40 protein-coding genes, 1 tRNA gene and 3 pseudogenes are annotated in these 46,130 nt (G+C 56.8%); 19 read left to right on the forward strand and 25 right to left on the reverse strand.

Features of this window, described 5'->3' with window-relative positions:
- The 6 genes from KHQ26_RS25320 to KHQ26_RS25345 all read left to right on the forward strand — a co-directional run.
- Positions 1 to 3,202, forward strand: a 3,202-nt coding sequence (locus KHQ26_RS25320) for a type I secretion C-terminal target domain-containing protein (RefSeq protein WP_211777973.1), incomplete at its 5' end; no start/stop codon positions are given.
- Between the two features lie 168 nt (positions 3,203 to 3,370).
- A complete protein-coding gene (locus KHQ26_RS25325) occupies positions 3,371 to 4,807 on the forward strand; it encodes a TolC family outer membrane protein (RefSeq protein ID WP_004179227.1) in 1,437 nt (478 codons plus the stop codon).
- On the forward strand, positions 4,804 to 6,951 hold the full coding sequence (locus KHQ26_RS25330) for a type I secretion system permease/ATPase (RefSeq protein ID WP_004183581.1): 2,148 nt from the start codon (positions 4,804 to 4,806) through the stop codon (positions 6,949 to 6,951). The genes KHQ26_RS25325 and KHQ26_RS25330 overlap by 4 nt, the downstream gene beginning before the upstream one ends.
- Complete coding sequence (locus KHQ26_RS25335; RefSeq protein ID WP_020804582.1) at positions 6,948 to 8,168, forward strand: HlyD family type I secretion periplasmic adaptor subunit; 1,221 nt, start codon at positions 6,948 to 6,950, stop codon at positions 8,166 to 8,168. Before KHQ26_RS25330 ends, KHQ26_RS25335 begins: the two co-directional genes overlap by 4 nt.
- A gap of 53 nt (positions 8,169 to 8,221) precedes the next feature.
- A complete protein-coding gene (locus KHQ26_RS25340) occupies positions 8,222 to 11,356 on the forward strand; it encodes a glycosyltransferase (protein WP_020804585.1) in 3,135 nt (1,044 codons plus the stop codon).
- A gap of 146 nt (positions 11,357 to 11,502) precedes the next feature.
- The gene (locus KHQ26_RS25345) at positions 11,503 to 12,378 is read left to right on the forward strand and encodes a hypothetical protein (protein ID WP_004183583.1); all 876 of its coding nucleotides are present in this window, start codon (positions 11,503 to 11,505) and stop codon (positions 12,376 to 12,378) included.
- Between the two features lie 42 nt (positions 12,379 to 12,420).
- Here the strand turns inward: KHQ26_RS25345 and hspQ are convergent, their stop codons facing one another.
- Positions 12,421 to 12,738, reverse strand: coding sequence for a heat shock protein HspQ (hspQ, locus tag KHQ26_RS25350; RefSeq protein ID WP_002898441.1), 318 nt, complete (start codon positions 12,736 to 12,738; stop codon positions 12,421 to 12,423).
- A gap of 59 nt (positions 12,739 to 12,797) precedes the next feature.
- Positions 12,798 to 14,000 carry a 23S rRNA (cytosine(1962)-C(5))-methyltransferase RlmI gene (rlmI, locus tag KHQ26_RS25355; RefSeq protein WP_004176645.1) on the reverse strand — a complete coding sequence of 401 codons (1,203 nt, stop codon included), beginning with the start codon at positions 13,998 to 14,000 and terminating at the stop codon, positions 12,798 to 12,800.
- A gap of 190 nt (positions 14,001 to 14,190) precedes the next feature.
- Between rlmI and KHQ26_RS25360 the strand changes: the two genes are divergently transcribed.
- Genes KHQ26_RS25360 through yccX form a run of 3 tightly spaced genes read left to right on the forward strand, consistent with a single transcriptional unit; the run spans position 14,191 to position 15,881 of the window.
- Positions 14,191 to 14,745 carry a YbhB/YbcL family Raf kinase inhibitor-like protein gene (locus tag KHQ26_RS25360; RefSeq protein ID WP_020804579.1) on the forward strand — a complete coding sequence of 185 codons (555 nt, stop codon included), beginning with the start codon at positions 14,191 to 14,193 and terminating at the stop codon, positions 14,743 to 14,745.
- A 17-nt stretch (positions 14,746 to 14,762) separates the two neighbouring features.
- Positions 14,763 to 15,551: an AraC family transcriptional regulator gene (locus tag KHQ26_RS25365; protein ID WP_004176634.1), complete on the forward strand. Its 789-nt coding sequence runs from the start codon at positions 14,763 to 14,765 to the stop codon at positions 15,549 to 15,551.
- Positions 15,552 to 15,599: 48 nt separating this feature from the next.
- The gene (gene yccX / locus KHQ26_RS25370) at positions 15,600 to 15,881 is read left to right on the forward strand and encodes an acylphosphatase (protein ID WP_004176632.1); all 282 of its coding nucleotides are present in this window, start codon (positions 15,600 to 15,602) and stop codon (positions 15,879 to 15,881) included.
- On the opposite strand, the gene tusE is transcribed toward yccX, so the two are convergent.
- The gene (tusE, locus tag KHQ26_RS25375; protein WP_002898457.1) at positions 15,878 to 16,207 is read right to left on the reverse strand and encodes a sulfurtransferase TusE; all 330 of its coding nucleotides are present in this window, start codon (positions 16,205 to 16,207) and stop codon (positions 15,878 to 15,880) included. The two genes, yccX and tusE, sit on opposite strands and share 4 nt — an antisense overlap.
- A gap of 88 nt (positions 16,208 to 16,295) precedes the next feature.
- Positions 16,296 to 16,955, reverse strand: a complete 660-nt coding sequence (yccA, locus tag KHQ26_RS25380; RefSeq protein ID WP_002898458.1) for an FtsH protease modulator YccA — start codon at positions 16,953 to 16,955, stop codon at positions 16,296 to 16,298.
- 269 nt (positions 16,956 to 17,224) lie between these two features.
- On the opposite strand from yccA, the gene KHQ26_RS25385 reads away from it, so the two are divergent.
- Both KHQ26_RS25385 and KHQ26_RS25390 read left to right on the forward strand, forming a co-directional pair.
- On the forward strand, positions 17,225 to 18,877 hold the full coding sequence (locus KHQ26_RS25385; protein ID WP_004210999.1) for an ABC transporter substrate-binding protein: 1,653 nt from the start codon (positions 17,225 to 17,227) through the stop codon (positions 18,875 to 18,877).
- 119 nt (positions 18,878 to 18,996) lie between these two features.
- Positions 18,997 to 19,084: transfer RNA gene (locus tag KHQ26_RS25390), tRNA-Ser, on the forward strand.
- A 149-nt stretch (positions 19,085 to 19,233) separates the two neighbouring features.
- Here the strand turns inward: KHQ26_RS25390 and KHQ26_RS25395 are convergent.
- Positions 19,234 to 20,042, reverse strand: a pseudogene (locus KHQ26_RS25395) (EAL domain-containing protein).
- Positions 20,043 to 20,159: 117 nt separating this feature from the next.
- Positions 20,160 to 20,378 (reverse strand): annotated as a pseudogene (locus KHQ26_RS26140) (hypothetical protein); the annotation flags it as partial.
- Between the two features lie 64 nt (positions 20,379 to 20,442).
- On the opposite strand from KHQ26_RS26140, the gene KHQ26_RS25400 reads away from it, so the two are divergent.
- Positions 20,443 to 20,631 (forward strand): hypothetical protein, encoded by a 189-nt coding sequence (locus KHQ26_RS25400; RefSeq protein WP_020804576.1) that lies wholly within the window; start codon positions 20,443 to 20,445, stop codon positions 20,629 to 20,631.
- A gap of 169 nt (positions 20,632 to 20,800) precedes the next feature.
- On the opposite strand, the gene KHQ26_RS25405 is transcribed toward KHQ26_RS25400, so the two are convergent.
- From KHQ26_RS25405 to KHQ26_RS25425, 5 genes are all read right to left on the reverse strand, one after another.
- Positions 20,801 to 21,766 carry a PDR/VanB family oxidoreductase gene (locus KHQ26_RS25405; protein ID WP_004211004.1) on the reverse strand — a complete coding sequence of 322 codons (966 nt, stop codon included), beginning with the start codon at positions 21,764 to 21,766 and terminating at the stop codon, positions 20,801 to 20,803.
- A gap of 57 nt (positions 21,767 to 21,823) precedes the next feature.
- Positions 21,824 to 23,272 (reverse strand): NAD-dependent succinate-semialdehyde dehydrogenase, encoded by a 1,449-nt coding sequence (locus KHQ26_RS25410; RefSeq protein WP_004150833.1) that lies wholly within the window; start codon positions 23,270 to 23,272, stop codon positions 21,824 to 21,826.
- An 18-nt stretch (positions 23,273 to 23,290) separates the two neighbouring features.
- Positions 23,291 to 24,415, reverse strand: a complete 1,125-nt coding sequence (gene yeaW, locus KHQ26_RS25415) for a carnitine monooxygenase, oxygenase subunit YeaW (RefSeq protein WP_002898571.1) — start codon at positions 24,413 to 24,415, stop codon at positions 23,291 to 23,293.
- A 36-nt stretch (positions 24,416 to 24,451) separates the two neighbouring features.
- Positions 24,452 to 26,059 carry a BCCT family transporter gene (locus KHQ26_RS25420; protein WP_002898574.1) on the reverse strand — a complete coding sequence of 536 codons (1,608 nt, stop codon included), beginning with the start codon at positions 26,057 to 26,059 and terminating at the stop codon, positions 24,452 to 24,454.
- A gap of 504 nt (positions 26,060 to 26,563) precedes the next feature.
- On the reverse strand, positions 26,564 to 27,649 hold the full coding sequence (locus KHQ26_RS25425) for a tartrate dehydrogenase (protein WP_002898577.1): 1,086 nt from the start codon (positions 27,647 to 27,649) through the stop codon (positions 26,564 to 26,566).
- Positions 27,650 to 27,731: 82 nt separating this feature from the next.
- Between KHQ26_RS25425 and KHQ26_RS25430 the strand changes: the two genes are divergently transcribed.
- Positions 27,732 to 28,694 carry a LysR substrate-binding domain-containing protein gene (locus tag KHQ26_RS25430; RefSeq protein WP_004221441.1) on the forward strand — a complete coding sequence of 321 codons (963 nt, stop codon included), beginning with the start codon at positions 27,732 to 27,734 and terminating at the stop codon, positions 28,692 to 28,694.
- Here KHQ26_RS25430 and KHQ26_RS25435 read toward each other — a convergent pair.
- The 4 genes from KHQ26_RS25435 to puuD all read right to left on the reverse strand — a co-directional run bounded on the left by KHQ26_RS25435 (position 28,691) and on the right by puuD (position 33,117).
- The gene (locus tag KHQ26_RS25435; protein WP_002898585.1) at positions 28,691 to 29,971 is read right to left on the reverse strand and encodes an NAD(P)/FAD-dependent oxidoreductase; all 1,281 of its coding nucleotides are present in this window, start codon (positions 29,969 to 29,971) and stop codon (positions 28,691 to 28,693) included. The two genes, KHQ26_RS25430 and KHQ26_RS25435, sit on opposite strands and share 4 nt — an antisense overlap.
- Before the next feature lie 2 nt (positions 29,972 to 29,973).
- Positions 29,974 to 31,461, reverse strand: a complete 1,488-nt coding sequence (puuC, locus tag KHQ26_RS25440; protein ID WP_004150832.1) for an aldehyde dehydrogenase PuuC — start codon at positions 31,459 to 31,461, stop codon at positions 29,974 to 29,976.
- 320 nt (positions 31,462 to 31,781) lie between these two features.
- Positions 31,782 to 32,339, reverse strand: coding sequence for an HTH-type transcriptional regulator PuuR (gene puuR, locus KHQ26_RS25445; protein ID WP_002898590.1), 558 nt, complete (start codon positions 32,337 to 32,339; stop codon positions 31,782 to 31,784).
- Between the two features lie 25 nt (positions 32,340 to 32,364).
- Positions 32,365 to 33,117, reverse strand: a complete 753-nt coding sequence (gene puuD, locus KHQ26_RS25450) for a gamma-glutamyl-gamma-aminobutyrate hydrolase (protein ID WP_020802183.1) — start codon at positions 33,115 to 33,117, stop codon at positions 32,365 to 32,367.
- Between the two features lie 225 nt (positions 33,118 to 33,342).
- On the opposite strand from puuD, the gene KHQ26_RS25455 reads away from it, so the two are divergent.
- Both KHQ26_RS25455 and KHQ26_RS25460 read left to right on the forward strand, forming a co-directional pair.
- The gene (locus KHQ26_RS25455; protein ID WP_002898595.1) at positions 33,343 to 34,764 is read left to right on the forward strand and encodes a glutamine synthetase family protein; all 1,422 of its coding nucleotides are present in this window, start codon (positions 33,343 to 33,345) and stop codon (positions 34,762 to 34,764) included.
- A 353-nt stretch (positions 34,765 to 35,117) separates the two neighbouring features.
- Positions 35,118 to 36,509 (forward strand): APC family permease, encoded by a 1,392-nt coding sequence (locus KHQ26_RS25460; protein ID WP_004141463.1) that lies wholly within the window; start codon positions 35,118 to 35,120, stop codon positions 36,507 to 36,509.
- A 118-nt stretch (positions 36,510 to 36,627) separates the two neighbouring features.
- On the opposite strand, the gene KHQ26_RS25465 is transcribed toward KHQ26_RS25460, so the two are convergent.
- Positions 36,628 to 36,750 carry a small membrane protein gene (locus KHQ26_RS25465; RefSeq protein WP_002898600.1) on the reverse strand — a complete coding sequence of 41 codons (123 nt, stop codon included), beginning with the start codon at positions 36,748 to 36,750 and terminating at the stop codon, positions 36,628 to 36,630.
- Between the two features lie 256 nt (positions 36,751 to 37,006).
- On the opposite strand from KHQ26_RS25465, the gene KHQ26_RS25470 reads away from it, so the two are divergent.
- On the forward strand, positions 37,007 to 37,228 hold the full coding sequence (locus KHQ26_RS25470) for a hypothetical protein (RefSeq protein ID WP_002898602.1): 222 nt from the start codon (positions 37,007 to 37,009) through the stop codon (positions 37,226 to 37,228).
- 20 nt (positions 37,229 to 37,248) lie between these two features.
- Here KHQ26_RS25470 and KHQ26_RS25475 read toward each other — a convergent pair whose 3' ends face one another.
- Both KHQ26_RS25475 and KHQ26_RS25480 read right to left on the reverse strand, forming a co-directional pair.
- Complete coding sequence (locus KHQ26_RS25475) at positions 37,249 to 38,037, reverse strand: SDR family NAD(P)-dependent oxidoreductase (RefSeq protein WP_004150831.1); 789 nt, start codon at positions 38,035 to 38,037, stop codon at positions 37,249 to 37,251.
- 115 nt (positions 38,038 to 38,152) lie between these two features.
- A complete protein-coding gene (locus KHQ26_RS25480; RefSeq protein WP_002898606.1) occupies positions 38,153 to 38,602 on the reverse strand; it encodes a winged helix-turn-helix transcriptional regulator in 450 nt (149 codons plus the stop codon).
- Between the two features lie 152 nt (positions 38,603 to 38,754).
- Between KHQ26_RS25480 and agp the strand changes: the two genes are divergently transcribed.
- Complete coding sequence (agp, locus tag KHQ26_RS25485) at positions 38,755 to 40,002, forward strand: bifunctional glucose-1-phosphatase/inositol phosphatase (RefSeq protein ID WP_032410204.1); 1,248 nt, start codon at positions 38,755 to 38,757, stop codon at positions 40,000 to 40,002.
- A 68-nt stretch (positions 40,003 to 40,070) separates the two neighbouring features.
- Here the strand turns inward: agp and KHQ26_RS25490 are convergent, their stop codons facing one another.
- The 3 genes from KHQ26_RS25490 to KHQ26_RS25500 form a co-directional block, all read right to left on the reverse strand.
- Positions 40,071 to 40,298: a YccJ family protein gene (locus KHQ26_RS25490; RefSeq protein ID WP_002898701.1), complete on the reverse strand. Its 228-nt coding sequence runs from the start codon at positions 40,296 to 40,298 to the stop codon at positions 40,071 to 40,073.
- Between the two features lie 20 nt (positions 40,299 to 40,318).
- Positions 40,319 to 40,915, reverse strand: a complete 597-nt coding sequence (gene wrbA / locus KHQ26_RS25495; RefSeq protein ID WP_002898704.1) for an NAD(P)H:quinone oxidoreductase — start codon at positions 40,913 to 40,915, stop codon at positions 40,319 to 40,321.
- Between the two features lie 217 nt (positions 40,916 to 41,132).
- Positions 41,133 to 41,264: a hypothetical protein gene (locus KHQ26_RS25500; RefSeq protein ID WP_004221451.1), complete on the reverse strand. Its 132-nt coding sequence runs from the start codon at positions 41,262 to 41,264 to the stop codon at positions 41,133 to 41,135.
- Between the two features lie 87 nt (positions 41,265 to 41,351).
- Between KHQ26_RS25500 and KHQ26_RS25505 the strand changes: the two genes are divergently transcribed.
- Positions 41,352 to 41,525: a general stress protein gene (locus KHQ26_RS25505; RefSeq protein WP_002898708.1), complete on the forward strand. Its 174-nt coding sequence runs from the start codon at positions 41,352 to 41,354 to the stop codon at positions 41,523 to 41,525.
- A 162-nt stretch (positions 41,526 to 41,687) separates the two neighbouring features.
- Positions 41,688 to 42,626: a DMT family transporter gene (locus tag KHQ26_RS25510; protein WP_004199515.1), complete on the forward strand. Its 939-nt coding sequence runs from the start codon at positions 41,688 to 41,690 to the stop codon at positions 42,624 to 42,626.
- Between the two features lie 406 nt (positions 42,627 to 43,032).
- On the opposite strand, the gene rutG is transcribed toward KHQ26_RS25510, so the two are convergent.
- From rutG to rutD, 4 genes and pseudogenes are all read right to left on the reverse strand, one after another.
- Positions 43,033 to 44,355, reverse strand: a complete 1,323-nt coding sequence (gene rutG, locus KHQ26_RS25515; RefSeq protein ID WP_004211313.1) for a pyrimidine utilization transport protein G — start codon at positions 44,353 to 44,355, stop codon at positions 43,033 to 43,035.
- Between the two features lie 21 nt (positions 44,356 to 44,376).
- Positions 44,377 to 44,871 (reverse strand): NADH-dependent FMN reductase RutF, encoded by a 495-nt coding sequence (gene rutF / locus KHQ26_RS25520; protein WP_002898812.1) that lies wholly within the window; start codon positions 44,869 to 44,871, stop codon positions 44,377 to 44,379.
- A 10-nt stretch (positions 44,872 to 44,881) separates the two neighbouring features.
- Complete coding sequence (locus KHQ26_RS25525) at positions 44,882 to 45,472, reverse strand: malonic semialdehyde reductase (RefSeq protein WP_002898814.1); 591 nt, start codon at positions 45,470 to 45,472, stop codon at positions 44,882 to 44,884.
- Positions 45,469 to 46,130: pseudogene (rutD, locus tag KHQ26_RS25530) on the reverse strand (pyrimidine utilization protein D); the annotation flags it as partial. The pseudogene rutD and the gene KHQ26_RS25525, both read right to left, overlap by 4 nt.

The raw sequence follows: 46,130 nt of genomic DNA on the forward strand, positions 1-46,130 counted from the left end.
TGACAGCGATTCGGACTCCGACAGCGATTCGGACTCCGACAGTGACTCCGATTCCGACAGCGATTCGGATTCTGACAGTGATTCGGACTCGGACTCTGACAGCGATTCGGACTCTGACAGTGACTCGGACTCCGACAGCGACTCGGACTCCGACAGCGACTCCGACTCGGACAGCGATTCGGACTCTGACAGCGACTCCGATTCGGACAGCGATTCTGACTCTGACAGCGATTCTGACTCTGACAGCGACTCCGATTCGGACAGCGACTCGGATTCGGACAGTGATTCGGATTCCGTTGAGGCAATACCTGATACCAATAGTTCTGAGGTTGTGCAGCAGTACGGCAATCTTAATGGTACTGAAGGCAATCTCTCGCAACTGGTTGGCGTCTCGCTGCTGAGCACGATTAATGTGTCGCTGTTGTCTGGCAGTAGCTTCCGCTTCAACGTGGACAACAACACAACAGAGGATATGACGGTTGATGTCAGCGGCGTGTCTCTGCTTTCAACGGCTGGGCTGTTAACGTCGATAGTCAATCTGCTGGGGGCTGGAAATACGCTGACAGCCGATCTGTCGGTGATTGATATCGCGACTGGACGCGTAGTTGCTATCGACGCGGGAAGCGTGAGTATTAGCGCAACGTTGCTTGGTGGGTTGGTCTATAGCGGAACAGCTTCCTTTGAGAATCTGCCTGCTGGTAGCTATGCGCTGGCGATATCCTCACCAAATTCCGATGGAGTTCTGGTGAGCCTGATCAACACGCTCGCAGGTGCAGGAGTAGCCACCTTTGTAGAAGCAACGGTAACCGATTCGCTCGGTTATAGCGGAAGTACCGTTACAGGCAATGTGCTGGAGGGATCGGATAACGGCGATATGGCCGATAGCGGTACCGACCTTACGGTAACGTCGGTAACGGCCACCACTGCTGCAGGTGAGACTTTCTCAGTGAATGGCGGCACCATATCGGTAACGGGTGCTTACGGCGTACTGACTATTAACGCTGACGGCAGCTATAGCTACCAGGCATCAGGTAAGGCCGGGTCGGCAGGTAATGCGGATGTATTTACCTATACCATTACGGATGGTAATGGGCTGCAATCAACCACCACCCTGACTATCAATATCGGTCAGGAGGTCGAGACCGCCCAGGCTAATCCGGATACGCAGGCTTATTACGTCGGCAACGTCGAAGATAATCTTGATATCCAGGGGGGCAATGTCGTTCAGGTGGCGGGCCTGTCGCTACTGAATACCGTGAATGTCGCGCTTCCGACCAATGGCTTTAAGTTTGTCGTGGCTGAAGGGACTGAACAGGATGTGACGTTAGGCGTTTCGGGGTCCACTGCCCTTAGCATCGCGCTAGGCGCCGTTACCCTGGATCTCATTCTGATCAATACCGACACTAACCAGATAGTCGGCGTTATTAAGGATGGAATTACAGCAACGCCGACAGGTTTCCTTGGATTAAGCCTTGAATACGCGGGAGGAGGGGAATTTGAAAGAATTGGCGCCGGTAACTATATGGTTGTTATTTCGTCGCCGACTACTGAAGGATTGATTGGTTCGATACTGAATCTGAATTTGGGCACCAGCATTAGTATGGAGGTGACAGATTCGACTAAATACGTGACGGGGAATGTTCTGCACACCGATAGCGATGGCGATGTTGGCGATACAGGTAATGAAATTACCGTAAGCAGCATTCAGTTTGGATCGCAGATCGAAACAGTCACTGCTGGCGGCGTCACGATTAACGGTACATACGGTACTCTGATAATCAAGTCTGACGGTAGTTATAGTTACCATGCTAATGGAACAACAGGGGTGGGTCAGAGTGATGTCTTCACCTACACGATAACGGATGGGCTGGGTCATACATCGTCGACTACGCTGACGATGAACATTGAGTCAACGCCACCGGTAGCGGTTGATGATATCGCCTCCCTGTCGGCGGCAACGGCAATGCAGTCGGTAACCTGGACGCAAAGCGTCAGCAATCTTGCAGTGCCAAACACGGCAGTAGCGGCTAATGCGACATCGGCGGCGAAAGTCACTAGTCAGAACTTTACCATCGCTGAAGGCCGGGAGGTGGATGGAGCATCTATCACTCTCAACTTGAGTGGTAACCGAACCAGTGGTCTCTCACTACTGAATGGCGATCTTTCTGGGACGGTCACTCTTATTCATCATGTCACTGTTGGCGGTGTCACAACAGATGTAACGGTGTGGACGAGTTCTCTGACGATGGCTCTGGATGGTTCTCTCCTTAGCCCGTCATCCGATACGGATACTGTGACGCTGAACATGGTTAACGGCGGCATCCCGCTACAACTGGCGGCAGGTGATTATACTCTGAGTATTAGTCATACGATGCATGCCGGCACGGCGTTGTCCTACAACCTGTCAGCGAGCGTAGCAGGAACAGAGATCCTTACCGATGCGCATCTGACGGTCGGGCAATCTGTGGCAGGGAATATTCTCGACGGTTCCGATGCGAATGGAACACCAGACACGCTTGGTTCGCTGCATAGCGGCTTTACGATAAGTGGCGAAAACAATCTGGGTATCGCGACCAACTGGACCTTCCATTCTGATGGCACAGTAACTAACGATACGGGAACCAGCGCATCTAATGGAAATGCGGTGCTGTATGGTGAATACGGGATCCTGACCATTAATGGGCAAGGTGGTTACACCTATCAGTTGAACGGGGGTGTGAATACCGATGCAATAACGTCTAAGGAGACATTTACTTATACCCTTATCAGTAGTGATGGCGGCAGTTCGACGGCGAATCTGACGATCGATCTGCACCCGCAGATCGCCGGCAGCGTCAATGACGATAGCGTTCATAGTACCGCTTACGATGACACCTTCAGCATGGGTGTGGGAGCCGATACGCTGGTTTACAACCTGCTGGCGGATGACAACACCGGAGGCAACGGTAGCGATATCTGGAGCGATTTCTCGGTCGCCCAGGGAGATCATATCGATGTTTCGGCGCTGTTGGTCGGCTGGAATGGTTCCAGCGATACGTTGGGTAACTATATTACTCTGAGTTATGTCGGCGGAAACACCGTGGTGTCTATTGATCGCGATGGAACGGGTGGAAACACCCATCAACCTGCGACGTTGATTACGCTACAGGGGGTCCATATCAATTCGCTCGATGAGCTAATTGATACCAATAACTCGAACTAAATAAGTCGATGAGAATGGCGGCACAGGGAGGTGCTGCCGTTACGATTTTTTGTCGCGAAAGGGGATAAGGAAAAACCAATCGGGGAACGACGGGCTATCGTTAAATAAAAAGAATGATGCGGAAAGAGTATATCCATATTTTCAGTGTGCTTTCTGAAGGGTAATTTTATGCGTCTATTTCAAAAAAAAGGGATGGTCAGCGTTTACAGCTGCAGCACTATTTTCCTGTCAATCTGCGTGGTATTAACGGTTGACGCAGAGGAGCTTTCTTTTCCGCCCACCAGCATCAGCACCCAGAGGTTAAACGATACTCAGCAGGTCGCCGGATATAGCGAAGAGCTTATCAACCCTGAAAGTCATCTTGCCGGTCCACTGGATATTGCTACCGCAGTAAAATCAGCAGTCAATTGGCATCCTGCTATCAATCAACAGGTGAGTAAACTTCAGGAGCAGGTGCAAAAAGTGGATGTAGCGAAAGCCAAATATTATCCGCAGGTTAATGCGGGTATGAATAATGGGTACAGTAACACCTACTCTGATTCTGGATATTCTCCCTCATTAGTTGTCTCTGTTTCGCAAATGCTGTACGACTTTGGCAAAGTCTCCAGTTCGGTGAGAGCGGCGGACGCTGCCGTTGCCCAACAGCAGGCGATGGTCATGCTTAATATCGATCAGGTGGCTCATGATACCGCGGGTGCAGTGGTACAGCTGCAGGGTTATCAAAAGCTCGTGAAAATAGCCCAGGCCCAGGTCGATTCGTTAAAGCATATTGGCGATCTTATTCGCCAGCGCAACGACGCCGGGGCGACATCGCTTTCTGATGTTGTGCAGACGGATACCCGCGTTGAGGGTGCGCAGGCGACGCTTATCCAGTATCAGGCAGCGCTTGAGCGCTGGAAGGCAACGCTGGCGACGTATCTTGGTCTCGGAAGTATTACCTCCGTAACCGAAAGCGTACCGCAGGCTATGGATGCCGCCTGCGCCGTTAGTAAAATTGATTATCGAACCGTACCAGCGGTGCTCGCCGCTTTGGCCCAGGCTACACAGGCACAAGCCCAGGTAGATAATGCCACCGCGCAAATGTTGCCTACAATCTCGCTGGAACCTCAGGTAACGCATTACCTCAATGATAATTACGCCAACAGCGCGGTATTAAATAAAACGCAGTATTCGGCATGGGTCAAAGTAGAAATGCCGATCTACCAGGGCGGCGCGCTAACGGCTTCCCGCGAAGCGGCGCAGCAAACGCTATCTGCGGCGAATGCAGGGATCAGAAACGCGCAACTCGATGCCAGCCAGAAGTTGAGCGCCTCCCGCGACGAGGCGGTAAACCTGAAACAATCTATCGCCATCCAGCGCCGCCAGCAATTGCTTGGCGAACAAACCCGCGCCCTGTATCAGGATCAATATTTACAGCTCGGCACGCGTCCGTTACTCGACCTGCTTAACGTCGATCAGGAAATTTATCAGGCGCAATTTAATCAGGTATTAACTGAAGCGCAACTGCGAAATCTGGAACTGGACTGTCTGTTCAGTACAGGGAAAATGCGCGCCGTTTTTGCTCTGGATAACCAAAGAATTCAGGGCGTGGAGATTCGACCATGAGCGAACAACCCCAGCGCAGCGATATTCCGCATTTACAGGATTGGGCTAACGCTATGGCTTTTGTCGCCAGCCATTATCGGCAAAGTTACTCACCGGGGACGCTTCATGCCGCGGCGGAGTGGGCGACGCAAAAAACGCTGCCTGATGCGCTTAAACATTTATGCCGTCATGCCGGATTGCATTGCCAATTTCTTAATGGCAATGACCGGAAAATGTCGGCCTGGCGGCTGCCGCTTGTGGTACAGCTCAAAGATGGCCAGATTGGCATTATTGAAAGCTTCGATCTACATAACTCAGTCGGGATCCGTTTTGTCAAAGAGCTCACATTACTAAGCCACTGTCCGCTTGACTCCTTGTTAGATGAAATTGAATTCACTGTGGCTTTTCGTCCGGCCTCGCCGGAGAAAGATATTAGAACTGAAAGCTACCTCACACGCTTCCAGCCGGACTGGTTACGTAAGATCGTTTTAAAAGATTGGCATCCCTATACACATGTCATGCTGGCGTCGCTGGCGATCAATATTTTGGCATTAGCCGGTATCCTCTTTTCCATGCAGGTATATGATCGGGTAATTCCGGCCCAATCCTATCCCACGTTATATGTCTTGTTTAGCGGCGTATTAATTGCCGCAGTGTTCAATTTCGTTCTGAAAATTACTCGCGGTCACGTGACCGACCTGCTGGGAAAACGTGGGGATATTCGTATCTCCGATCGCGTATTTGGTCACGCATTACGGCTGAAAAATACGGCGGTGCCGCGCTCGACGGGCAGCTTTATTTCCCAGATTCGCGAGCTAGAGCAGGTACGGGAAATGATGACCTCGACCATGATGACGGTCATTGCCGATTTACCTTTTTTCCTGCTTTTTCAGCTTGTGCTATTTATCGTCTCGCCATGGCTGAGTTGGATCGCGCCTGTTGCGACTATCCTGATGCTGTTACCGGGATTGTTACTGCAGAAAAAACTGGCTGAGCTGGCAAATAAAAATCAGCATGAAAGCACGCTACGCAACGCCATTTTGGTGGAAAGCATTCAGGGCCTGCCGGATATAAAAATGATGCAGGCAGAAAGTCGCTTTCTGCAACAATGGAACAGCTATGTGGCGATTACTGCGGAATCGGGAGTTCAAACCCGAAAAGTCACTCATGGGCTGGTGAGCTGGGGCATGTCGATCCAGAACCTGTTGTATGCCACCGTAGTGGCCGTTGGGGCGCCGCTGGTGATTAATGGCGACATCACGACCGGCGCCATGGTGGCGGCATCGATGCTGTCCAGTCGAATGGTTGCTCCGATGACGGCGCTCTGCGGGGTACTGGCTCGCTGGCAGCAGGTGAAAGTAGCGAAAGCAAGCCTGGATAATTTAATGGCGCTGCCGGTAGAAGGGGGGCTGGATGAGCCGCGGATCCATCGAGCGGTTCTGCACGGTAATTATGAATTTCGCAACGCCGAGTTTCGTTACGGCAAAGACAATGGCCCCGCACCGCTGCGAATTAAACAGCTTTCTATCAAAGCCGGGGAAAAAATAGCTGTTCTGGGGCGCATTGGCGCCGGGAAATCAACGCTTTTGCAGGCAATGATGGGTAATGTTGAGTTGACGTCAGGCGAACTAAGGCTTGACGATCTTTCGCTGCCGCAAATCGATCTGGCGGATATTCGCCGTAATGCCACGCTACTGACGCAGGAGGCTCGGTTATTTCATGGGACATTAAGGGAAAATGTGACCCTGGGACGGCCTATGGCGAGCGATGATGAACTGGTGAAAGTGCTGGAGCTGTGCGGTGCGCTGGAGTTTGTCAACAAACTGCCTATGGGGCTTGAACATCTGGTGATGGAGGGAGGGCTTGGGCTTTCCGGCGGGCAGCGGCAGTCACTGCTGCTGGCTCGAGCGCTCATCCGCGATCCCAATATTATTCTGCTGGATGAACCCACCTCATTCTTTGATGAACGAACAGAAAAAGCGTTTGTCGAGCAGCTGGCCCGTTGGGCAGGAGAGCGTACGTTAATCATCGCCACTCACAAAGCGGCGGTGCTCAATATCGTCGATCGTATACTGGTTATTCAGGACGGGCAGCTGGCGCTGGATAAGCCTAAAGCGACGGTATTTGAGCAAGAAAAAGCGCGTGCTCAGGTGGTGAACATATGAATAAGCCCACTGCTGCGATTTTCCCGTTGGTAAAGGAACTCGATCCGGTTGCTGCGATGGCTGATAACGAGCGTGATGAGGCCGATCTGGTTAAATCGCGCCGCCTGATCGCTTTACTGGCGCTACTGCTGGTGGTCACAGGCGTTTGGGCGTGGTTTGCCACGCTTGATGAAGTATCCACCGGGACCGGAAAAGTGATCCCCAGCTCGCGCGAACAGGTGTTGCAAACGCTCGATGGCGGGATCTTAACTGAGCTGAACGTTCGCGAAGGCAGCCGTGTCGCCGCGGGCCAGGTGGTCGCACGATTGGATCCGACCCGCAGTGAATCCAATGTTGGCGAAAGTCAGGCAAAATATCGCGCGTCATTAGCCGCAAGCATTCGCCTGACCGCCGAGGTGAACAACCAACCGCTGATTTTTCCACCATCGCTGAAGGCCTGGCCGGGGCTACTGGCGGAAGAAACTCGCCTCTATCACAGTCGCAGGGAGCAGCTAACGAAGTCTATGCGGCAACTGGAGCAGTCGTTATCGCTGGTCAATAGTGAGCTGGCGATAAATGAAAAGCTGGCTAAGACCGGTGCGGCCAGTAATGTTGAAGTGCTTCGTTTACGCCAGCAGGCTGCCGATATTGAGCTAAAGAAAATTGACCTCAACACTCGCTACTATGTTGATGCCCGCGAGCAGTTGTCAAAAGCCAATGCGGATGTCGCCAGCCTTGCCGAAGTGATTAAGGGCCGGGCAGATTCAGTGGCTCGATTGACCGTGCGCTCACCGGTGCAGGGGATCGTCAAAAATATCAAAGTGAATACCATCGGCGGGGTTATCGCGCCTAACGGTGAACTGATGGATATCGTCCCCATTGATGGTCGATTGTTGATCGAAGCGCGGATTTCTCCGCGCGATATTGCATTTATTCATCCCGATCAGAAGGCGCTGGTGAAAATTACCGCCTATGATTATGCCATCTATGGCGCCCTCAATGGTGTTGTCGAAACGATATCTCCCGACACGATTCAGGACGAGGCAAAACCTGATGTTTACTATTATCGGGTGTTTATCCGTACCGATCATAACTATCTGGAAAATAAACGCGGTAAGCGTTTTTTAATAGGTCCAGGGATGATCGCTACGGTTGATATTAAAACCGGAGAGAAGACAGTTATGGATTATTTGGTGAAACCATTTAATAGGGCAAAAGAAGCGCTGAGAGAAAGGTAACACCTGCTAGTTAGCTTTATGTTTGGTGAATTTTCAACGAATGGAGATTTGAGATGGCATTGAGCGATTTATTACAACAGGCTTGCTTTCAGTGCAAACCATTAAAAACGACCGCATTGCCTACTGATTATCCTGGGTGGGTCATCTTTTTTAGCGTCAGTGACGGTAAGCAGCGTGCGCATGTCCATGTTTCGACAGCAGCCAGCTTTGATCAAGCCTGGCTAGCCGGGGCCAGAGCGCTGCAGGAGTGGCGTAAAAAGCAAGATAATGAAACCCAATGGTTACGAATTGATATTGTCGATAGCGTAGAAAAGCTAACGTGGGAAAATCTATTAAAGAAACTCAATATCACCAAACGCAATTATTTTCGCTTCGGCATCTCTTTTGATACACAATTTACGCAAGCGATCCTTGAACAGGAAATTGCGGCGAATGCTTTACTTTATGATGGGGACAATGGCGTAGCGGCGCCAAATGACATCAATCTGGAAAATTATGGTCAACGCCGATTTAAGCGCAGTTTGAACTGGCCGAGCGAACCTCAGCAGATACTATGGCGGTTTAAAACGCGTTCAGTATTCTGCGATCGTAACGGCGCTAAACTCATCGAACATACTGGCCGCAGTTCCGGCTACCGCGTTATCGGTGATGAATGGCAAAAAAATTATCTGCCCGAGGTTATTAAAAAGGGGAGCGATTATCTGGCTCGTCAGGTCAAAAAAGACGGACTCTATTATTACGGATGGTTTCCCTGCTTTGACCGTCCTGTGCGATCCTATAATGCTTTACGCCATGCCAGCTCAACCTATTCGCTGATTGAGGGGTGGGAGGCGACTAAGCAGCCGCACCTTCGTCAGGCGATCGATCGGGCGATTGCTTACCTGGTCAATAACCTTATTTCTGTTCGTACGCTTGCTGATGGACGACAGGCTGCGTTTCTTTGTGATGTCGAAAATGAAATTAAACTTGGCGGTAATGCCGTCAGTATTCTGGCGCTGGTGAAATACACCGAAACGACGGGCGATCGACAATATCTGGACTTGTTGTCGCAACTGGCCACTGGAATTGCATTTATGCAGGACGAGCAAAGTGGTGAGTTTGTTCATGTCCTTAACAGCCACGACCTCTCATTGAAAGCCAAACATCGCATCATCTATTACGACGGTGAGGCGGCTTTTGCCTTAATGCGCTTGTATAGCTTGACGTTGGCGCCGCAGTGGCTGGTTATGGTGGAGAAAGCATTTGAATACTTCATTCGACAAAAACACTGGCAGCATCACGATCACTGGTTGAGCTATTGCGTTAACGAATTAACGCGTTTTCGCCCGGAGGAGCGTTATTTCCGCTTCGGGCTGGACAACGTGCGCGATCATCTGGATTTCGTGCTGCAACGGGTAACAACCTATCCAACGCTACTGGAGTTAATGATGGCGGCGGCGGAAATGATTGCGCGCCTGGAGGCCTCTACCACACAGCGCCATTTGCTCGACGACTTTGATAAAGACAAATTTTACCAGGCCCTGGAGGCGCGGGCGCGTTATTTACTGGATGGTTTCTTCTGGCCAGAGCTGGCGATGTTTTTTAAAAATCCTGCGCGTATCGTTAATAGTTTCTTTATTCGTCACCATAGCTATCGTGTTCGAATTGATGATGTAGAGCACTATCTGTCAGGTTATATCGCTTATCAGAAGTATTTTCAGGCAGCCAGCAAACGTCAGCAATCGCCAATCGCGGCGCCGCCCGCGCCTCGGGGAACGACCCTTTTTTTGTTGGAGAATCTGCGCGACGTGGGGAATGGTATTGAGGTTGCGGCTACCCGGCGAGCAAGGCTGTTTGTTGAACATTTACACACCGTCCCGTGGCTTATCACCGCCGTCTGGAACCCAGACCTTAACGATGCGGTAAAAGCGTTGAAGGCACGGGGAGCGTTGCCGGAAGCGGTGCCGGTTTATAACCTCTACAATGCATTAGCGTCGTGCCTGAGTGCGGGGAAGATCGTCCCGCTTCCAGGGCTGAAAGGGGAGGTTGAGCTTCGTCAGACAGTTGTGCCGAAAGCAGAGGCGCCAATCGGTAAAAATAATTATCAATTACGCCCGCAGGGGCAATTGGTGGAAGATTACGTCGATAGCGCAGGAAACGTGTTGCTGCGTAAATATTTTGATATCAAGAAAGCGAATCTGCAGATTATCCGCATGGATGTCGCTTTGCCGGGCGGGGAGGTCAAATCCTTTAACCAACAGGAAGCGTTTTTCTCCTGGATGCTGGAAATGATGCTGCCCGCAGCGGGCAACTGGCATTTTATCGTCGATAAAAACAAAGCGTGGAAAGATTTTGTCTGTTCGCAACCGGCACAGCGGATGAACTGCACGGTTAGCGCGGTCATCCACTCTCATCATCAATTGCTAAACGGCGGGATAAAAGCTTCTTACCGTCATTTACTGGAACAACCGCAACTGGTGGATCGGTTAATCGTACTCACCGACGAACAATGGCAAGATTTACAGCAAGAGGGGATCCCCGGCGCTCGCCTTGTGGTCATCCCCAACCATATGGATGACAGCAAAATTCCGGTTAACCCGCAAAAGGAGCCCTCAGAAACGGTCATTTACCTGGCGCGTTATTCTGAAGAAAAGCAGCATCTGACGCTGTTCAACGCATTCCGTAAAGTGTCCGCACAACGTCCCGATGCGCGGCTCCATACTTATGGCGTCGGCCCGCTTCGCCGTAAACTTAGCGATCAGGTTAAGGCGTGGGGATTAGAAGACGTGATAAAAATCAACGGATTTACCTCGGATATTGCTGCCGTTCATCGACACGCTTGCTGTACGGTCCTCTGTTCAAATCAGGAGGGGCAATCTCTGTCGGCGGTCGAGGCCATGGTCTACGGCACGCCGTTAATTAGTTTTGCTATTAAATATGGGCCGCGCGATATTCTGCAGGACCGCCAGGCCGGGATTCTGGTGCCTTACGGCGACGAAGAGGCGTTGGCCGCGGCCTTAGTTCGGGTTATTTCCGATAAGGCGCTACAAAAAGAGATGCAGGCCGCCGCTATCCGCAATGCGCGCCGTTATTACGCTACCGCGATAGCCGGGCGCTGGGAAAGCTGGTTACAGCACAATGAGCAGCGAATGAAGGAGCAGGAGGAGAAGCCACTCAATGTGGCTTCGCTCAAACAACGTGTCGTGTAAGAACGTTTCTGCCCCGGTAAAACTCTTTTACCGGGGCGGGTTACATCCAAAGAGGCGGTACCTTGCGATATAGCAGAGCAGGAGCGGTATGGTGCGCAATTTATCTGTCAGCGGTGTTTTGTTTGCCGTCCGCGGCGGCCGATGAAATGGTGCAGGAATCCCGCTGCGTCAAAGGTTCGATATTACTTAATCATCGTCTCGAAAAAGAATATGTTGAAGATGATTTCCATATTTTTTATAGCCTGCAAGGGCGAGACGCCCTCAAATATCAGTACGACAGCTCAGGCAGTGGCGTCCCTGACAGTATCAAAGATATTGCCGGGCAACTACAGGCCGCTAAATACCTCTATTCCAGTGTGCTTGGCCTTCGCTTTCCGTTACAGCAAAAGATCTATGCTCAGGCCAGGCAAATCAATGTCTATGTGCTGCAACTGCCGAAAGGAAATGGTTTGGCCTTCGATCGCGTGGCGGCAGAAACGATGAGTGACGGCAGGCAGCTGCCTTGCGGTTTAAAGTTTGTATTGAATGCCGCGCTGGAACCGGCGCGTAACATTACGCCAGCTCATGAATTTTTCCATCTTTATCAGTATGGCTATGCCGTTTTTAAACAAAAATGGTATCTGGAGGGAATGGCGCGATGGATAGAGAACAGCTTTAAAGCGCCTGAGAAAAATACCCGGCGGCTCTCTCCGCTTCCTCATTGCGACAGTAATTTTACCCGGGGTTATAACGCCGCGAATTACTGGGCGAGCTTTGCGCAAGCACATTTTGCTGATGTCGCTATCCCCGCCGCAGCACAGCGTTTTCGTTACAGCGACGGTTCGCCAGTTTTAATAGCGCAGGAAGTAAAGGGGGGAGCAATGCTAGCGCCGTTTTTTAATCAGTTGGCGCAGGGCAGCGCGGCACAGTCGCGGCAGTTAAATCAGGCGAACATCCGCTGGTCTGAAGCTCAGCAGCGCAGTCCGCAATTTAATGAGGCGATCTGTCAGGCGTTGGCCGCCGCGGTGGCAAAGAAAAAATAGAATATAAAACGAAACGCCGCCCATCAGGGCGGCGTGGGTAGGCTAGTTACGCAACCTTGGCGCCTGCAGCTGCTGACGAATCGTTTTGGCCAGTTCGTCAAGGGACGGCTGTTCCGGGTGTTCGTCGCGGGTTTCGCTGCTCAGCTGCGCTTCTGCCAGATAGGTGTGAATCGGCTGGCCATCATCATCTTCCATCACCACATGGTACCAGGGCGCCGCGCGCAGTTCGTCATTGGCGGCAATTTCATCCTCTTCCGGCTCCGCGAGCGAATACTCGGGATCGACATCGACGATGACGCCCAGGTAGCCCAAGAGCGTATGGCGGACCTGTTGGCCGATACCGAATTTGCTGGCTATCATAGGCACCTCCTGGGAAACATGAATACTCCCTATATGAGGCTCATGTTTCGTTTTTCAAGTTACATGACGCGACAGGCAAACCCCTTCAGATACAGCCCTTCCGGGTAGGTTGCGATCACCGGGTGGTCGGCAGCCTGACGGAACTGTTCTATAAATTGTACATCACGCCCGGCATCAATTGCGGCATCGGCGATGATTTTCTGAAATAAATCGGTGGTCATCAGCCCGGAGCAGGAGAATGTCAGCAGCACGCCGCCGGGGTTCAGCAGCTGGATCGCCAGCATATTGATATCTTTATAGCCGCGGCAGGCGCCCATCAGCTGGCTTTTATTTTCCACGAACTTCGGCGGATCCATCACGATCACGTCGAATTTCTCTCCCCGATCGCGGTATTTGCGCAGCAGTTTGAACACGTCGTCGCGCACAAATTCCGCTTTGGACAGATCCAGTCCGTTGATCTCCACGTTCTGGCGGGCAACGTCGAGCGCCTCCTGCGAGGTATCCACGCTGGTGACCTGGCGGCAGCCGCCCATCAGCGCCGACACCGCAAAGCCGCCGGTGTAGGAGAAGCAGTTCAGCACCCGTTTATCCGCGACATAGCGGCGGGTGGCCAGGCGGCTGTCACGCTGGTCGAGGTAGTAGCCGGTCTTGTGCCCGCCCTGGATATCGACCAACAGCTTCATGCCGTGCTCGGTGATCGGCAGCAGCGCCGGGGGCAGTTCGCCCACCACCGGCCCCTGGGCCAGCTCCAGTCCCTCTTTTTTACGCACGGCGACATCGCTGCGATCGTAAATGGCGCAGTCCGGGAACAGGTTCTGCAGGGCGCTGATGATGGCGGCGCGCTGGTATTCGGCGCCTGCGCTGAGCAGCTGCAGCACGAAAAAGTTGCCAAAGCGGTCGATAGTGACGCCCGGCAGGCCATCGGACTCGCCGGCGATCAGGCGGTAGCTGTCGAGGCCATCGCGCTCGGCCAGCCAGGCACGCCAGGTTTGCGCCTGCTTCAGACGGCGTTCAAAGAAGGCGCTATCGATGGCTTCATTGCGGTCGAAGGTCCACACGCGGGCGCGGATCTGCGACGACGGCGAGTAAGCGCCGCGGGCCAGCCATTTTCCCTGATGGTCAACGATATCGATGGTTTCACCGCTGCGGGCTTTACCTTCCATGCGGGCGACGCCGCCGGAGAATATCCACGGATGGCGACGCAGCAGGGATTTCTCGCGTCCTTTGGCTAACACTAAGCGGGGGAATAGGGAATCTGTCATGGGGCTACCTTTAAGCAACGGGAATGTCGGCACCGAAAAATGGCGCGTAGATTAGCACACCTGGCGCACGCAAGCATCTTTCGCCCGGCAGGCACAGGTGAGCGTTTCGGCACAAAATGCAGGCGCTTCGGCACATTCAGCTGGTGCGGACTCTCATACCCTGTTTTCTCACCCCAACGAGGAGCAGACGATGAAAACAGGTATCCGCATGGCTGTGGCGATGGTAACGGCTGTGAGCAGCGGCGCGATGGCCGCGCCGTTTAGCGTAAGCAGCAATGATATGCGTGACGGGCAGCCGCTGGCCCAGCAGCACTGGTTTGCCGGTTTCGGCTGTACCGGAGGCAATGTCTCTCCGCAGCTGGCATGGAAAAACGCCCCGGCGGGTACGCGCAGCTTCGCGGTCACCGTCCGGGATCCCGATGCGCCTTCCGGCAGCGGCTGGTGGCACTGGACGGTGGTCAATATCGCCAGCAGCGTCTTTTCGCTGCCCGCTGGCGCGGGAGATAAAAACAGCGCTACACTGCCGGGCGGAGCGGTCCAGGGCCGCAACGATTTTGGCTATGCCGGCTTCGGCGGCGCCTGTCCGCCGGCGGGAGATAAACCGCACCGCTATCGCTTTACGGTATGGGCGCTGGATGTCCCCACGCTGCCGGTGGATGCCGGGGCCAGCGGGGCGCTGGTCGGCTATCTGTTACATAGCCATGCTCTCGCCAGCGCACAGTTGACGGCGATGGCCGGGCGTTAAAATAAAAGGTCGGTCTGATGGAGAGTATCCACTTTCAGCATAACGCCTTAACCGCGGCGGAGATCACCACCCGACGGCTATGCAGACTGCATCGCGTGCGGCTGTTCTCCCCGGCGCTCTGTCGGGTGAAACGCGGCAGCAAAGTGATTGTGCAAGGGGAGAGCCGGGTGCTGGCGACTCCGCAACAGCTGATTGTTTTGCCAGCTGATGTGGAACTGGAGGTGATTAACCAGCCGGAGAATGGCCTCTTTTGCTCCGATCTGCTATCGCTGACGCCCGAGCTGCTGACGAGGTTTAAGACTCGTTATCTCAGCGAATCACCGCCAGGACGCCTGACCTCGCTCTGCGCACCGGTGACGACAGAGCTGGCGTTTATGTGGCAAAGCGTTCTGCAGGCGGTGCGGGAGGGATTGTCCGTCGCGCTGCAGCAGCACCAGACCATGGGGCTGCTGCTGGCCCTGTATGAGGCTGGCTATGCGGGCCCGCTGCTCGTCGAGCGGCAGCAGGATCTGTCGGCGCAGGTGCGGCAGCTGATTATGCTGTCGCCGGCGCAGGCATGGAGCGTGTCGCGGGTGGCGAAGATGCTCTTTCTCGGCGAGTCCACGCTGCGCCGTCGGCTGCAGCAGGAATCGCAGAGTTTTCGCCAGATCGTCGAGGAGGTGCGGATGGCCCACGCCCTGGGCCAGCTGCAGACCACCTCGCGGCCAATAGGCGAAATTGCGCAGAACAGCGGATATCAGTCGGGATCGCGCTTTACCGCGCGCTTCCGTCAGCATTATGGTTTACTGCCGAAGCATGTACGCTGAGCGAATTTGCTATCCTCAGCGTATAGCGTGAGCGAAAAGGAGATGATTATGGCCAGTATCTGCACAATGGCATGGGTTTACGGTTCGGTTCAGGGCGTGGGGTTTCGCTATTCCACGCAGCGGGAAGCGCTGCAGCTGGGGGTGACCGGTTATGCCCGTAATCTGGATGACGGCGGGGTGGAAGTGCTTGCCTGCGGCGAGGCGGAGCAGGTGGAAAAACTCATCACCTGGCTGAAAGCCGGGGGGCCGCGCAGCGCGCGGGTTGACCGAGTGTTAACCGAGCCCCATCAACCCACCCGCAGCTGGGACAAATTCGCGATCCTCTATTAGATGCACTTCACCGGCTTCGGCAAGCCGGCGATTTTAGTCGCCTGTTTGGCGGGTCCTTTCGGGAACAGGCGATAGAGATAGCGGCTGTTGCCTTTCTCTTCGCCAAACTTGTTGGCCATCGCCTTGACCAGCATACGGATCGCCGGAGAGGTGTTAAATTCAAGGTAAAACTCGCGCACAAAGCGCACTACTTCCCAGTGTTCAACGGCGAGCGTTATCCCTTCCTGCGCGGCAATGACTTCCGCCATCGCCTCGCTCCACTGGGTGGTATCTTTCAGATAGCCTTCGCTATCCGTTTCAATTTCGTTGCCTTCAAAAATAAACATGATTTTTCACATACCGCCTGAAACTGGCCGCAGTGTAGCAAAAAAAAAGGCCCCGCATAAGCGAGGCCTCTGTTAAGCAGGGGAGCGGTTAGTCCCGGCTGGCGAAGCCCAGGATGCTCAGCAGGCTGACAAAAATGTTGTACAGCGAGACATACAGACTGACCGTCGCGCGGATATAGTTGGTTTCACCGCCGCGGATAATGTTGCTGGTCTCGAACAGGATGGCACCCGAAGAGATCAGGATGAACACCGCGCTAATCGCCAGGTGCAGCGCCGGCAGCTGCAGGAACAGGTTAGCGACCATACCAATCAGGACGACCACCACGCCGGCCATCAGCATCCCGCCAAGGAATGACATGTCTTTACGCGTCGTCAGCACGTAGGCCGAGCAGCAGAAGAAGACCAGCGCCGTGCCGCCCAGCGCCAGGCCGATTAAATCGCCCATGCCGGCAGAAAGATACGCGTTCAGCATCGGCCCAAGGATATAGCCGAGGAACCCGGTGAAGGCGAAGGCGGAAATAATCCCGGTGGGTTTATTCGCCGTTTTGTAGGTCAGGAACATCAGACCGTACATCCCCACGAGGGTCAAAATGAGACCCGGCGAAGGGAGCATCAGCACTGTGCTGGCGGTGGCGGTGATAGCGGAAAACGCCAGCGTCAGGCTGAGCAGGAAGTAGGTGTTACGCAGAACCTTGTGCGTGCTGAGCAGCGAGGAACGGTCACGCGATGATGTAATTATGCGATCCATGAGTCACTCTCTTATGACAGATGTAATTAGGGATAAAGAATAAGAAAAACAAGCGTGAAGCCCTAATGCTTTTACCCATCTTTACTTAGTTTTTACCGCTTTTGCCTGGCATAAAATTCTATATAGATAGGGAAAAGCGATATATTTTCGCTTTTCGCGTCGCTGAGCCGATCGAAATCTTATAGGTCACTGAAAAATATTGCCTTATGGCAGTTCTGCGACTAAGTGTGGAAGAGGGGGATTACCCCGTACGTCAAAGGCAAAGGGAAATGACATTACACAAAAAAAATCACATCACCCGAACACTCCTGGCTGTCAGTATGCTGGCTATGAGCGGCGGGGCGCTGGCGGCGCAGGTGCCGCCGGGCACCCAGCTGGCGGAAAAGCAGGAGCTGGTCAGAAATAACGGCAGTGAACCGGCGTCACTCGATCCGCATAAAGTCGAGAGCGATGTTGAATTTAATATCATTAGCGATCTCTTTGAAGGGCTGGTTAACGTGTCGCCAGCGGGAGCGATCCAGCCGCGACTGGCGGAACGCTGGGAAAACAAAGACAACCTGTTATGGACCTTTCATTTACGCCCCGGTCTGACCTGGTCCGACGGCACGGCCATTACAGCGCAGGATATCGTCTGGAGCTGGCAACGGCTGGTCTCGCCGGCAACAGCCTCCCCCTACGCGAGCTACCCTGGCAATATGCATATCGCCAACGCCCGCGAGATTGCCCTCGGGCAAAAGGGACCCGAGACGTTGGGGGTGAAAGCGCTGAACGACACCACGCTGCAGGTCACTCTGACCCAGCCGAATGCCGCCTTCCTGGCGATGCTGGCGCACCCTTCGCTGGTACCGATCGACAAAGTGCTGGTGGAGCGGTATGCCGATAAATGGACCCGACCAGAGCATATCGTCACCAGCGGCCCGTATAAGCTGTCCCAATGGGTGGTGAATGAGCGGCTGGTGGCTGAACGTAATGCAAAGTACTGGGATAATGCGCATACCGTTATTAATAAAGTGACTTACCTGCCAATCTCTTCGGAGGCCGCCGATGTCAACCGCTACAAAGCAGGGGAGATTGATATTGTCTATACGGTGCCGATCAATCAGTTTGCGCAGTTGCAGAAAACCATGGGCGACCAGCTGGACGTTTCGCCGCAGTTGGCGACCTATTACTACGAATTCAATACTACCCGGCCGCCGTTTAACGACGCCCGTGTGCGTCGCGCGCTGAATATGGCGCTTGATAAAGATATCATTGCCGGAAAAGTGCTTGGCCAGGGCCAGCGCCCGGCCTGGCTGATCGGTCAGCCGGATATCGGCGGCGTGACGCTGCATAACCCGGACTACGCCAGCTGGCCGCGTGAGAAACGGATTGCCGAGGCGAAAAAACTGCTGGCGCAGGCGGGGTATGATGAAAGCCATCCGCTGGTCTTTACCCTGCTCTATAACACCTCTGAGTCGCACCAGCGTATCGCCATTGCCGCCAGCTCTATGTGGAAGAAAAACCTCGGCGTCGAGGCGAAGCTACAGAACCAGGAGTGGAAGACGATGCTGGATACCATGCATACGCATAACTTCGACGCCGTCCGCTACGCGTGGATTGCCGACTACGACGATGCCGCCACCTTCCTCAATACTTTCCGTACCGGGGATAGCGAGAACACCAGTCAGTACAGCAACCCGGCTTACGACGCGGCGCTGCGCAACGCGGCGAAAGCCTCCGACGTGGCGACCCGGGGCAAATACTATCAGCAGGCGGAAGATCTGCTGGCGCAGGATGTTCCCGCCATTCCGGTCTATCACTATGTACGTACCCATCTGGTGAAACCTTGGGTAGGGGGCTTCACGCCGGATAAGCTGGGGTATTACTACACCAAAGACATGTACATTAAAAAACACCCATCCGCCAGCGGCGATGGGCGTTGATTTTCTGTGCAAACTGCCTGAAATTCAGACGAATAACACAAAATTGTTTGTTTTTAAGGCAGTTGATCAAAATGATGCTTTACAGCATCCGCCGAGGTGTTTATAGTGCGCCTCACACCGGAAGTGTGGCCGAGCGGTTGAAGGCACCGGTCTTGAAAACCGGCGACCCGAAAGGGTTCCAGAGTTCGAATCTCTGCGCTTCCGCCATATAAAAGAAGGGGTTACCGAAAGGTAACCCCTTCTTGCTTTGTCCGGTCGGTCGTGCATGACCCGGACAGCGACCGACGACGTTTTCATTCCCACAGCGCTGACGGATACATAGCCCGTCGCATGGCAGGACTTTTCACAACGCCCGCTTATTCTTCGATAATCCGCGCCTTCGGTTTGCTCAGCAGGAGCATGACCAGCGCGACGTAGGGCATCGGCTTCCAGAAATAGTAGCCCTGCAGCAGATGAATATTCTGGCGATTAAGATAATCCCGTTGGGCCTCGGTTTCGACGCCCTCGGCAATGATGCGCAGTGACAGCGTCCGCGCCATCTCTATCACGCAGTCCAGCAGCTTGCTTGTCGGCGCCTCCCCGGTTATCCGGCCGACAAAACTCTGATCGATTTTGATATAGTCGAAAACCAGCCGTGGAGACAGGAAAGCCCGGAATAGCCGGTGCCAAAGTCGTCCAGCGCGATGGAAAATCCGCGGGAGTGTAACGTATTGAGCTTGTCCACAACCGCCCCGTTGAGCAACAGCGGCTCCTGCTCCGTGATCTCCAGCATCAGCTTCACCGCTTTACCCTCAAAGCCGCGCTGATAGTGCAGGCAGTCATCGATAAACGTCGGCGCGTTAATATGTGACACGCTGATATTCAGGCCAATATGAAACCCATCCGGTAGTTTACTAAAGAGTGGTCTCATCTGCGCGTTGACCTGCGCCATCAGGCTGCGTGTTAGGGGAATAATTAAGCCGGTACGTTCGGCCAGCGGAATAAATTCCGCGGGCGAGCGCGATGGCGTCGTGCTGTTTTGCCAGCGGGCGAGAATTTCCACGCCGTATATCTCCCCGGTTTTCCCGTTCACCAGCGGCTGATAGTAGGGAACGATATAACCCTGGGTGATGGCGTAGCGCAACTTTTCCTCTTCAGAGGTGTAAACATTAAGATATTTACGCATCAGGAAATAAAACAGCAGCGAAACCGAGAAAATAAAGATCAGCAGGCCGGAGCCATTATTTACCAGGCGGGCGAGATTAAACAAAAGCGACTCGGGATAGGCAATACGAAACGAGTAGGCGGGCGAGGTAAATACCTCCTGGTGTGGGTCCGCAGCCAGTGGCTTAACATCGCCATATCTGGCAATCATTTGGTTCTGCACCCAGAGTGCCAGCCCGTTGTCATCGGTATCGCTATATAGCGCATCGCGCAGATGGATGTCGCTGATCGTGACAATCACCCTGATCGGCGCTAAGCGCGTCTGATAGATCAGCACCGGCCGCTTATTGACCATCATTCTGGCCGGGACCAGTAACAGAGGGTCATCAGGCAAAGACTCAGGGCTAAGTGTCAGGACCCGGTTGCCAGTTAATGACGAACACGCCAGCAAGAAATACTATCAGCGCCAGGGAAAAGGCAATCACTCGCAGCCGGTGGATGAAGAGACGGCGTTGTTTCTTGGCGATCGCACCGTCAGCCAGGCCGCGTGGCAGCCCGGCGCGATGGTGCGACTGACGGTCAGCGGCAAGGCGCGGGTATTTAGCGGCTAATCCCTGAGCAGGCGGCGCCGGCTATCGCCGGTGCCGCACAGAAAGCTAATCAGGCGGAGGATGAAGCCGATAGTATCCGCGCCACTGACCTCGTCGCCATGGAGTGGTAGTACGTTGGAACAATTCCGCGGGGTCAGTCCATCTCACCGCCGTTTTGCCGGTGTGCGCTTTACAAATCCAGCACTAACCGGCCGCCTTTAGCGCGTGAGCAGCAGATCAGCATACTCTGCTGGCTGGCTTTCTCTTCCTCGCTGTAATACTGATCGCGGTGGTCGGCTTCCCCCTCCAGAATCATCGTTTCGCAGGTGCCGCACACCCCTTCTCGGCACAGGCATTCGACCTTTGCCGCTTTGTTATTCTCGATCACCTGCAAAATGGTCATATCCTGCGGCACGGTAAATTCGCGTCCGGAACGCGCCAGCACCAGGGTAAATGCCTCTCCGCTTTTATCCTCAAGGATAAACTGCTCAAAGTGCAGCTGGCTGGCGGGCACCTGATGGCGTTCGGCGGCGGCTTTCACCGCCTCGTTAAGCGCCGTTGGGCCGCAGGTATACACGTGGGTTCCTGGCTCGAGGTCGGCGAACAGGCGCGGTAGGTCGAGACGGCTGCCGAGCGCTGATACATGAACATTGACCCGATCGCGCCATGGCGCAGCGCGAAGCGTATCGACGAAAGCATTACTGTCGGCGTCGTGAAAACAGTAATGCAGCTGCCAGTCGGCCTGCCGCTGTTCCAGTTCCGGAATATGCGATAAGAATGGCGTAATGCCGATGCCGCCGGCGATCAGCAGATGTTTTCGCGCCTGTGGTTCGATGGCGAACAGATTGTTGGGCGTGGACACCGTCAGGGTATCGCCCGGGCGCACCCGCTGGTGCATAAAACGCGAGCCGCCTTTGGAAGGCGACTCAAGACGCACCGCAATCTGCCAGCTGGTGGTATCCAGCGGCGAGCTCATTAGCGAATAGGCGTTACTGTAGCGCTGCTCGCCATCCTGCATCTGGACGATAATATGGCTGCCGCCGCTGAATGCCGGCAGCGGGGCGCCGGTCGGCGACACCAGCGTAAAACGCTTCACAAGAGGGGTGATCTGTTCAACATCGCGAACGACCGCCTCAAACATTTGATAATCAGACATCGCTGAACTCCATCAAAAAATCCCGGCGTGGCTAGCGCCATCGCCGGGAGAGCACATTTACAACCCCTGGCAGAGATACTTCATCTCCAGGTAATCTTCGATTCCGTGTTCCGACCCTTCGCGGCCAAGACCGGACTGCTTTACCCCGCCAAACGGTGCGACTTCGTTGGAAATCAGCCCGGTATTGATACCGACCATGCCGTATTCCAGCTGCTCGGAGACGCGCCAGATACGGGCGGCATCGTTGCTGTAAAAATAGGAGGCGAGGCCGTAGATGGTGTTATTCGCCTGCTCGATGACCTGCTGCTCATCGTCAAATTTCACCAAAGCGGCCACCGGGCCGAAAATCTCTTCCTGCAGCAGCAATGACCCCGGCTGTACGTCGCCGATCACCGTAGGGGTGAAGAAATTACCGCCCAGCGGATGCGCTTTACCGCCAGTTAACAGCGTGGCGCCGCGGCTCAGGGCGTCGTCGAGCAGGGACTGCACTTTGCGCCCGGCGTCGGCGTTGATCAGCGGGCCAATCTGTACATCGGACTCGCTGCCATCGCCCACTTTCAGGGCGGCGACGCGAGCGACGAATTTATCGCAGAATTGGTCGTAGATGGCGCGATGAATATAGAAGCGGTTGACGCAGACGCAGGTTTGTCCGGCGTTGCGGAACTTGGCGATCAGCGCGCCCTCGACCGCTTTATCGATATCGGCGTCGTCAAAGACGATAAACGGCGCGTTACCGCCGAGCTCTAAGGAGAGCTTTTTGATGGATTCCGCGCACTGGCGCATCAGCACGCGGCCAACTTCGGTCGAACCGGTAAAGGAGAGCTTACGCACCCGCTCATCGCCGGTGAACACCGCGCCAATTTCTCGCGACTGGCCGGTAACGACGTTAATGACGCCCTGCGGGATCCCGGCCTGATTCGCCAGCTCCGCCATCGCCAGCGCGGTAAACGGCGTTTCGTTAGCCGGCTTAATCACCATCGTACAACCCGCGGCCAGCGCCGGGCCGGCCTTCCGGGTGATCATCGCCGCCGGGAAGTTCCACGGGGTGATCGCCGCGCAGACGCCTACCCCCTGGCGGATCACCATCAGGCGTTTATCGGCGCCGGGGGAGGGGATTATCTCGCCGTTGGCGCGTTTCCCTTGTTCGGCAAACCACTCGATAAACGAGGCGGCATAGGCGATTTCGCCTTCCGCTTCCGCCAGCGGCTTGCCCTGCTCGGCGGTCATGATCTGCGCCAGCGCGGTCTTGTTTTCGAGGATCAGGCGGTGCCAGTTTTTCAATAGCGCGGCGCGCTGGGCGGCGGTGAACGCGCGCCAGTTCGGCAGCGCGGCCGCGGCGGCATCCACTGCCTGTTGCGCTTCCGCACGCCCCATATTGGGGATCTGGCCGAGCGTCGCGCCGGTGGAAGGATTGCTGACGGCAAGCGTCGTGCCGTCGGCGGCGTCGCGCCAGCTTCCGGCAATCAGCGCCTGCTGGCGAAACAGATCTGAGTGAAACACAGACATAGCAAGCTCCTTCAACGATTACGGCTGGAACACCTGGGCGACCAGATTGTGGAAATGCGCGATCCCGTGCTCGGAGATACCGCTGCCGCTGTTATCCGCCATAATGCGCCCCTGGCCGCGATAGCCGCGGGACTTCAGCCCCTTCTGCACGCTTTCCACCAGGCGTAAATCTTCCGGGCGGAACACGTCGCGATACCACTCAATCAGCGCTTTCTGATCGTCAGTCAGCTCTTCGTTGGTGAAATAGATGTCGTAATTCTGCAGAGTGGTCTCTTCATCCACCGGGAATTCATAGATAACGGTCATCATGCCCTTGATCGGCGTGACGTTGAACATGGTGCACGGCCACAGCCAGAAACCGTGAAACGCGGCGTCGGTACCCTCTTCGAATTTAAACGACTGCTCGGACGGTTTGGCGAAGCCATACTGCAGCGTCCATTTGCCGTGCATGGTGTGCCAGTAGCGGTCAACCTGGACGGAATCCGAGAAGCCCGGGTGCGCCGGACCGCAGTGGTAACATTCCAGATAGTTATCGACGATATTTTTCCAGTTCGCCGGGGTGAGGGTGGTAAAGCGCGCCGCCAGTTTCAGATCATGCACGTCCGGACAGGCTTCCAGCACTTTGTCCTGCAGCCCCGGTAGCTGCGTTTCCACACTCTCCGCTTCCGGATTCATATTGATAAACACAAAGCCGGCATACTCTTCCAGGCGAACCGGCACTAGCGTTGCCTTTTCGCTATCGAAATTCGCCACGTTTTCGCAGTTGCGGGCGTGGGCGAGATTGCCGTCCAGCTTGAAGGCCCAGGCGTGATAGGGGCAGGTAATCACGTTTTTGGCTTTGCCCTCGCCGCTCAGTAGCTGGTGGCCGCGGTGTGGGCAGACGTTATAGAAGGCGCGCAGAATGTTGTCGCGGCCGCGGACTATAACGATATTTTCGCCGATGATCTCCCGGGTAATGTAATCGTTCGGCCGGGCGACCTCGCTGCCGTGGGCGACGCAAATCCAGCTATTGGCGAAGATGCGCTCTTTCTCGTGCTCAAACGCCTGGCTGTCGGTATAAAAACGGGCCGGAATGGTCCAGGCATCCTGCGGATTAGCGCAAAAGTTAATCGGCAGGGTGAAGTCAGGGCTCAAATTGCTCATGTAGGGTCTCCTTGTGATTATTGTCAGTAAGAGGTTTTACAGCGACTGGCCGTCGCCTTTGAGTACCGCGCCAACCGGCAGCGTCTCGGCTTTAATAATGGGCTCGGGGGTATGGGTTTCTATCTGATGGACCGGAACGTGGGCGTAGTCCTGTTTTAACCAGCGCACGAAGCCGCCGGTTTTAATCAGTAAAATGGCCAGGAACGGTAGGGCGGTCAGCACCACGGTAGTTTTCATGGTCTCAAGCGAAGCGCCGGTAAACAGAATCGACAGCGGGATGAGGGTGATCACCACGCACCAGAACAGGCGCATGCCGCGATCCGGATCGTCGCCTTCGCGCAGGTTGCGGGTACTGGTCGCCGCCATGGTGTAGGCCACCGCATCCATGTGCGAGGCGAGGAAAACAATCATCACGAACAGATAGGCGGCGAGGAACAGCTTACCTGCCGGCAGCGACATCAGGACCTGCTGGACGGCGGTTTCGCCGCCGAGAGTCTGCATCACCTGTGGTACGTTAATCACGCCGTTAACGAACTGGTGCATGGCGTAGCTTTCCATCACCCCGAAGAAAAACCAGCAGCCGGCGGTGCTACCGAGGAGCAGTCCCCAGATCACCTCTTTGATTTTGCGCCCGCGGGAGACGCGGGTGACGAACATCGCCACGCCTGGGGTGTAGGAGATCCACCACAGCCAGTAGAAGACGGTCCAGTTGCGGGTAAAGGCGCCGTCGCCGAGCGGGTCGGTAAACAGGCTCATCTGCAGGAAGTTTTGGGTCGTCAGGCCGACGGCGTTAATGATGTTATTGGTGATGAATTCGGTCGGGCCAACCAGTAATACCACCAACGGCAGCAGAAACGCCCCCCAGCCGACCATTTTGCTCAGGCGCTGCAGGCCGTTGTTGATGCCAATCCACGAACTCATGCAGAAAATACCGCCGGAGAGCAGGATCACAAATGCCTGCATGGTGAAGTTATCCGGCAGTCCGGTCAGCGCTGACAGGCCGCGGGTGAAGGTGGCGGCGGTGACTACCAGCGAAATGGTTAACGCGCCGACGGTAGCGATCAGGAACATCAGATCGACCAGACGGCCCCAGAAACCTTGCGGATTAACGCCGGTGATCGCCGAAACGATCCCGGAGAGGCTGAGGCCTTTATTTTTCCGCACGTGGAAGTGATAGGCCATGATCAGCGAGGCGAGGGTATAGGTTGCCCAGGCGCTTACGCCCCAGTGGAAGAAAGAGTAAGGGATGCTGTATTCCAGCGCTTTCGGCGATTGCGGGGCAATGTTAAGGCCCGGGGTCTGGTAGTAATAAGCCCATTCGGCAACGCCCCAGTACAGCGTGGAGGAGCCGAGACCGGCGCAGATAAACATAAACAGCCATGAGAGGGTACTGTATTCGACTTTACCTTCGCCGAGACGGATATTGCCGTATTTGCTGGTGGCCAGATACAACACCAGTCCCAGCGCCAGCAGCACCAGTACCTGTACCGTGGAACCCAGCAGGCGGGTCACGCCGTTAAAAATCGAATCAGCCGCCTGCGCGGTTTGCTGGGGGAAGAGACTTAATGTAGCGGCGATGAAAACAATGGCCGCCAGGCTGATGGCAATCAGCGGCACATCTTTTTTCTTTACGTTGCTCAACATGAGTGATCTCCTGGGCATGATTGCCCGTCGGTGGCTTTAGCCTGTCGTTGTTATCACGCTGTAGGGTCAGGGTTCGTAGCAAGATGCTATTAACAATTGGATTATTTCTTCGTTACATGAATTAAACAATTGGCCGTTTCGTGAAGCAATAAAACACGAAACGGAAATAATAAAAGGTGAATTGGCGCAGGTTCTGTCCTTTCAGGAATTAATAAAGTTCACCGCTGTGATGCGGTTCACTTGTCAATCGTGGGGGATTCTGCATAGCGAAAAGAGAGGGGCGTTGGCGGACCAGGCGCGCGGGTTTTCCCGGGTAGCGGCTGCGCCTTACCCGGGCTACTTGCTGTGCCGTTTTTTGCCGGGTAGCGGCTGCGCCTTACCCGGGCTACTTGCTGTGCCGTTTTTTTTGCCGGGTGGCGGCTGTGCCTTACCCGGCCTACACACTACATTATCGTGCGATTGTAGCCCCGGTAAGCGCAGCGCCACCGGGGAGCGGCGGGGTAATTACGCCAAAATGGCCTTGCAGATAGCCTCGCTAACCTGCTGCGTTGAGGCACTGCCTTTCATGTCCGGAGTTTTCGGTCCGCAGGCGATCGTCTGCTCAATCGCCGCCAGAATGCCATCGTGAGCGGTGTGGTAGCGCTCATCGCCGTTGCCGAGGAAATCGAGCATCATCGCCCCGGCCCAAACGGTGGCGATCGGGTTGGCGATATTTTTACCGTAAATATCCGGCGCCGACCCGTGAACCGGTTCGAACAGCGACGGGAAATTGCGCTCCGGATTGAGATTGGCCGACGGCGCAATGCCGATAGTGCCGGTACAGGCCGGGCCGAGATCGGAGAGAATATCGCCGAACAGGTTGGAGCCGACCACCACGTCAAAACGCTCCGGCTGCAGCACGAAGCGGGCACACAGGATATCGATATGCTGCTTGTCCCAGCGAATTTCGGGATAGTTTTTGGCCATCTCTTCCACCCGCTCATCCCAGTAGGGCATGCTGATCGCCAGACCGTTGGATTTGGTTGCGGAGGTCAGCGTTTTGCGTGGGCGGCTTTTCGCCAGTTCGAAGGCGTAGCGCAGGATCCGGTCCACGCCGCGGCGGGTAAAGACCGACTCCTGAATCACCACTTCATGCTCGGTGCCTTCATTGGCGCGGCCGCCAAGGGCGGAATATTCGCCTTCGGTATTTTCGCGCACCACGTAAAAATCAATATCGCCGGCCTTTTTACCCGCCAGCGGGCAGGGGACGCCGGGGAACAGGCGCACCGGGCGCAGGTTGACGTATTGATCGAACTCGCGGCGGAACTTCAGCAGCGACCCCCACAGCGAAATGTGGTCGGGAACGGTATCCGGCCAGCCGACGGCGCCGAAGTAGATAGCATCGAAGCCCTGCAGCTGCTCGCGCCAGTCGTCCGGCATCATCTTGCCATAATGGGCGTAATATTCGCAGCTTGCCCACTCCATCTGCTCGAAGCTCAGCGACAGATCCCAACGCTGTGCGGCGGCTTGCAGCACGCGAATCCCTTCAGGCAGAACTTCTTTGCCAATTCCGTCACCCGGGATGGCGGCAATACGACAGGTTTTTTTCATTCCGGTTCTCACTTTTTAACGATGATGTTTGACCACCTGCCTATCCTATAATTGACTGGTTCATAATTAATCACGCTAACTGGTGAAACATAAAACACAGATCATGAATAATCTGCCGCTGCTAAATGATTTACGCGTCTTTATGCTGGTCGCTCGCCGGGCCGGGTTCGCCGCCGCCGCCGAGGAGCTTGGCGTATCGCCGGCGTTCGTCAGCAAGCGGGTTTCGCTGCTGGAGCAAACCCTGAATGTGATGTTGCTGCACCGGACCACCCGTCGGGTCACCATTACCGAAGAGGGGGAGCGGATCTATGAATGGGCGCAGCGCATTTTGCAGGATGTCGATGAGATGATGGATGAGCTTTCCGACGTGCGCCAGGTGCCGCAGGGAACGCTGCGTATTATCAGTAGCTTCGGCTTTGGCCGTCGGGTTGTCGCCCCGGCGCTGTCGGCGCTGGCTCTCCAGTACCCGCAGCTGGAGCTGCGTTTCGATGTCCAGGACCGGCTGGTGGATTTAGTCAATGAAGGGGTGGATCTCGATATTCGCGTCGGCGACGATATCGCACCGAATCTGATTGCCCGCCAGCTGGCGGCCAATCACCGCGTACTCTGCGCCTCGCCGCAGTTCCTTGCCCGCCATGCGCCGCCGAAACAGCTGAGCGATCTGGCCGCGTTACCCTGCCTGGTGATTAAAGAGCGCGATCATCCGTTCGGCGTCTGGCAATTGCATAGCAAAGAGGGCCAGCACGCCATCAAGGTAACCGGGCCGCTCTCCTCCAACCATGGTGAAATTGTGCATCAGTGGTGTCTGGACGGGCAGGGGATTGCGCTCCGTTCGTGGTGGGACGTCCGGGAGAATATCGCCAGCGGACATCTGGTGCAGGTGCTGCCGGACTACTGGCAGCCGGCCAACGTCTGGGCGGTTTACGTCTCCCGGCTGGCGACGTCGGCCAAAATCCGCACCACCGTGGAGTTTCTGCGCCACTACTTTCAGCTGCACTATCCGCAGCATGAGCCGACGGCCAGCGCCGTCGGCAGAGGCGATTAAACCCCAAGGCGGTCGCGCAGGCTGTAGTAGGCGGCGCCCATGGCGGTAAAAGGAATGCGCAGGCTGCGGCCGCCCGGGAACGGGTAGTGCGGCAGTTTGGCGAAGGCGTCGAAACGCTCGGCGTCGCCGCGCAGCAGCTCTGAAATCAAGCGTCCGGCAAGGTGGGTACAGGTCACGCCGTGGCCGCTGTAGCCCTGCATGTAGTAAATATTGTTATCGAGACGCCCGAACTGCGGCATCCGCGACAGGGTTAGCAGGAAGTTGCCCGTCCAGCGGTAGTCAATCTTCACCCCCTGCAGCTGCGGGAAGGTTTTCAGCAGTTTCGGCATAATCAGCCGCTCCACGTCGTCCGGATCGCGCGCGCCGTAGACCACGCCGCCGCCGTACAGCAGACGGTTGTCGCCGGTCAGACGGTAGTAGTCCAGCAGGTAGTTACAGTCTTCCACACAGTAGTTTTTCGGGATCAGCGAGCGGGCGACCTCTTCCGACAGCGGAGCGGTAGTGACCACCTGGGTGCCGCACGGCATGCTGCGTTTCGCCAGCTCCGGCTCCAGTTTATCGCCGAGATAGGCGTTGCCGGCGACGATCACGTAGCGCGCGGTGACCTGGCCGCGCGCGGTGCTGACCACCGCCGGGCTGGTGTGCTGGATGCGGGTGACCGGCGACTGCTCATACACCCGGCCGCCGTTCAGGCGAATGGCATCCGCTTCGCCGATGGCAAGGTTCAGCGGGTGAATATGGCCGCCGCTGTGGTCGAGCAGGGCGCCGACGTAGCGGTCGCTGTCCACTTCGCGACGAATGGCCTCTCTGTCCAGCAGCTCCAGCTGGGTGTTGCCGTAGCGCTCCCAGTTGGCTTTCTGCTCTTCCAGGGTTTCCAGCTGTTTATGGTTCATCGCCACGAACAGGCCGCCCGGGCGGTAATCGCACTGGATCTGATACCGCTGGATGCGTTCGCGGATGATATCGCCGCCTTCGAACATCATGCTGCCGAGCATTTTTGCCGCATCCGGGCCGTAGTTCTTTTCAATGACGTCGATATCGCGGCTATAGGAGTTGACCAGCTGACCGCCGTTGCGGCCGCTGGCGCCGAAGCCGATGCGCGCCCCTTCCAGCACCACCACGTCGTAGCCCATTTCGGCCAGATGCAGGGCAGACGAGAGGCCGGTGTAGCCGCCGCCGACGACGCAGACGTCACAGTTGATGGATCCCTCCAGCGTCGGGAACGGTTCATACTTGTTGGCGCTGGCGGCATAGTAGCTAGTGGTATGTTCAGTCATGATCAAGACTCCAGGGCAATCCAGATGGTTTTCAGTTCGGTGAATTTTTCCAGCGCGTGCAGCGATTTATCGCGCCCGTTGCCGCTCTGCTTGTAGCCGCCGAACGGAACGGTCATATCACCATCGTTATAGTTGTTGACGAAGACCGAGCCGGCCTTCAGGCGGCGGCTCATGCGGTGGGCGCGGGAGAGATCGCGGGTCCACACCGCGGCGCCCAAGCCGTAGTCGCTGTCATTGGCGAGCTTTAGCGCCTCTTCTTCGCTTTTGAAGCGGGTCACCACCAGCACCGGGCCGAAGATCTCTTCCCGGCTGAGGGTTGATGCCGGGTCGACGTCAACGAAAATGGTCGGGCCAACGGCGGCAGGCCACGGGTTTTTCCGTCCGTCGAGGAACAGGGTGCTTTGGCTTTCGCCGCCGCGAATAAAGCTATGCACGTTGTCGGCATGGGTATTGTCAATCAGCATGCCCATGGTGGTGTCCGGATCGAGCGGGTTGCCCGGCTGCCAGTGTTGCGCCTCAGCTTTCAGCCGCGCCAGGAACTCGTCAGCGATGCTCTCCTCGAGCAGCAGACGGGTCCCGGCGATGCACACCTGTCCCTGGTTGTAGAAGATGCCGCCGGCGGTGGCGCGAACCGCTTGTTGCAGATCCGGGCAATCGGCGAAGACAATGTTGGCGCTCTTGCCGCCCGCTTCCAGCCACACGCGCTTCATATTGCTGTCGCCGGCGTCTTTCAGCAGCTGCTTGCCGGTGCGGGTGGAGCCGGTGAAGGTGATGACTTCAACATCAGGATGCAGGGCCAGCGCCTGCCCGGCCTCGTGGCCAAAGCCGCTGACCACGTTCAACACGCCGTCCGGCAGGCCGGCCTCTTTCGCCAGCCCGGCCAGACGCAGGGCGGTAAGCGGCGATTTTTCCGAGGGTTTGAGGATTACGCTATTGCCTGCCGCCAGCGCCGGGCCGAGTTTCCAGCAGGCCAGCAGCAGCGGGAAGTTCCACGGCACCACCGCGGCGATCACGCCAATTGGTTCGCGAACGATCATCGCCAGCTCGTTGCTGCCGGTGGGGGCCACTTCGCCATAGACTTTATCCAGCGCTTCGGCATACCAGCGAATGGCGCGGGCGGCGCCGGGAATATCGTCGCGCAGGCTGTGGCGAATCGGCTTGCCGGTATCCAGCGTTTCCAGCAGCGCCAGCTCTTCACGATGGGCCTCCATCAGATTAGCAAAGCGAGTGAGGATCGCTTTACGCTGTGCGGGGGAGGCCTGCGACCAGTCGCCGTTATCAAAAGCCTGGCGCGCGGCTTTCACCGCCCGTTCGACGTCGGCTTTTTTACCGCGGGCGACCTGGGCTAATGTCTGCTGCGCGGCGGGGTCGATAGTCTCAAAGGTGGTATTATCGGCCGCGGCGCAATATTCGCCGTTAATAAATAAGCGCGTTTCAATGGCCAGGTTTTTCGCTTTTTCCTGCCAGTAAGCCAGGTGCTGAAAATTCATCATGACTCCTTAAAAACATTATCGGCAAATTAATCAGTGCGGCGTTTTCAGGCTGCACGGGGGCACTGCGCCGGGCGCAGGGCATAGCGTATCCCCGGAGTTGAATACCGTTTTATTCTCCTGATTTTTGACGGGTTGTTTGCAACCCGAATTATTCAGGAGCGAGTCGCCATTCACTGGCGTTAATTATTTCAGGGCCAACAGGAAATAATATTCCGTACGGCGCAGACGTTATTACTACGAGTTCTTCGCCGCGACGAAAATAGATTTTCCGTCGCGACAGGCCTGAAGTAAGCCTGAACTTCGTTCAGGCGAAATAATCAGAATGTGGTGGGGGTGTGGGCACTGATGATGCGGCAGATGCCTGCCGAGGTGTTGCTGAAGCTGTGCGGAATGCCGGTATTAATGGCATAGCTCTGTCCAGCCACCAGGTGGTACGACTGACCGTTAATGGTCAGCACGATCTCACCTTCCAGTATGGTGCCTATCTCCTCACCCTGATGCTTAATCCTCTCCCCGGTCGTAGTTCCAGGCTGGTAAGTTTCAAAAATCATCGCCAGCGTACGGTTCGGATTTCCGTTATGAACCAGCTTCATGGAAACGCCCTGACTTCCCATCTCAATCAGGTCATCCTGATTAATGACCACCTGGGGTTCGTCCGGCTTTTCGGGTTCAGAAAAGAATTCCGAGAGCGACAGCCCATAGACTTTCAGCAGCTTTTGCAGCGTACTGATGGCAGGACTGACTTTATCCTGCTCTATGGTGCTGATGGCACTATGTGTTAACCCAGACAGTTCGGCGGCACGACGCTGTGAGAGACCCAGCTGTTGGCGGATCTCTGACAGACGTTTCCCTGGCGCCAGTCCGTCATCGCTCATATTTGCATTTCCTTAACGGTAGTGGTCAGCGCCGCCGCTTTTCAGCATGATGGCCCTGACAGGCGGTGATAAAACCATCAAACAACATACGCGACAGGGCGTATTCGCTACTGTTCCATTCTGGATGCCACTGTACGCCCAGCGCGAAAGGATGATCGTTCACGCTGACCGCTTCCACCAGTCCATCCGGCGCTCGCGCCTCCACGCGCAGCTGCGGACTGAGGGTTTTTGCCCCTTGCCCATGTAGCGAGTTTACCCAAAACGTGTTGCAGCCCGGTATCAATTGCGACAGCAATCCTCCTTCCTGAACCTCAACCTGATGGGACGGCGCATACTGCTGCTCGACGGGCAGTTCAGGATCTTCGCGATGTTCAAGGAGCTCAGGCTGCTCGAACAGACGACGATACAGAGTCCCGCCGGTGGCGACAACCAGTTCCTGCAGTCCACGACAGATGGCGAAAATGGGGATGCGCCTTTCGAGCGCGGCGTTAATCAGCGCCATGCTCAGAAGATCACGCCCGGGGTCGGCGTCAGGCTCATCGCCGTTTTCACCATAAAGGTGCGGCTGCACATTGCTGGGGCTGCCTGGCAGGTAGATCCCGTCCAGTTTATCAACGACCGCGTTCAGTAGCTCCGGCTCCGCCAGCGCATGCGGCAGGGCAATCGGCAGTCCGCCGGCGTTCACAATTGCATTCAGGTACTTTTCTTGCAAGGTCTGGGTCTGGTGACCCTTAAGCCTGTTTCTACACATCACGACGCCAATAACTGGCTTGTACATTATATTTTCCATGATCGCCCTCACAAAGTGGACTAAATTATGACCGCTATAGCGGGTTTAACGGCCATATCGTTCAATATTTTCTCAATCTAGCAGTGGAAATAGCCCTTTGCAAACTTAATTTAACATTTGACAAACAATTTATTTGCATACACAGTCGATGGGGTGGACATTATATTTAACGGTCTGAGTGCAGGACCGAAACCCAACCAACGGCGGTGAATCATGGAAACCAATATCGTAGAAGTTGAGAATTTTGTTCAGCAAACGGAAGAGAGACGGGTTAGCGCGTTCGCGAAAGAAGTGAAGCGCTACCTCGAAACCTACCCTGATACCCAGTATGTCGATGTCCTCCTCACTGACCTGAACGGCTGCTTCCGCGGCAAGCGCATCCCGGTTGCCGGCCTGAGCAAACTGGAGAAAGGCTGTTATTTCCCGGCCTCGGTGTTTGCGATGGATATTCTCGGCAATGTGGTGGAAGAGGCCGGTCTGGGCCAGGAGATGGGCGAGCCGGATCGCAGCTGCATCCCGGTACCCGGCACCTTAACCCCTTCGGCGGCTGACCCACAATCGATAGCCCAGGTACAGCTAACCATGGTTGATGAAGATGGCGCTCCCTTTGACGTTGAGCCGCGGAACGTACTCAACCGCCTCTGGCAGCAGTTGCGCCAGCGCGGGCTGTTCCCCGTGGTAGCGGTAGAGCTGGAGTTCTATTTACTGGACCGCAAACGCGATGCCGAAGGCTACCTGCAGCCGCCGTGTGCGCCGGGCACCGACGATCGCAACACCCAAAGCCAGGTCTACTCGGTCGATAACCTTAACCACTTCGCCGACGTGCTCAACGACATCGACGAGCTGGCCAAACTGCAGCTGATCCCCGCCGATGGCGCGGTGGCGGAAGCCTCGCCGGGCCAGTTTGAAATCAACCTTCACCATACCGATAACGTGCTGGACGCCTGCGATGATGCGCTGGCGTTAAAACGTCTCGTGCGTTTGATGGCGGAGAAGCATAAGATGCACGCCACTTTTATGGCGAAGCCTTATGAAGAGCATGCCGGCAGTGGGATGCATATCCACATCAGCATGCTGAACAATAAAGGGGAAAACGTGCTGGTGGACGGCGATGGGGAAGACTCTGCGCTGCTCAAACGCGCGCTGGCCGGGATGATCGATCTGATGCCGGCCTCGATGGCGCTGCTGGCGCCGAACGTGAACTCGTATCGCCGCTTCCAGCCGGGGATGTACGTCCCGACGCAGGCTTCGTGGGGGCATAACAACCGCACCGTCGCGCTGCGTATTCCGTGCGGCGAGCGGCAGAACCACCGCGTGGAGTATCGCGTCGCGGGGGCGGACGCCAACCCGTATCTGGTGATGGCGGCGATTTTTGCCGGCATTCTGCACGGGCTGGATAACCCCCAGCTGCCTTTACAGGAAGAGGTGGAAGGTAACGGTCTGGAACAAGAGGGCCTGCCGTTCCCGATCCGCCAGAGCGATGCGCTGTGGGAGTTTATGCAGAACGATCACTTGCGTGAGCGCCTCGGCGAGCGTTTCTGCCATGTTTTCCATGCCTGTAAGCATGATGAATTACTGCAGTTTGAGCGTCTTATCACAGAAACCGAAATTGAGTGGATGTTGAAAAACGCCTGATGGTCGCCCCGCGAGGGGCCCATAAGTTTGGTAATCAGTAGCATCATACGGCCTGAGCGGAGCCTGGCCGACGTTTTTGCTGGGAGCCCAGCCATTTCCCGGATGTCGCGTTAAGGAGCGCAGGCGGCAACGGGGCTTCAGTTAACGACACAGTGTGTGACGAGGAAATGAGATGATGCAGATGTTCAAATATCCGCAGGGAGAGGGAGGCCGCTCAGGCCGCATTGGATGCCAGCCAGCTACCGCTTACCGGTCCGTCTTACCCTTTTATCTATGCCTTACCCCTTTGCTAAGCAGGTTTGTCACGCGGACGTTGGGCCCGCAAACTGTTAACAGCAAGGGGGGCATGGGCGATGGCTATTAATCCTCCTGCGCATAACGCCGCTCAGGCGGGCAGACCGCGTCTGCGTAAATCCCTCAAACTCTGGCAAGTGGTGATGATGGGGCTGGCCTATCTGACGCCAATGACGGTGTTTGATACCTTCGGCATCGTCTCGGGCATCAGCAATGGCCACGTTCCGGCGTCTTATCTGCTGGCGCTGGCTGGCGTGCTGTTCACCGCCATCAGCTACGGCAAACTGGTGCGTCAGTTTCCGGAGGCCGGTTCCGCCTATACCTACGCGCAAAAATCCATCAGTCCGCACGTCGGCTTTATGGTCGGTTGGTCGTCGCTGCTGGATTATCTGTTTCTGCCGATGATCAACGTCCTGCTGGCGAAGATCTATCTCTCGGCCTTGTTCCCCGAAGTGCCGCCGTGGGTGTGGGTAGTGACCTTTGTCGCTATTCTGACCGCCGCGAACCTGAAAAGCGTTAACCTGGTGGCCAACTTCAATACCCTGTTCGTGCTGGTGCAGATTTCGATCATGGTGGTGTTTGTCATTCTGGTGGTGCAGGGGCTGCATAAAGGCGAGGGGGTGGGTACCGTCTGGTCGCTGCAGCCGTTTATCAGCCAGAATGCGCATCTGATCCCGATTATTACCGGCGCGACCATTGTCTGCTTCTCGTTTCTCGGTTTCGACGCGGTGACCACCCTGTCGGAAGAGACCCCTGACGCCGCGCGGGTGATCCCGAAGGCAATTTTTCTCACCGCGATGTACGGCGGCATTATCTTTATCGTCGCGTCGTTCTTTATGCAGCTGTTCTTCCCGGATATTCATCGCTTTAAAGACCCCGATGCCGCGCTGCCGGAGATTGCGCTGTACGTGGGCGGCAAGCTGTTCCAGTCGATTTTCCTGTGCACCACCTTTGTTAACACCCTGGCGTCCGGCCTGGCCTCCCATGCCAGCGTCTCCCGTCTGCTGTACGTGATGGGCCGCGACAACGTCTTCCCGGAGCGCATTTTTGGCTATGTGCATCCGAAATGGCGTACCCCGGCGCTGAACGTGATTATGGTGGGCATCGTTGCGCTGTCGGCGCTGTTCTTCGACCTGGTGACCGCCACCGCGTTGATTAATTTCGGTGCGCTGGTGGCCTTCACCTTCGTTAACCTGTCGGTGTTCAACCACTTCTGGCGGCGCAAGGGGTACAACAAAACCTGGAAGGATCGACTGCATTATCTGCTGCTGCCGATGGTCGGGGCGTTGACGGTCGGGGTATTGTGGATCAATCTCGAGGCCACCTCCCTGACGCTCGGCCTGGTGTGGGCGGCGCTTGGTCTGCTGTACCTGACTTATCTGACCCGACGCTTCCGCAAACCGCCGCCGCAGTTTGATGCCGCTAAAGCGGAGCAGGCCTGGGAGTCATAGGTTCTGAGGCATAAACTGAACGAAGGCAGGCCCGCAGGCCTGCTTTCGTTTTGGCTTCGGTAAGGGACAGTACAGGACGGTAAAGAAATCAGCAGAAAACGGTGGGGAACGGAAGGTATTATTTCTTCTTTTTATGGACAGGTAACTGACTGGCGCGCCGCTCTTTGAGGTACGACACCAGGCTGTAGATGGCGACGCCCAGCAGCGCCACCGCGACGATAAAGAGAATAAGACCCGACATAGACCAACCTAATATTCTGTTTGGAAAGGGAAAAAGATACAGGGCTCTGTGTGAAGATAACATCGGGATATGTCTGAAAGATGACGCCTCATCGCGAGAATATCCGGCGGCGGGGTTGTGATAAAATATTTCCCGCAGGGATGTGACCGCCTGGGTTTCACCTGAAATGGCGTAACACTCCGTTAAGTGATTTTACAGAAGTGCGGCCTACAGCGAGTTACGCTGACCGCGAATAAGAACGATCTGAGAGTCAGTCATGTATAAGAAAACCCTCAGCCTGCTGGGCGTAGCGTTGGCGCTGTCTGCCTTCGCCAGTCAGGCTGAAAGTGAACGTCAGGCGAGCCGCGAGCGGATCGTGGAGCAGGTCCTCAAGCCGTGTGAAGGCAAAAAGGCGGGCGATAAGGTGGTGATTACCGATCGCCGCGGCGGCGAGCACGAGGCGATCTGTACCCTGACGGCGGTTCCGCTACCGGAGTAGCGCCCGCCGCACGGTGCCGCTTATCGATACCGCGGCGCAGGCTGTCCGGTTCGCGCGCTGGTAAACAGCGCCAGTCTGGACTGCTCAAAAGTCTCCCACAGTCCCAGGTCATGAACCGGTGGTAAGGTGACCTGTTCCCCCATCTCCAGCCCCCTGAGAGCGGCGTCAACCAGATCCTCGGTGGTCATTACCGTGCCGCTGGGCAGAGCGTCCAGCGCCACGCCGGAGGTCGGCCACAGATCGGTAGCGGTCGCCGCCGGCAATACCGCCTGAATACGCACGCCGCTGTCGGCAAACTCCTCCTGCAGGCCGCGGGTGAAGCTCAACACCCAGGCTTTGCTGGCGCTGTAGACTGCGCTGCCCGGCAGCGTATGCAGCGCGAGGATAGAGGCAATATTGATCAGCGTCCCCCGGCGTCGTGGGGTGAAAGCGGCCAGCGCGGCATAGCTCAGACGCAGCAGCGCGGTGGTGTTGAGCGTATGAATCGCCTGGTGCTCGCGTGGCGTACTGGCGAGAAAACCCGCCAATTTCGCGGTGCCGGCGTTGTTAATGAACAGGTCGATGGCGGGATCCTGCTGCAGACGCTGCTCTACGGCGGCAATCCCGTGCTCTTCGCTAAGATCGGCTTTGAGGATGCTTGCCTGGATGGCGTAGCGCGCCTGCAGCTGGTCGGCGAGCGCCTGCAGACGGTCTTCACGACGGGCGGCGAGGATCAGGTTGTAGCCGCGGGCGGCGAGTCGTTCGGCATAGATCGCGCCGATACCTGAGGACGCGCCGGTGATAAAAGCTGTGTGCGATGGTTGGGTCATGAGAAATGCCTCGTAAAAGGTTGCATTATTAAACCAAATTCAGCATGAGATATTAGGTTTAATAATGCAACCATTTTGCCAGGACTTTTTCATTTTTGCTTGTCGCGGGCAGCGTTTAGTTGTTCAGCGGGATAGCGATGGTGATGTCCGCCGGGGCCAGCTCACGGCCATCTGCCGCCTGCAGGACCAGCTTACGCAGGGGCTGGCGCTGCTGGCGGTCAATGAGCCGGGTCGCCGGTTCGTCAGGATCGAACAGATAGTCGTCTGCCCACTGGGAGAGGGCGACCAGCACCGTCTGCAGGGCACGGCCCTTATCGGTCAGGACATACTCCTGCCAGGCGCTGCCGTCGGAGGCCGGCTGCAGGCGCAGGATGCCTTCATCCACCAGCATTTTCAGCCGCCCGGCGAGCATGTTTTTGGCGATACCGAGGTTTTTCTGGAATTCGCTAAAACGGCGCACCCCGCGCAGAGCATCGCGGACGATCAGCAGCGACCACCAGTCGCCGATAACGTCGAGGGAGCGGGCGATAGGGCAACAGCTGTTTTCCAGACGGGTACGTTTCACGAAAGCCTCCAGGTTAATTGTTTCATTATAAAACTCTTTGCCTGGCAGGGGAAATTTTCGGCTACGGTCTAAGTTTGCGAGCGATTACCAGGAAAAATGTCATAAATCCGGCACAATTAACGCGATGATAATAAATGACTAAGGATGAAGGGATGAAAAAACGTCTACTTGCCGCCGCCGTTGCCGGCGCGGTGATGTTATCCGCTGGCGCTCAGGCGCAGGACACGGCCGCCCCGGAGGGGTATCAGCTGCAGCAGGTGCTGATCATGAGTCGTCACAACCTGCGTGCGCCGTTGGCCAATAACGGCAGCGTGCTGGAGCAGTCCACCGCCAAGGCCTGGCCGCAGTGGGATGTGCCGGGCGGCCAGCTGACCACCAAAGGCGGTGTGCTGGAGGTGTATATGGGCCACTATATGCGCGAATGGCTGGCGCAGCAGAAGCTGGTGACCAGCGGCGAGTGCCCGCCGGAAAACGCGGTTTATGCCTACGCTAACAGCCTGCAGCGCACCGTCGCCACCGCGCAGTTCTTTATCACCGGCGCGTTCCCGGACTGCGGCATCCCGGTGCATCACCAGCCTCAGATGGGCACCATGGACCCGACCTTCAACCCGGTTATTACCGACGACTCCCCGGCGTTTCGCGAGAAAGCGCTGCAGGCGATGGAAAAAGAGCGCCAGGGAATGCAGTTGACCGAGAGCTACAAGCTGCTGGAGACGATGATCGATTACCGCAACTCACCCTCCTGCAAAGAGAAGAAGGTCTGTTCCCTGAGCGAGGGTAAAGATACCTTTAGCGCCGGTTATCAGCAGGAGCCGGGAGTGTCCGGACCGTTGAAGGTGGGCAACTCGCTGGTAGACGCCTTCACCCTGCAATATTATGAAGGCTTCCCGAAAGATCAGGTGGCGTGGGGGGAGATCGCCAGCGATAAGCAGTGGCAAGTGCTGTCGAAGCTGAAAAATGGCTATCAGGATAGTCTGTTTACCTCGGTGGCGGTGGCGCAAAACGTCGCCAAACCGCTGGTTAAATATATCGATAACGCGCTGGTGGGCGAGGGAGCCAGCAAGGCGAAAGTCACGCTGCTGGTGGGACACGACTCGAATATCGCTTCGCTGCTCACCGCCCTGGACTTTAAGCCCTATCAACTGCCCGGCCAGTATGAGCGCACTCCTATCGGCGGCAAACTGCTGTTTCAGCGCTGGCATGACAGCGCCGGCAATCGCGATCTGATGAAGATTGAGTATGTCTATCAAAGTACCGAGCAACTGCGTAACGCCGACGCGTTAACCCTGCAGGCCCCGCCGCAGCGGATCACTCTGGCGCTTAACGGCTGTCCGGTTGATGACCAGGGATTCTGCCCGCTGGAGACCTTTAAAAAGGTGATCAACGAGGCGGCGAAATAACGAAAAAAACCCGGAGCACTCCGGGTTTTTTTAGCAGGTTAGGGTGAGCCCAGGTGGGGATAAACCTCCTAGACGTTTTTACGCTCAATCGTCTGTTCGCCCCAGAACAGGCTGTCTTTATCGGTTTTGGCAAAGGCCAGCGCCAGCACTTCGTCGCTGCCTTCCTCCCAGATTTGCTCCGCCAGTTTTTCATCGTAGTGGGCGACTTCGAAAATCGCCTCGGCAATTTCCGGCGAGGTGTTACGTAAACTTGCCCATTCGCCGACGCGATGTGCTTTTGCTTCTTGAGTTGGCATAGTGCTCCTCCTGCAGAAGATTAGCCGTGCAGTTTAACGGCCAGTTTGGCGACATGTTCACCCTGATAGCGGGCGATGGCTAACTCTTCCTCGCTCGGCTGCCGCGAGCCGTCGCCGCCGGCGATGGTGGTTGCGCCATAAGGGGTACCGCCGCGTACCTGGGAAATATCGAATAGCTCCTGGGCGCCATAGCCGATCGGGACGATGATCATGCCGTGGTGGGCCAGCGTCGTCCAGGTCGAGGTAATGGTTTGTTCCTGGCCGCCGCCGGTACCGGTTGAGCTAAATACGCTGGCGATTTTGCCATACAGAGCGCCGGACGCCCACAGACCGCCGGTTTGATCGAGGAAAGTACGCATCTGACCGGACATGTTGCCGAAGCGCGTCGGGGTACCAAAGATGATGGCGTCATACTCTGCCAGCTCCTGCGGCGTGGCGACGGGCGCGTTTTGCGTTTTCCCGCCTGCTTTGGCGAATGCTTCAGCCTGCATGGTTTCCGGCACGCGCTTCACAACCACCTCAACGCCGTCCACCCGGTTCGCCCCATCGGCGACGGCGTGAGCCATGGTTTCAATGTGTCCATACATGGAATAATAAAGCACCAGAATTTTAGCCATTTCCATCACTCCTCGGTTGCATTATAAGCCAGCAAAATAGCTGGTACCTTTAAAGATAAAGCCTCCGCCGGAGAGTGCAAATCCAACGGGCATTTGTTTGATTTATAACAAAATGACAAAGCGTTATTTACTTTTCCTTGCACCGCGCGGCCTGAAAGGGAATTGAAGGAGGAAGCGTTGCGTCTGCTATTTTGGCCGCTGCGGCGAGGATGTAGCATCAGGATACATTTTTGCTGACTATTTTTTCTTCGCCAGCAGAGTCGGTTAGGAGCTGTTGGCGGCGCGAGGAAGCTTTTTTCGCCCGGCTTTGTTTCTGGATGTTACATTCGCCGCCGTCAGCCGCAGTCATTCACTAACCTTATAGATACGCGGCAGGACAGCGGCGTTGCCGCTCCCGCGTAATGCACTATGATGTCTAACCTAATGGAGGTCAGTAATGGCAAACCATCGTGGCGGTTCCGGCAACTTTGCTGAAGACCGTGAAAGAGCATCAGAAGCAGGACGTAAAGGTGGCCAGCATAGCGGGGGGAATTTTAAAAATGACCCTCAGCGCGCCTCAGAGGCTGGCAAAAAAGGGGGTAAAAACAGTCATGGTAGTCGTGAAAGTTAACGCGCGACTCGCACTGTTCTCTTTGATGCGGTGTTAATCTCCCCGACCCAACCGCATCGCCCTCGCCGCCGGCATCTGCCGGCGGTTTTTTTATCTGTCGGTGGTTGCGCTCCCGCCGGGCGGATTGCACACTGGTCGCCCGTTAATCGTCATGGCTGTCTTATGTCTTCGTTAAAATTCTCCGTTAGCCGCCAGGAAGCGCTCCTTATCATGATCACCATGTTCTGGGGAGGGACGTTCCTTGCCGTACAGTACGCGGTGAGCCTTAGCGGGCCGCTGTTTTTTGTCGGTTTGCGTTTTGCGACCGCCGCGCTGGCGGTGGGCCTGCTTTCGCTGCGCACTCTGCGCGGTCTGACGTGGCTGGAAGTGAAGGCCGGGGTAGCGATTGGCGTGGCGATTGCGCTGGGGTATGGCCTGCAGACCTGGGGACTACAGACCATCTCCAGCAGTAAATCTGCCTTTATCACCGCGATGTATGTACCGCTGGTGCCGCTGCTGCAGTGGCTGTGTCTGGGACGTATGCCGGGGGTGATGTCCTGCGTGGGGATTGTGCTGGCCTTTATTGGTTTAATTCTGCTGGCCGGGCCGGAAAATAATCTGCTGGCGCTTGGCGTGGGGGAGATGATCACTCTGGCAAGCGCGGTGGCGATCGCGGCGGAGATTATCCTTATCAGCGCCTGGGCCGGAAAAGTCGATGTCCGCCGGGTGACGGTGGTGCAGCTGGCGACCGCGTCGCTGGTGGCTTTCGCCGCCATGAAGCCGGCGGGTGAATCGGTGCCGTCGTTGACGCCGGCCCTGCTCGGCGTCGCGCTGGGGCTGGGGATTTTCAGCGCGATCATTCAGGTGACCATGAACTGGGCGCAGCGCAGCGTCTCGCCGACGCGGGCCACCCTTATTTATACCGGTGAACCGGTATGGGCCGGTATTTTTGGCCGGCTGGCCGGTGAGCGTCTGCCGCTGCTGGCCCTGCTCGGCTGCGTTTTGATCCTCGCGGGAGTGCTGGTGAGCGAGCTGAAGTGGAAGCGCAAGTCGCCGCCGCAGGTTTCCACAAACGACGATGCGCAGCCGCTCGCTGACCTGGCCGATCGCCGCGAGCCATAATATTTTCCTTCTGACCCGACAGCGGCGCTTATCCTGGCTGGTACTCGTCCGGCTCTGATTGTCTCCAGGCCCGTGCCAGCGCAGCGCCGCCGGGCGATGGCATCAGGCACGGCGTCGCTTTTATGCCGGGTGGCGGCTGCGCCTTACCCGGCCTACGTTCGTACGACCTGTCGTTAATTTATTCACCATTGTTGCTGAAACTGCCGGTGCTGACGGCCTCAAAATCGCTGAGACATTCCCGGAAGGCCGTGGCAGTCTCCAGGCCCGTGCCAGCGCAGCGCCGCCGGGCGGTCAGGTTCCGTGCCCGTGGTGGTGCCGGATGGCGGCATAAATGCCTTATCCGGCCTACAGGATCACACCACCCAGGCCCACACCGCTCCCTGCGCCAACGCCGCGCTAATGTGGCTTACACCGGCGTTACCCTGGCCTCCTTCGCCTCGCGCGTCCCGCGATGAAGCAGCGCGTGCAGCAGGATCGCCCCGAAGGTGGCCGTGCCAATCCCGCCCAGCGTAAAGCCGCCCAGCGACAGCGCGAAATCGCCGGCGCCCAGCACCAGGGTCACCGACACCATGATCAAATTGCTGTTTTGACTCAGATCCACCCGGTTTTGCACCCAGATCCGCGCCCCGGCGACGGCAATTAAGCCAAAGACCACGATCGAGGCGCCGCCGATTACCGGCCCGGGAATGGTGTGGATTAATGCGCCGAACTTCGGCGAGAAACCCAACAGCATGGCAATCAGCGCCGCGGCGACAAACACCAGCGTTGAGTAGACCTTGGTCACCGCCATGACGCCGATGTTCTCCGCATAGGTGGTGACCCCGCTGCCGCCCACCGAACCGGAGAGCATGGTCGCCAGCCCGTCGCCGACGAAGGCGCGCCCCATGTACGGGTCCATATTGCGCCCGGTCATCCCGGCGACGGCCTTCAGGTGCCCGAGGTTCTCGGCCACCAGGATCACCGCGACCGGCGCAATCAACATCATCGCCTGGCCGTTAAAGGATGGGGTGGTAAAGTGCGGCAGCCCGAACCACGCCGCCTGGGCGAGGGGGGAGAAGTCCAGCGGTTTGCCAAGGCCCAGGCCGTTAGCCAGCAGGGCGTACAGCGCGCAGGCGACGATCAGGCCGACCAGGATCAGCAGTCGCTGCAGCATCCCGCGGGTAAATACCGCCACTATGCCGATGCAGAGCACAGTTAACACCGCCATCCAGCTGTCGAAGGCGCTGGCGGAGACGCTGCGCACGGCAATCGGCGCCAGGTTCAGGCCGATAGCCATCACCACCGCGCCGGTCACCACCGGCGGCATCAGGCGCTCGATCCAGCGGGTGCCGATCTTCATCACCACCAGACCAATCAGGGTGTAGACCAGCCCGCAGGCGATGATCCCGCCAAGGGCGACGCTCAGATGAGGGTTCAGCCCCTGGCCGTTAAAGCCGGTAATGGCGATCACCACCCCGACAAAAGCGGCGCTGGAGCCGAGATAGCTCGGCACCCGTCCGCCGGTGACGACAAAGAACAGCAGGGTGCCGACGCCCGACATCAGAATAGACAGGTTCGGGTCGAGCCCCATCAACAACGGCATCAGCACCGTCGCGCCGAACATCGCAACGGCGTGCTGCACGCCCATCACCAGCGTTTGCCCGGCCGACAAGCGTTCATCGGGGGCGACAACGCCGGATTCGGCGGCAGGAGAGGTCAGCTTCCAGCGAGGAAAATCGAAGAGTGCCATGATGATATCCCGGGTTAAAGGTTAACAAGCGGGTCGCATAAGCGTGTGATAGCCGCGGTCAAACCACATCAGTCCCCGGGGCTCCGGGTGACGGGTAATGGCCACGACGTGACAAAACAGAATGTCGTGCGTCCCGACGCTGACGCGCTGGTCGATGCGGCAGTCAAAGCTGACCAGAGCCGCCTCCAGCCGCGGACAGCCGGTGGCGCCGGTCTGCCAGTCGGCGGCGGCAAAACGCTCGTCCATTGCCGTTTTACCGCCAAACAGCGTCGACAGGGTCTCCTGTCCGGCCGCCAGGGTATTGACGCATAGCGTGTGGTGTTCGCTGAACACCGGCCACACCGAAGCCGAGCGGTTCAGGCAGACCAGCAGGGTCGGCGGCGTGTCGGTAACGCTGCAGACCGCGCTGGCGGTGAATCCCGCCCGGCCCGCCGGGCCATCGGTGGTAATAATGTTAACCGCGGCGCCGACGTGGGCCATGGCGTCACGGAAACTCGCTTTGTCCGTTAACTCCATCGTAAACTCCTTATGCCAGCAGGCAGGCTTCATCAAAGGACAGGCGCGGCAGGCGGCCGTACAGCTTGCCGGGGTCGCCATAGCCGATGTTCACCAGCAGGTTGCTTTTCCAGCCGTTGTCGGCAAAAAATGCCGCGTCGACTTTTTCCCGGTCAAAACCGGACATTGGCCCGGTGTCGAGGCCCAGCGCCCGGCAGGCAAAAATCAGATACGCCGCCTGCAGGGAGCTGTTGCGAAACGCGGTCTCTTCCGCCAGCTGCGGGCTGGAGGTAAACCAGCTGCGGGCGTCACCGTGGGGAAACAGGGTCGGCAGCCGGTCGTAGAAGGCGCTATCCCACGCCACGATGGCGGTCACCGGCGCCTGCATGGTTTTCTGCAGATTGCCGCTGGAGAGCGTCGGGCGAAGTTTCTCTTTGCCTTCCGCGCTGCGCACGAACACGATGCGCGCTGGCGAACAGTTGGCAGAAGTCGGCCCCATTTTCATCAGGTCCCAGACGGCCTGCAGCTGCGCATCGCTCACTGGCTTATCCAGCCAGCCGTTGTGGGTCCGGGCCTGGGTAAACAGCGTCTCGCAGGCCGTGTGGTTTATTGCGTCGTTCATCGGGTCTCCCTGGCGACCGGCAGCATAGCGGACAGCCCGTCGCGTAAAATGGTATTAAAGGTATCGGCGTCGGTGACGTTACAGGCATGGCCGCCCCACGGCATTTCCACGAGCTGGCTGCCGGGGATCGCCGTCTGCAGCACGCGGGAGCAGGAGGCGGGGACCAGCAGGTCGTCAGCGGCGCTGATAATCAGCGTCGGGCAGGCGATGGCCGCCGCACGGCGTGAAAAATCAGCCTGCTTCAGGGCCTGTAGCCGCTTCAGCAGATTCTCTTTGCCCTGAAAATGGCTGATGGCAAGCGCATCTTCCGCTTCGAGGCGCGGCAGGCGCGCGGCCATCCATTCCGCCGGGTAGAGAAATAGCGGCTGCGCTTCGACCCACGCCTGTGCGCCGCCGGCATGCAGCAGACGCTCGCGCACCTGGAAGCAGCGGCGGGTATGCGGCGACAGCGACAGCCAGCCGTTGACCAGCGCCAGGGAGGGCGCTCACCGCCTCGGGGCGATCGAGCGCCAGCTGCAGGCCAATCAGCGCCCCCAGGGCGTGGCCCACCAGCGCGAAGCGGGCGATCCCCGCCGCTTGCAGAGCGCTGAACAGCTCCCCGGCCATCGTCGCCAGGCTGTAGTCGGCGGGCAGCGGACCGGCGTTCTCCCCGGTCCCG

Origin of the sequence: Klebsiella sp. 10, from assembly GCF_018223925.1 — a bacterium.
GTDB classification, from domain to species: Bacteria; Pseudomonadota; Gammaproteobacteria; order Enterobacterales; family Enterobacteriaceae; genus Klebsiella; species Klebsiella pneumoniae.

Bases quoted from the DNA above. Each gene is read 5' to 3' on its own strand.
- KHQ26_RS25325 (WP_004179227.1), top strand. From the start codon at position 3,371: ATGCGTCTATTTCAAAAAAAAGGGATGGTCAGCGTTTACAGCTGCAGC.
- KHQ26_RS25330 (WP_004183581.1), top strand. From the start codon at position 4,804: ATGAGCGAACAACCCCAGCGCAGCGATATTCCGCATTTACAGGATTGG.
- KHQ26_RS25335 (WP_020804582.1), top strand. From the start codon at position 6,948: ATGAATAAGCCCACTGCTGCGATTTTCCCGTTGGTAAAGGAACTCGAT.
- KHQ26_RS25340 (WP_020804585.1), top strand. From the start codon at position 8,222: ATGGCATTGAGCGATTTATTACAACAGGCTTGCTTTCAGTGCAAACCA.
- KHQ26_RS25345 (WP_004183583.1), top strand. From the start codon at position 11,503: ATGGTGCAGGAATCCCGCTGCGTCAAAGGTTCGATATTACTTAATCAT.
- hspQ (WP_002898441.1), bottom strand. From the start codon at position 12,738: ATGATAGCCAGCAAATTCGGTATCGGCCAACAGGTCCGCCATACGCTC.
- rlmI (WP_004176645.1), bottom strand. From the start codon at position 14,000: ATGACAGATTCCCTATTCCCCCGCTTAGTGTTAGCCAAAGGACGCGAG.
- KHQ26_RS25360 (WP_020804579.1), top strand. From the start codon at position 14,191: ATGAAAACAGGTATCCGCATGGCTGTGGCGATGGTAACGGCTGTGAGC.
- KHQ26_RS25365 (WP_004176634.1), top strand. From the start codon at position 14,763: ATGGAGAGTATCCACTTTCAGCATAACGCCTTAACCGCGGCGGAGATC.
- yccX (WP_004176632.1), top strand. From the start codon at position 15,600: ATGGCCAGTATCTGCACAATGGCATGGGTTTACGGTTCGGTTCAGGGC.
- tusE (WP_002898457.1), bottom strand. From the start codon at position 16,207: ATGTTTATTTTTGAAGGCAACGAAATTGAAACGGATAGCGAAGGCTAT.
- yccA (WP_002898458.1), bottom strand. From the start codon at position 16,955: ATGGATCGCATAATTACATCATCGCGTGACCGTTCCTCGCTGCTCAGC.
- KHQ26_RS25385 (WP_004210999.1), top strand. From the start codon at position 17,225: ATGACATTACACAAAAAAAATCACATCACCCGAACACTCCTGGCTGTC.
- KHQ26_RS25405 (WP_004211004.1), bottom strand. From the start codon at position 21,766: ATGTCTGATTATCAAATGTTTGAGGCGGTCGTTCGCGATGTTGAACAG.
- KHQ26_RS25410 (WP_004150833.1), bottom strand. From the start codon at position 23,272: ATGTCTGTGTTTCACTCAGATCTGTTTCGCCAGCAGGCGCTGATTGCC.
- yeaW (WP_002898571.1), bottom strand. From the start codon at position 24,415: ATGAGCAATTTGAGCCCTGACTTCACCCTGCCGATTAACTTTTGCGCT.
- KHQ26_RS25420 (WP_002898574.1), bottom strand. From the start codon at position 26,059: ATGTTGAGCAACGTAAAGAAAAAAGATGTGCCGCTGATTGCCATCAGC.
- KHQ26_RS25425 (WP_002898577.1), bottom strand. From the start codon at position 27,649: ATGAAAAAAACCTGTCGTATTGCCGCCATCCCGGGTGACGGAATTGGC.
- KHQ26_RS25435 (WP_002898585.1), bottom strand. From the start codon at position 29,971: ATGACTGAACATACCACTAGCTACTATGCCGCCAGCGCCAACAAGTAT.
- puuC (WP_004150832.1), bottom strand. From the start codon at position 31,461: ATGAATTTTCAGCACCTGGCTTACTGGCAGGAAAAAGCGAAAAACCTG.
- puuR (WP_002898590.1), bottom strand. From the start codon at position 32,339: ATGAGCGATGACGGACTGGCGCCAGGGAAACGTCTGTCAGAGATCCGC.
- puuD (WP_020802183.1), bottom strand. From the start codon at position 33,117: ATGTACAAGCCAGTTATTGGCGTCGTGATGTGTAGAAACAGGCTTAAG.
- KHQ26_RS25455 (WP_002898595.1), top strand. From the start codon at position 33,343: ATGGAAACCAATATCGTAGAAGTTGAGAATTTTGTTCAGCAAACGGAA.
- KHQ26_RS25460 (WP_004141463.1), top strand. From the start codon at position 35,118: ATGGCTATTAATCCTCCTGCGCATAACGCCGCTCAGGCGGGCAGACCG.
- KHQ26_RS25465 (WP_002898600.1), bottom strand. From the start codon at position 36,750: ATGTCGGGTCTTATTCTCTTTATCGTCGCGGTGGCGCTGCTGGGCGTC.
- KHQ26_RS25470 (WP_002898602.1), top strand. From the start codon at position 37,007: ATGTATAAGAAAACCCTCAGCCTGCTGGGCGTAGCGTTGGCGCTGTCT.
- KHQ26_RS25475 (WP_004150831.1), bottom strand. From the start codon at position 38,037: ATGACCCAACCATCGCACACAGCTTTTATCACCGGCGCGTCCTCAGGT.
- agp (WP_032410204.1), top strand. From the start codon at position 38,755: ATGAAAAAACGTCTACTTGCCGCCGCCGTTGCCGGCGCGGTGATGTTA.
- KHQ26_RS25490 (WP_002898701.1), bottom strand. From the start codon at position 40,298: ATGCCAACTCAAGAAGCAAAAGCACATCGCGTCGGCGAATGGGCAAGT.
- wrbA (WP_002898704.1), bottom strand. From the start codon at position 40,915: ATGGCTAAAATTCTGGTGCTTTATTATTCCATGTATGGACACATTGAA.
- KHQ26_RS25500 (WP_004221451.1), bottom strand. From the start codon at position 41,264: ATGACTGCGGCTGACGGCGGCGAATGTAACATCCAGAAACAAAGCCGG.
- KHQ26_RS25505 (WP_002898708.1), top strand. From the start codon at position 41,352: ATGGCAAACCATCGTGGCGGTTCCGGCAACTTTGCTGAAGACCGTGAA.
- KHQ26_RS25510 (WP_004199515.1), top strand. From the start codon at position 41,688: ATGTCTTCGTTAAAATTCTCCGTTAGCCGCCAGGAAGCGCTCCTTATC.
- rutG (WP_004211313.1), bottom strand. From the start codon at position 44,355: ATGGCACTCTTCGATTTTCCTCGCTGGAAGCTGACCTCTCCTGCCGCC.
- rutF (WP_002898812.1), bottom strand. From the start codon at position 44,871: ATGGAGTTAACGGACAAAGCGAGTTTCCGTGACGCCATGGCCCACGTC.
- KHQ26_RS25525 (WP_002898814.1), bottom strand. From the start codon at position 45,472: ATGAACGACGCAATAAACCACACGGCCTGCGAGACGCTGTTTACCCAG.